Annotated in this window: 53 protein-coding genes, 6 tRNA genes and 2 pseudogenes (1 of these 61 only partly in view); 37 read left to right on the forward strand and 24 right to left on the reverse strand. The window is 65.6% G+C overall.

Annotation, left to right across the window (positions count from 1 at the left end):
* A protein-coding gene (locus ABZ412_RS27535) for an alpha/beta fold hydrolase (protein WP_357285516.1) crosses the window boundary here: on the reverse strand, positions 1-505 show its start. The gene continues 1,277 nt to the left of window position 1, outside the view; 505 of the gene's 1,782 nt are visible here — the first part of the coding sequence; the start codon lies at positions 503-505; its stop codon lies beyond the left edge, outside the window.
* Between the two features lie 833 nt (positions 506-1,338).
* Here ABZ412_RS27535 and ABZ412_RS27540 point away from each other — a divergent pair.
* The 3 genes from ABZ412_RS27540 to ABZ412_RS27550 all read left to right on the forward strand — a co-directional run bounded on the left by ABZ412_RS27540 (position 1,339) and on the right by ABZ412_RS27550 (position 2,401).
* Positions 1,339-1,629 carry a hypothetical protein gene (locus ABZ412_RS27540; protein WP_357285519.1) on the forward strand — a complete coding sequence of 97 codons (291 nt, stop codon included), beginning with the start codon at positions 1,339-1,341 and terminating at the stop codon, positions 1,627-1,629.
* A gap of 4 nt (positions 1,630-1,633) precedes the next feature.
* A complete protein-coding gene (locus ABZ412_RS27545; protein ID WP_357285521.1) occupies positions 1,634-1,831 on the forward strand; it encodes a hypothetical protein in 198 nt (65 codons plus the stop codon).
* 252 nt (positions 1,832-2,083) lie between these two features.
* Entirely contained in the window at positions 2,084-2,401 is a 318-nt protein-coding gene (locus tag ABZ412_RS27550) for a hypothetical protein (protein ID WP_357285524.1), read from the forward strand.
* 251 nt (positions 2,402-2,652) lie between these two features.
* On the opposite strand, the pseudogene ABZ412_RS27555 reads toward ABZ412_RS27550, so the two are convergent.
* Positions 2,653-3,453 (reverse strand): annotated as a pseudogene (locus tag ABZ412_RS27555) (IS5 family transposase).
* Positions 3,454-4,569: 1,116 nt separating this feature from the next.
* Positions 4,570-5,811, reverse strand: a complete 1,242-nt coding sequence (locus ABZ412_RS27560) for a cytochrome P450 (RefSeq protein WP_357285526.1) — start codon at positions 5,809-5,811, stop codon at positions 4,570-4,572.
* A gap of 307 nt (positions 5,812-6,118) precedes the next feature.
* Here ABZ412_RS27560 and ABZ412_RS27565 point away from each other — a divergent pair.
* Positions 6,119-6,205: pseudogene (locus ABZ412_RS27565) on the forward strand (hypothetical protein); the annotation flags it as partial.
* 85 nt (positions 6,206-6,290) lie between these two features.
* Here ABZ412_RS27565 and ABZ412_RS27570 read toward each other — a convergent pair.
* A tRNA-Val gene (locus ABZ412_RS27570) sits at positions 6,291-6,362 on the reverse strand.
* 373 nt (positions 6,363-6,735) lie between these two features.
* On the opposite strand from ABZ412_RS27570, the gene ABZ412_RS27575 reads away from it, so the two are divergent.
* The 3 genes from ABZ412_RS27575 to ABZ412_RS27585 all read left to right on the forward strand — a co-directional run bounded on the left by ABZ412_RS27575 (position 6,736) and on the right by ABZ412_RS27585 (position 7,003).
* Positions 6,736-6,808, forward strand: a tRNA-Gly gene (locus ABZ412_RS27575).
* A gap of 23 nt (positions 6,809-6,831) precedes the next feature.
* A tRNA-Cys gene (locus ABZ412_RS27580) sits at positions 6,832-6,902 on the forward strand.
* 26 nt (positions 6,903-6,928) lie between these two features.
* Positions 6,929-7,003: transfer RNA gene (locus ABZ412_RS27585), tRNA-Val, on the forward strand.
* A 52-nt stretch (positions 7,004-7,055) separates the two neighbouring features.
* On the opposite strand, the gene ABZ412_RS27590 is transcribed toward ABZ412_RS27585, so the two are convergent.
* Together ABZ412_RS27590 and ABZ412_RS27595 are read right to left on the reverse strand one after the other, a co-directional pair.
* A complete protein-coding gene (locus tag ABZ412_RS27590) occupies positions 7,056-8,279 on the reverse strand; it encodes a C45 family autoproteolytic acyltransferase/hydolase (protein ID WP_357285529.1) in 1,224 nt (407 codons plus the stop codon).
* Between the two features lie 163 nt (positions 8,280-8,442).
* A complete protein-coding gene (locus ABZ412_RS27595) occupies positions 8,443-10,188 on the reverse strand; it encodes an amidohydrolase family protein (protein WP_357285533.1) in 1,746 nt (581 codons plus the stop codon).
* 147 nt (positions 10,189-10,335) lie between these two features.
* Here ABZ412_RS27595 and ABZ412_RS27600 point away from each other — a divergent pair, with 147 nt between their 5' ends.
* Positions 10,336-11,019 (forward strand): CPBP family intramembrane glutamic endopeptidase, encoded by a 684-nt coding sequence (locus ABZ412_RS27600; RefSeq protein WP_357285535.1) that lies wholly within the window; start codon positions 10,336-10,338, stop codon positions 11,017-11,019.
* On the opposite strand, the gene ABZ412_RS27605 is transcribed toward ABZ412_RS27600, so the two are convergent.
* A complete protein-coding gene (locus ABZ412_RS27605) occupies positions 10,992-11,492 on the reverse strand; it encodes a DUF1772 domain-containing protein (protein WP_357285538.1) in 501 nt (166 codons plus the stop codon). The two genes, ABZ412_RS27600 and ABZ412_RS27605, sit on opposite strands and share 28 nt — an antisense overlap.
* 122 nt (positions 11,493-11,614) lie before the next feature.
* Between ABZ412_RS27605 and ABZ412_RS27610 the strand changes: the two genes are divergently transcribed.
* The 4 genes from ABZ412_RS27610 (at position 11,615) to ABZ412_RS27625 (ending at position 13,371) form a co-directional block, all read left to right on the forward strand.
* Entirely contained in the window at positions 11,615-12,103 is a 489-nt protein-coding gene (locus tag ABZ412_RS27610) for a MarR family transcriptional regulator (RefSeq protein WP_357285540.1), read from the forward strand.
* 114 nt (positions 12,104-12,217) lie between these two features.
* Complete coding sequence (locus ABZ412_RS27615; protein ID WP_357285543.1) at positions 12,218-13,090, forward strand: DMT family transporter; 873 nt, start codon at positions 12,218-12,220, stop codon at positions 13,088-13,090.
* Between the two features lie 116 nt (positions 13,091-13,206).
* Positions 13,207-13,279 (forward strand) — tRNA-Gly (locus ABZ412_RS27620).
* A gap of 17 nt (positions 13,280-13,296) precedes the next feature.
* Positions 13,297-13,371 (forward strand) — tRNA-Val (locus ABZ412_RS27625).
* 53 nt (positions 13,372-13,424) lie between these two features.
* On the opposite strand, the gene ABZ412_RS27630 is transcribed toward ABZ412_RS27625, so the two are convergent.
* The gene (locus ABZ412_RS27630; RefSeq protein WP_357285546.1) at positions 13,425-13,961 is read right to left on the reverse strand and encodes a hypothetical protein; all 537 of its coding nucleotides are present in this window, start codon (positions 13,959-13,961) and stop codon (positions 13,425-13,427) included.
* A 491-nt stretch (positions 13,962-14,452) separates the two neighbouring features.
* On the opposite strand from ABZ412_RS27630, the gene ABZ412_RS27635 reads away from it, so the two are divergent.
* On the forward strand, positions 14,453-14,869 hold the full coding sequence (locus ABZ412_RS27635; RefSeq protein ID WP_357285548.1) for a hypothetical protein: 417 nt from the start codon (positions 14,453-14,455) through the stop codon (positions 14,867-14,869).
* Between the two features lie 493 nt (positions 14,870-15,362).
* On the opposite strand, the gene ABZ412_RS27640 is transcribed toward ABZ412_RS27635, so the two are convergent.
* Positions 15,363-16,199 carry a LuxR C-terminal-related transcriptional regulator gene (locus ABZ412_RS27640; protein WP_357285551.1) on the reverse strand — a complete coding sequence of 279 codons (837 nt, stop codon included), beginning with the start codon at positions 16,197-16,199 and terminating at the stop codon, positions 15,363-15,365.
* A gap of 327 nt (positions 16,200-16,526) precedes the next feature.
* Between ABZ412_RS27640 and ABZ412_RS27645 the strand changes: the two genes are divergently transcribed.
* The gene (locus ABZ412_RS27645) at positions 16,527-17,951 is read left to right on the forward strand and encodes an amidase family protein (RefSeq protein WP_357285554.1); all 1,425 of its coding nucleotides are present in this window, start codon (positions 16,527-16,529) and stop codon (positions 17,949-17,951) included.
* Positions 17,952-18,093: 142 nt separating this feature from the next.
* On the forward strand, positions 18,094-19,362 hold the full coding sequence (locus ABZ412_RS27650) for an MFS transporter (RefSeq protein ID WP_357285557.1): 1,269 nt from the start codon (positions 18,094-18,096) through the stop codon (positions 19,360-19,362).
* A gap of 54 nt (positions 19,363-19,416) precedes the next feature.
* Here ABZ412_RS27650 and ABZ412_RS27655 read toward each other — a convergent pair whose 3' ends face one another.
* The 3 genes from ABZ412_RS27655 to ABZ412_RS27665 form a co-directional block, all read right to left on the reverse strand.
* Complete coding sequence (locus ABZ412_RS27655) at positions 19,417-19,569, reverse strand: hypothetical protein (RefSeq protein WP_357285559.1); 153 nt, start codon at positions 19,567-19,569, stop codon at positions 19,417-19,419.
* Positions 19,570-19,815: 246 nt separating this feature from the next.
* Positions 19,816-20,601 carry a CPBP family intramembrane glutamic endopeptidase gene (locus ABZ412_RS27660; protein WP_357285562.1) on the reverse strand — a complete coding sequence of 262 codons (786 nt, stop codon included), beginning with the start codon at positions 20,599-20,601 and terminating at the stop codon, positions 19,816-19,818.
* Positions 20,602-20,761: 160 nt separating this feature from the next.
* Positions 20,762-21,337 carry a CGNR zinc finger domain-containing protein gene (locus ABZ412_RS27665; RefSeq protein WP_357285565.1) on the reverse strand — a complete coding sequence of 192 codons (576 nt, stop codon included), beginning with the start codon at positions 21,335-21,337 and terminating at the stop codon, positions 20,762-20,764.
* Between the two features lie 142 nt (positions 21,338-21,479).
* On the opposite strand from ABZ412_RS27665, the gene ABZ412_RS27670 reads away from it, so the two are divergent.
* From ABZ412_RS27670 to ABZ412_RS27685, 4 genes are all read left to right on the forward strand, one after another.
* On the forward strand, positions 21,480-21,815 hold the full coding sequence (locus ABZ412_RS27670) for a VOC family protein (protein ID WP_357285568.1): 336 nt from the start codon (positions 21,480-21,482) through the stop codon (positions 21,813-21,815).
* 54 nt (positions 21,816-21,869) lie between these two features.
* The gene (locus tag ABZ412_RS27675; protein WP_357285570.1) at positions 21,870-22,289 is read left to right on the forward strand and encodes an SRPBCC family protein; all 420 of its coding nucleotides are present in this window, start codon (positions 21,870-21,872) and stop codon (positions 22,287-22,289) included.
* A gap of 267 nt (positions 22,290-22,556) precedes the next feature.
* Positions 22,557-23,240 carry an alpha/beta hydrolase gene (locus ABZ412_RS27680; protein ID WP_357285573.1) on the forward strand — a complete coding sequence of 228 codons (684 nt, stop codon included), beginning with the start codon at positions 22,557-22,559 and terminating at the stop codon, positions 23,238-23,240.
* 451 nt (positions 23,241-23,691) lie between these two features.
* The gene (locus ABZ412_RS27685; protein ID WP_357285576.1) at positions 23,692-23,871 is read left to right on the forward strand and encodes a hypothetical protein; all 180 of its coding nucleotides are present in this window, start codon (positions 23,692-23,694) and stop codon (positions 23,869-23,871) included.
* A gap of 304 nt (positions 23,872-24,175) precedes the next feature.
* Here the strand turns inward: ABZ412_RS27685 and ABZ412_RS27690 are convergent, their stop codons facing one another.
* Positions 24,176-25,120, reverse strand: coding sequence for a DMT family transporter (locus ABZ412_RS27690; RefSeq protein ID WP_357285579.1), 945 nt, complete (start codon positions 25,118-25,120; stop codon positions 24,176-24,178).
* 103 nt (positions 25,121-25,223) lie between these two features.
* Here ABZ412_RS27690 and ABZ412_RS27695 point away from each other — a divergent pair, with 103 nt between their 5' ends.
* From ABZ412_RS27695 to ABZ412_RS27715, 5 genes are all read left to right on the forward strand, one after another.
* Complete coding sequence (locus tag ABZ412_RS27695; protein WP_357285581.1) at positions 25,224-26,144, forward strand: LysR substrate-binding domain-containing protein; 921 nt, start codon at positions 25,224-25,226, stop codon at positions 26,142-26,144.
* 172 nt (positions 26,145-26,316) lie between these two features.
* Positions 26,317-27,957 carry a GMC family oxidoreductase gene (locus tag ABZ412_RS27700; RefSeq protein ID WP_357285584.1) on the forward strand — a complete coding sequence of 547 codons (1,641 nt, stop codon included), beginning with the start codon at positions 26,317-26,319 and terminating at the stop codon, positions 27,955-27,957.
* A 10-nt stretch (positions 27,958-27,967) separates the two neighbouring features.
* Positions 27,968-28,360, forward strand: coding sequence for a hypothetical protein (locus tag ABZ412_RS27705; protein ID WP_357285587.1), 393 nt, complete (start codon positions 27,968-27,970; stop codon positions 28,358-28,360).
* 67 nt (positions 28,361-28,427) lie between these two features.
* Positions 28,428-29,927 carry a cytosine permease gene (locus ABZ412_RS27710; RefSeq protein WP_357285590.1) on the forward strand — a complete coding sequence of 500 codons (1,500 nt, stop codon included), beginning with the start codon at positions 28,428-28,430 and terminating at the stop codon, positions 29,925-29,927.
* Positions 29,914-31,416, forward strand: coding sequence for an aldehyde dehydrogenase family protein (locus tag ABZ412_RS27715; RefSeq protein ID WP_357285593.1), 1,503 nt, complete (start codon positions 29,914-29,916; stop codon positions 31,414-31,416). Before ABZ412_RS27710 ends, ABZ412_RS27715 begins: the two co-directional genes overlap by 14 nt.
* A gap of 78 nt (positions 31,417-31,494) precedes the next feature.
* Here ABZ412_RS27715 and ABZ412_RS27720 read toward each other — a convergent pair whose 3' ends face one another.
* Both ABZ412_RS27720 and ABZ412_RS27725 read right to left on the reverse strand, forming a co-directional pair.
* Entirely contained in the window at positions 31,495-34,977 is a 3,483-nt protein-coding gene (locus tag ABZ412_RS27720; protein WP_357285596.1) for a protein kinase, read from the reverse strand.
* Between the two features lie 101 nt (positions 34,978-35,078).
* Positions 35,079-35,357 carry a hypothetical protein gene (locus ABZ412_RS27725; RefSeq protein ID WP_357285599.1) on the reverse strand — a complete coding sequence of 93 codons (279 nt, stop codon included), beginning with the start codon at positions 35,355-35,357 and terminating at the stop codon, positions 35,079-35,081.
* Between the two features lie 448 nt (positions 35,358-35,805).
* Between ABZ412_RS27725 and ABZ412_RS27730 the strand changes: the two genes are divergently transcribed.
* The 3 genes from ABZ412_RS27730 (at position 35,806) to ABZ412_RS27740 (ending at position 37,296) form a co-directional block, all read left to right on the forward strand.
* Positions 35,806-36,003 carry a hypothetical protein gene (locus ABZ412_RS27730; protein WP_357285601.1) on the forward strand — a complete coding sequence of 66 codons (198 nt, stop codon included), beginning with the start codon at positions 35,806-35,808 and terminating at the stop codon, positions 36,001-36,003.
* Positions 36,004-36,015: 12 nt separating this feature from the next.
* Positions 36,016-36,288 (forward strand): hypothetical protein, encoded by a 273-nt coding sequence (locus ABZ412_RS27735; RefSeq protein WP_357285604.1) that lies wholly within the window; start codon positions 36,016-36,018, stop codon positions 36,286-36,288.
* 222 nt (positions 36,289-36,510) lie between these two features.
* Positions 36,511-37,296, forward strand: coding sequence for a BPL-N domain-containing protein (locus tag ABZ412_RS27740; RefSeq protein WP_357285607.1), 786 nt, complete (start codon positions 36,511-36,513; stop codon positions 37,294-37,296).
* A gap of 409 nt (positions 37,297-37,705) precedes the next feature.
* Here ABZ412_RS27740 and ABZ412_RS27745 read toward each other — a convergent pair whose 3' ends face one another.
* The gene (locus tag ABZ412_RS27745) at positions 37,706-38,632 is read right to left on the reverse strand and encodes an NAD-dependent epimerase/dehydratase family protein (RefSeq protein ID WP_357285610.1); all 927 of its coding nucleotides are present in this window, start codon (positions 38,630-38,632) and stop codon (positions 37,706-37,708) included.
* Positions 38,629-39,000 (reverse strand): hypothetical protein, encoded by a 372-nt coding sequence (locus ABZ412_RS27750; RefSeq protein WP_357285613.1) that lies wholly within the window; start codon positions 38,998-39,000, stop codon positions 38,629-38,631. Before ABZ412_RS27750 ends, ABZ412_RS27745 begins: the two co-directional genes overlap by 4 nt.
* 197 nt (positions 39,001-39,197) lie before the next feature.
* Here ABZ412_RS27750 and ABZ412_RS27755 point away from each other — a divergent pair, with 197 nt between their 5' ends.
* Positions 39,198-39,422, forward strand: coding sequence for a hypothetical protein (locus ABZ412_RS27755; protein WP_357285616.1), 225 nt, complete (start codon positions 39,198-39,200; stop codon positions 39,420-39,422).
* A 37-nt stretch (positions 39,423-39,459) separates the two neighbouring features.
* On the opposite strand, the gene ABZ412_RS27760 is transcribed toward ABZ412_RS27755, so the two are convergent.
* The 3 genes from ABZ412_RS27760 to ABZ412_RS27770 form a co-directional block, all read right to left on the reverse strand.
* A complete protein-coding gene (locus ABZ412_RS27760) occupies positions 39,460-39,807 on the reverse strand; it encodes a DUF6463 family protein (RefSeq protein WP_357285618.1) in 348 nt (115 codons plus the stop codon).
* Positions 39,780-40,115, reverse strand: a complete 336-nt coding sequence (locus ABZ412_RS27765; protein WP_357285621.1) for a helix-turn-helix domain-containing protein — start codon at positions 40,113-40,115, stop codon at positions 39,780-39,782. Before ABZ412_RS27765 ends, ABZ412_RS27760 begins: the two co-directional genes overlap by 28 nt.
* A gap of 116 nt (positions 40,116-40,231) precedes the next feature.
* Entirely contained in the window at positions 40,232-40,537 is a 306-nt protein-coding gene (locus ABZ412_RS27770) for a hypothetical protein (RefSeq protein WP_357285623.1), read from the reverse strand.
* A gap of 115 nt (positions 40,538-40,652) precedes the next feature.
* Here ABZ412_RS27770 and ABZ412_RS27775 point away from each other — a divergent pair, with 115 nt between their 5' ends.
* Positions 40,653-41,201 carry a TetR/AcrR family transcriptional regulator gene (locus tag ABZ412_RS27775; protein WP_357285683.1) on the forward strand — a complete coding sequence of 183 codons (549 nt, stop codon included), beginning with the start codon at positions 40,653-40,655 and terminating at the stop codon, positions 41,199-41,201.
* Between the two features lie 275 nt (positions 41,202-41,476).
* Here the strand turns inward: ABZ412_RS27775 and ABZ412_RS27780 are convergent, their stop codons facing one another.
* Complete coding sequence (locus tag ABZ412_RS27780; protein WP_357285626.1) at positions 41,477-41,947, reverse strand: hypothetical protein; 471 nt, start codon at positions 41,945-41,947, stop codon at positions 41,477-41,479.
* Positions 41,948-42,025: 78 nt separating this feature from the next.
* On the opposite strand from ABZ412_RS27780, the gene ABZ412_RS27785 reads away from it, so the two are divergent.
* The 4 genes from ABZ412_RS27785 (at position 42,026) to ABZ412_RS27800 (ending at position 45,355) form a co-directional block, all read left to right on the forward strand.
* On the forward strand, positions 42,026-42,505 hold the full coding sequence (locus tag ABZ412_RS27785; protein WP_357285629.1) for a helix-turn-helix domain-containing protein: 480 nt from the start codon (positions 42,026-42,028) through the stop codon (positions 42,503-42,505).
* A gap of 404 nt (positions 42,506-42,909) precedes the next feature.
* Positions 42,910-43,563 carry a HEAT repeat domain-containing protein gene (locus tag ABZ412_RS27790; RefSeq protein ID WP_357285686.1) on the forward strand — a complete coding sequence of 218 codons (654 nt, stop codon included), beginning with the start codon at positions 42,910-42,912 and terminating at the stop codon, positions 43,561-43,563.
* Positions 43,557-44,576, forward strand: a complete 1,020-nt coding sequence (locus ABZ412_RS27795) for a HEAT repeat domain-containing protein (RefSeq protein WP_357285632.1) — start codon at positions 43,557-43,559, stop codon at positions 44,574-44,576. Before ABZ412_RS27790 ends, ABZ412_RS27795 begins: the two co-directional genes overlap by 7 nt.
* Before the next feature lie 554 nt (positions 44,577-45,130).
* Positions 45,131-45,355, forward strand: coding sequence for a hypothetical protein (locus tag ABZ412_RS27800; RefSeq protein ID WP_357285635.1), 225 nt, complete (start codon positions 45,131-45,133; stop codon positions 45,353-45,355).
* Between the two features lie 63 nt (positions 45,356-45,418).
* Here ABZ412_RS27800 and ABZ412_RS27805 read toward each other — a convergent pair whose 3' ends face one another.
* A complete protein-coding gene (locus ABZ412_RS27805) occupies positions 45,419-45,718 on the reverse strand; it encodes a hypothetical protein (protein WP_357285638.1) in 300 nt (99 codons plus the stop codon).
* Positions 45,719-46,655: 937 nt separating this feature from the next.
* Entirely contained in the window at positions 46,656-46,805 is a 150-nt protein-coding gene (locus tag ABZ412_RS27810) for a hypothetical protein (protein WP_357285640.1), read from the reverse strand.
* Positions 46,806-47,168: 363 nt separating this feature from the next.
* Here ABZ412_RS27810 and ABZ412_RS27815 point away from each other — a divergent pair, with 363 nt between their 5' ends.
* The 3 genes from ABZ412_RS27815 (at position 47,169) to ABZ412_RS27825 (ending at position 48,670) form a co-directional block, all read left to right on the forward strand.
* The gene (locus ABZ412_RS27815; protein ID WP_357285642.1) at positions 47,169-47,324 is read left to right on the forward strand and encodes a hypothetical protein; all 156 of its coding nucleotides are present in this window, start codon (positions 47,169-47,171) and stop codon (positions 47,322-47,324) included.
* Positions 47,325-47,389: 65 nt separating this feature from the next.
* Entirely contained in the window at positions 47,390-48,130 is a 741-nt protein-coding gene (locus tag ABZ412_RS27820; protein ID WP_357285645.1) for a hypothetical protein, read from the forward strand.
* A gap of 339 nt (positions 48,131-48,469) precedes the next feature.
* Positions 48,470-48,670, forward strand: a complete 201-nt coding sequence (locus ABZ412_RS27825; RefSeq protein ID WP_357285647.1) for a hypothetical protein — start codon at positions 48,470-48,472, stop codon at positions 48,668-48,670.
* Between the two features lie 11 nt (positions 48,671-48,681).
* Here the strand turns inward: ABZ412_RS27825 and ABZ412_RS27830 are convergent, their stop codons facing one another.
* Positions 48,682-48,915 carry a hypothetical protein gene (locus ABZ412_RS27830; protein ID WP_357285650.1) on the reverse strand — a complete coding sequence of 78 codons (234 nt, stop codon included), beginning with the start codon at positions 48,913-48,915 and terminating at the stop codon, positions 48,682-48,684.
* 132 nt (positions 48,916-49,047) lie between these two features.
* Between ABZ412_RS27830 and ABZ412_RS27835 the strand changes: the two genes are divergently transcribed.
* A partial coding sequence (locus tag ABZ412_RS27835) for a transposase (RefSeq protein ID WP_357285653.1) occupies positions 49,048-49,336 on the forward strand: 289 nt, incomplete at its 3' end.

Raw genomic sequence — 49,336 nt, forward strand, 5'->3', positions numbered from 1 at the left:
ACAGTTCCTGCGCGTAGTCCAGCACGCGGTGGCCGTCGGCCCGGTCCTTCTCGCCGGCGACGTCGATGAACCCCTGCGACGTGGTGATCTCACCCGGCGTGCCGAGACCGCGCGGCGTGTAGGCCAGCACGTGATAACCCGCCACGGCCAATGTCAGATAGGTCCACACGAACGGCAGCCAGCCCAGCGGACTCCAGCCCGCGGGCACCACCACCAACGGACGCGGCTCGTCCCCGTTCAGCTTCACGGTCAACGCCGACAACAGCACCCCGTCGGCCCCGGAAATCCGCGTGATCTCCACCCCGGCGCCACCCCTGACGGTATCCACCACCTCCTGCAACTCCGGCGGCAACACCCCGGTCGGCGCGACCCCGCGCACCGCCGCCAGCAGCGCCCGCGCGACCTGCACCACCTCCGGTGTGAAGGTCAGCCCATCGGCCCACATACCATTGGCCGCAATACTTTCCAGGGTTTCATTGGTTACGTTCTGGACAGGTTCGGTCACTATCGACACACCCCGATTCCACTCATGTCGTGCATGATGAAAAGGTGAAAACCCGTGCCAGGAAAAGCATCTGGCACTGATTCATCGTAGGAGCGGATCACACTACCTCGTGGCGAACCGGCGAAACATACCGCGACTCATGCTCTCGCAGAACGCATTTCGCCGAGCCATGTCGGCGAACAATGCAATGAATTCAACCGACTGGTCGCGACGACGGTCGGTCCATCGAGGGAAAGCGAAACGAGTCCGAGCTAGACCTTCGGAATCCCGAGCAACCCTCCGAGGCAACCGCTGGGCCGGTCGACATGCCGATGGAGAGGCGGTCACAACCGAGGGCTGAACGCCCATACCTCGCAGGGCTACAGCGAGATCCGGGCGAGATTCGCTGTCAAGATTCGCGGGCCGCGATTGCGGCCTGGCAGCAGAGGGCGGGATGAGGGATTCGTCGCCGAGCACACCCAGGGCGATCACCGCTTGCTCGCGGGCCATCTGCTGTCCGCGATCCAGCATTGCGACCAAGCACCGCCCAACGGTACCTGGCGCCGATCTTGCCCCCGGACACAAAGGGCAGGCCACACCTTTGAGGTGTGACCTGCCCTTTTCGGTGGTCCTAACCATGATCAACCCGAACCACCCGACGGCAGCGGGTCCGAAACTTTGGGTCAAACCGGTGGGCACTCGCCGGACATCTCGACCTGGTGGTGGCCGCCAATGAGACCCGGTCAGAGGTCCGCGGTCGAACGGCTGCGACCGCGGTGATGTCCGGTTCGGCGTCTGGCAGCGCCTTTTGCCACGGTTCAGGGTACTTGGGTACCATGATTCCAGGAGGCACCATGACCACGCCAGCTACCGGCGCACCCAAGCGGCCAGCGCCCCTGAAGATCGACGCAGCCACCGACGAACTCATCTCCCAGGCAGCCCACTTCCTCGGCATGACCAAGAAGGACTTCGTCGCCGAGGCTGCCCGCGTGTACCTGGAACAGAAGAGACAGGAGATCCGTCGCGGCATGATCGAGTCGATGAAGGTCCTCGACGGATCCCTCGGCGCCAGCGTCGCCATGCTGACCGGCCTATCCCCCCAGCAGATCGAAGAACTCGGAGGCGTCAGCGACTGGGAGGAATGAGACGATGACCGTGCGGCCGACACTGCGCTGCGTGCGCGAGGACCTGCGTCTTCCCCTTCCTCCCGTCAACATCCCGCTGGACCTGATCGATCACCCGATCCTGGCCAAAGCGGGAGAACAGTTCGCCAACCCTGGCACTCCACACGAGCGCATCCGCGCCATCGACGACACAATCCTGTTCAAGGTCAAGGTGAACCGTTGACGAGGCGCCGTCTACCTCGACGAGCCGGACGCCGAGATTCCGGCATGGCTGGTCTGTGCCGGAACTCGCGAAGACGGCTCCACCAACGACTTCTACACACCCCTGCAGCATCAATGCCAGACCGCTCGACAGCGCCACAACGCCGCGCACGACAAGCCACTCACTACCGATACCCATAGCCGACATTTATTGCCGGACAACGACGATCACGACCGATACCGGCTCGAATCAGCCACTCGATTCGCGCTTCGGTTGAACACGGCGATCGCCGAACTCGTCGTCGGATCACTGCAAGACGGCCACGAACACGCCGTCGATCTGGCCGGATTCCGCCTCGGCGTTCAGGTTCGCGCGGACCATGGCCACGAAACCTATGTGGCCATCCGAATCACAGGCTCGGTCCCGCCCAATCTCACCGCCGTCATCCTGCATCGAGTCCCCGGCTGCGCACCTGATGGTTGGTTTCCCGAATCCTCCCTCCCCGAACGCGAACTCATGCCCGCCGAACAGGTCTGGTCCAACCTCATGGACCCCAAACAAGCCGCTCGGCTGCTGGCACGAGACGACTGACGCCGCGCCGCGGCGTTGCTCCGTCGCCCGAGTCCCTCCGTGGTCGAACTGTACACGTGAACCGCATCCGCTAACTCGACGCGCCAGGCACTCCCGAGGAGATATCGGTGGTGACCGACGGCGTGGCCATCAGCCCCAATGGCGCCCTCCCCGACCCATATTGCCGCCGCAGCACTAACCTCAAGGGCCGGAATTTTCCAGCTCGCGGTCGACAGCACCTCCTCTGCACCACCAGAATGCACTAAGAGCTCCTATCGGGTTCGGTTGCTGGGTCGTCGCCAGCAGATGAGTGCTGCGGCGAGGTCGAGGAATCCGTGGTGGATGTCGGTGCGGCGTTCCCATCGGATGCCCAGTCGCCGGTACTGGTGCAGGAGGGCGAGGGTCTGTTCGACGATCCAGCGGCCTGCGGTGACTTTGTCGCGGGTGCCGCGGCGGGGGAATGTAGCCGGTGATATGTCGTTGCCGCAGTTCGGAATACACGCTGGGGTAGTCGTATCCCTTGTCCGCGATCAGGTTGGCGATCCGGCGGCGGGGTTGGCCCGCACGCCCGCGCAGGGGGCGAACCCGGTCGAGCAGCGTGGGCAACATCAGGTGATCGTTGACGTTGGCCGCCGACAACACGATGGCGAGCGGGAATCCGTTCGCGCAGGTCAGGATGTGGTGCTTGGAACCGGTCTTGGCGCGGTCGACCGGGCTGGGACCTGTTGCGGCGCCCCTTTTTTCGCCCGCACGTGCGAGCCGTCGACCATGACCCGGTCGAAGTCGATCAGTCGGGCGGCATGGGCGCGGGCGAGTACGGCCTGATGGATCTGTTCGAACGTCCCGGCGGCTTGCCAGTCCCGCAACCTGCGCCAACAGGTCATTCCGGACCCGAACCCCAGCTCCTGGGGCAGGTCTTCCCATCCGATACCGGTGATCAGCACGAACAAGATTCCCTGCAGGACCAGTCGGGAGTCCATCTGCGGCGGTCCCGGTGTCCCGGCCGGTTTCACCGGCAGTAGCGGTTCGATTACCGCCCACAACTCGTCATCCACGATCCAAGGTGCTGCCACAACGAAAGGGACTGAGATCCACCACATGGTGAGACCGGAGTACTGCCCGCCAGCCTAGATCGAGTTGCCCTCTTCTCCGAAGCCAAGCATGCAATCGACGAAACAGATTGCACTCGCACGAGTTTGCACAGAGGTAACAGCACCTCCGCCAAGTACACCCGCGCGGCACTGTCAACTCCGGTCGAACCTTGGATCTGGCACGAATTCCGTGATTCCGCCTGGTCGGGTTGTTCAGTCGCTCAAAAGAATCGGCTTCCGGAGAAGATCGGGTTTGGCGCGGCCGAACATCTAGCGCTTGATCATCTTGATCCGGTTGACGTGGCCTTCAACCTGTCCGCTGCTCCAAGGCAGGGTGAGACCGGCGCTGACGGCGTCCTGATCGCGGCGCAGGCCGCGGACGAAGGAGGGCTAGGAGGTCGTCAGCCTCGACGACGTCCATCCATTTCGCCAGGTCACGTCCGCGCAGCTGGGTCATGAGGGCAACAAAGTCTCGGACAGGAACGGCCAGTCTGGTGAGTTCGGGACTTGCGGCGAGGATGGCATCAAGCTGTTGTCGGGCTTGGGGATCCAGGCGGGCTGGGTCGGTCATGACCCAGCCGACCGCGCGACGAACAGAGGACGGTTTGGAGGTCGAGGCGGTTCGGGTTGATCCTGATTCGCAAGGAAGCCGCAGGCCATCTGGCCTGCGGCTTCTCTGCGTTGTGGCCCTAACCATGATCAACCCGAACCATCCCACGGCCCACGGACCGCAGTTACGGATCAAGCCGGTCGGAACACTCAGCACACGGACAAGGGCTTGACCCACGGATTCATCTGTCGAATCCGACGGTGGCACTGTACGTGCGGAGGATTCGGCGCCGCACCCATCACTGCCCGGCCCGTCCACCGGCCGTCGGAACACACGCTGTTCGATCACCGAACCGGGCTCTTGTGCTGGGCAGGACGTGATCGGGAACGACCACGGTGATCATCCGCGGGGCCACCGACGCGACTTGGGTTCTTCGAGTCTGGCCGCCGCCGAAGCGGCTGTCCGGGGCGGGGTTTCCCCGGACCAGCGTGGGATTACATCAGCGTGTCGCCCTCCCGTTGTGCCGAATCGACGCGGCCGGGGCGTGGTCAGGTTTCGGGGAGGGGTGGGGCGGGGGTGAAGGTGACGGGGAGGGAGGCGAGGGCTCGGTGGAATGGGCCTGGGCGCCAGGATAATTGGGGGCCGGGGAGGGCCAGGCGGATTTCGGGGAGGGCGTCGAGGAGTTGGTCTACGGCTTCCTGGGCGATCAGGTAGGCGAGGGAGCTCGCAGGGCAGGCGTGGGGGCCGATGCTCCAGGCCAGGTGGGATCTGTTGCCGGTCGATTGGCCGCTGCGGATCTCGGGGTCGGTGTTGCAGGCCGCCATGCTGATGACGACGGGTTGGTGGGCGGGCAGCCAGCAGTCGTCGATGAGGACGGAGCGGGGCGGGTAGCTGATGCAGAAGTTCGCCATCGGCGGGTCGTCGAAGAGCACTTCGTCGAGGGCGTCGCGGGTGGAGAGGCTGCCGCCCAGGGCACTACCGGCGAACCGGTCGTCCACCAGGAGCAGGAGCAGGGTGTTGACGATCAGATTCTGTTGCGGTTCGATGCCCGCGCCGTAGAGGGTGACCAGTTGGTGCACCATCTCGATATCGGTCAGTTCGGCGGAGTGGTGGAGCATGCGGGTGGTGACGTCGTTGGCGGGATGGGTTCGTTTGCGCAACGTCAGCTGGTGCAGGGCGTCGGCCAACAGCATGTTGCCCTGTTCGGCGCCGATGCCCTCGAAGATCGCGCGAAAGCCCTGCGCCGCCTGCCCGGCGAGGTCGACCGGACAGCCGAGCAGGTGGTTGAGCACTTGGAAGGCGAGCGGAAAAGCGTAGTCGCGCACCAGATCCGCCGAACCCGAGGCGCAGAACGAATTGATCAGCGAGACCGAGACCTGTTCGACGACGCTCTGCAGCCCGTATCGGTCGACCCCGGCCAGGGCGGCGGCATTGGCCTGCCGGTACCGCATATGTTCGATCCCGGTGGTGCGCAGGGAACTCGGCCGCCACTGCATCATGGGCAGTACCGGGCAGTCGGAGGGCACCCCGGCCTGCCACACCCGCGGATCGGCGGGAAATCGCTCGGGATCGTTGAGAATCCTTACCGCCGTGCGATATCCGACCACCAGGGTGGCCGAAACGCCCGGCGCGAGGTCGACCGTAACCAGCGACCCGTACTTCTCCCGCATCTCGCGATACGCGCGATGCGGGTCGGCGGCGAATTCCGGGGTGTACATGGGTACCCGGGTACCGCCCGGATCGGCCGGCCCGGCATCCCCGGTACGCACGAACGGCACAGACTCTGACATCGAACTCACTTCACGCGGTGCACAACACTCCCCCGCCGCCGTAAACCGCACATCCCGGACCGACGCGGAACGGTCACACCCTACCGACGTGTGCCACCCGCGTGCACGGCTATCACCCGGTTCGACGGTCGGTGGGCCAGGTCATCGTTCTCGTTGACGTCCGGGTCAGCGGGCGCGAGCGCGTAGGCCTCTACTCCGATTGACCTTGGCCACCACGGAACACCTATTCAGCCGCAGAACCCTTCGCACACAATCGATCCGAATGTGGGACACCGGCTCGGCAGTGTGATGACTGTGTTCCTTCCCGGCGTTCACGCGGGTACTCGAGCTCGGGGTTTCGACCCTCGAGATGGATATCGCGATCACCAAGGACGGCGAGGTCGTCACCCACGACAGCACGGACCCCGTTTCGAGGGTTGATATCTTGCACGAAAAAAGCAGGTCAGCACCTTTTAGGGTGCTGACCTGCTCTTTTGTTGTGGTTCTAGCTGGGATCGAACCAGCGACCCCTCGCGTGTGAAGCGAGTGCTCTCCCGCTGAGCTATAGAACCGGGGTCTTGTCGCCGAGGCGACTGTCCGGAGCGGCGTTTGCGGTGCCGCTCGAACGAGAATGAAGATTACACACCCGGCTGGCATCACACCAAATCGCGTGCACAACGGCGTAAAACTGAGGTTATCGGGGGCGGTGGGGCGGGTGAGGTTTCACCGGGGTGTTGCCGGGGCGACATGAGGGCGTCGCCGAGACGGGGTGGGATAAGGGTGATCCGTGTCCGTCCGGTCGCCGAGTTCGTGGGCCGACCGGCGAAACCACATGCCTGTAGTTCGTATTTACCCCCATCTACCAGGCGATTTGTTACCTGCGCAGATCGTCGGCTAATGTTCTACCTCGTCAGCGGGACAGCCGAGAGGCGCCCGGGACGAAATGCGGATGTAGCGCAGCTGGTAGCGCATCACCTTGCCAAGGTGAGGGTCGCGGGTTCGAATCCCGTCATCCGCTCGAGGGGCCAACACGGCCTGCTTGGCGGTGTGGCCGAGTGGTGAGGCAACGGCCTGCAAAGCCGTGCACACGGGTTCGATTCCCGTCGCCGCCTCTTCTTTTTGAAGAGCATAAAGACCCGCGCGATTAGCTCAGCGGGAGAGCGCTTCCCTGACACGGAAGAGGTCACTGGTTCAATCCCAGTATCGCGCACCATGTTTCATACAGATCAGGCCCGGCTCACGCCGGGCCTTTCTGCATTTCCGGGTCAGGCCAGCGCCTTGTCCAGACTCCAGTCGAGGTGGTCGGTGCGCTGCACCCGCATGTGGTTGGTGCCCGGTTCGGGGCCCAGATCGCGCTGGTGGAACCGGAACCGGTAGCTGCGGTCGACCGGGTCGGCCACGTAGTTCCACAGCGTGCGCTCGGGCAGCCCACCGGTGACGCCCGCGGCCGCGTTGTCGACGAAGGCGCACAGCACGACATCGAGCAGGGCGTCGACATCGTCGGGGCTCCACGGCCCGTCGTGCGCGGCGATCGCGTCGGACAGCATGCGGTAGCGGACGAAGGAGTCGTGCTCACGTCCCGGATCCACCTGCGGGAAGGTGTCGACGCCCGGATAGGTGTGCAGAGCGTGGTTGGTGATGATGAACGGCGCGTCGCCGGGGGCGTCGGTGAAACGGTATTGGCGTGAGGTGCGGTCGATCTCGAAGACCGCGGCCGCGCCGTGGGCGTCGGCGATGAGCCAGTGCTGGCTTTCGGCGACCGGCACGAAGATGTGCTGGGTCAGCAGTGCGCGCTTGGCCTCCGCGACGGTGGTCGCGGTCTCGAGCACGTAGCCGACCAGCTGCATCGACGACAGGCCGTGGTCGAGGAAGCCCGCGCCGCTGGTGCCCGGATTGCCGGGCGCGGTGTGATCGACCAGCAGCGCCATGATCAGGCCCGCGTCGTTGACGCCGTCGAATCCCGGGCTGATCAGGTCATGACAGCCCAATTGGGCCACCGCGCGGCCGGATTCGCCGACAGTGGTGATCAGCACGGCCCGGGAGCAGGACGGATGCTCGTCCGGACCCGACGCCATGCCGGTGGTGGCGCTCAGCGGCAGGGTGAACCAGTCCATATTGCGGCCGAACAGCGGCCGCCCGGTGGTGGTGACCGACGGCGGGAACCACACAGCCGAGCACGCCGGACCGCCCGGGACGTCGTATCCGACCGCGGTGGTGTCGAATTCGTCGCCGTCGGCCGGCACTCCGAACACCGACGCCACGCCGCGGGCCCGCGCCGCCAGCGCCGGATGATTCCGTTCCAGGTAGACGCGCCGGGCCTGCGCGTAGACCGGATCGGTATACGGCGCGATCCGGGCGGCGAAATCCGAGCGGCCGAGCCGGGCCAGATCGGCGCCGATCTCCTCGTCGCCACCACGAACCGTCACCGCCCGCACCGACATGAAATCGCCCTCGACCGGGGCGAGCAGATACGAATCCTCAGAGATCATCCCGAACCTCCCGGTTGCCGAGTCCAATCCAGCAAACGTATCGCAACCGGTTGCCGCGAAGGTCCCTATCGGAGCGCCGGCCACCTGGTTCGGTTGTTGCGCACCGCGATCGCCGCAGGCCAGACTCTGCCCGGCCTGGCCTGCACGCACGGGGCCTGCGGTGTCAGTTACCGCGTTGGGAGCGGATCAGGGCTCCTGGACGAGCCCCGGTGTCCTCGCCATCGCGCAGCACGACCTCACCGGAGACGATCGTGGCGCGATAGCCCTCGGCCCGCTGCAGCAAGCGGCGCGCCCCGCCGGGCAGATCATGGGCCATGGTGGGCGGCAGCAGGCGCAGGGCCTCGAAGTCGATGACGTTGAAGTCGGCCTTCTTGCCGACCGCCACGACGCCGCGGTCATCGAGCCCGTACATCTGGGCGGTATCGAGGGTCATCTTGCGGATCGCCAGCGGCAGGGGAATCCGCTCGCCCCGGGAACGATCGCGCGCCCAGTGGGTCAGCAGGTAGGTGGTGTTGGAGGCATCGCAGATGGCGCCGACGTGCGCGCCGCCGTCGCCGAGGCCGACCGCGCTGGCCGGGTGCATGAGCATCTCGCGGATCGGGTCGTGGGTGAAGCCCGAATAGTTGAGCAGCGGACGGTAGAACAGCGCCGTGCCGTCGCGGGTCAGCAGCTGGTCGTAGATGTACTCGAACGGTTCGATGCCCGCACGGGCCGCGTCGGTGGCGAGGCCGGCCGCCGGATCCGGCTCGTAGTCCGGGGGATCGCCCAGGGTGAAGGTGCGGTCCAAGCCCATGCTGATGAAGGCCATCGGGTTGTCGGGGAGGTCGGCCTCGGTGAGGATCGTCCGACGCAGGGCCGGATCGCGGAGTTCGGCGACCAGGGCGTCGAGACTGTGCCCCGCGCGTTCGACCGCGGCCTGGTAGCTGGGCCGGAACGAGAACGGGTTGAAGGTCTGCAGGCCGATCAGCAGGCCCAGCGGCCGGGCCGAGACCTGCGGGCGGATCGGGATCCCGGCCTCGAAGGCCGCACCGGCGGTGTCCAGCAGCCGCTTCCAGTCGTCGGGCGCGCCATCGTGTTGCAGCAGGCCGTAACTCACGGTGCGGCCGGTCTGTTCGGCCAGGCGGACCATCCAGGCGAGTTCACGGTCGGGCGCGGCGAGGTCCTCGCCCATGATGCCGGCCGGGGCCAGTTCGAAGACGCCCGCGCCCGCGTCCGCCAGGGCATGGCCGATGGCGAACAGCTCCTCCTCGGCGGCGAAGGTACCCGGAACCGGCTCACCGTCGATGGCCCGGTGCACGATGGTGCGGGAAGTCGAGAAGCCCAGGGCGCCCGCCTCGATGCCCTCGCGCACGAGTTTGGCCATCATGGCGATGTCCTCGGGTGAGGCGTCCTCGTTCTTCGCGCCGCGCTCCCCCATCACGTATGCGCGCACCGCGCCGTGCGGGACCTGGGTGCCGACGTCGACGGCCAGTGGCAGTCGGTCGATCGCGTCCAGATACTGCGGGAAAGATTGCCAGTCCCAGCGGATTCCGGCCGAGAGGGCGGCGCCGGGGATGTCCTCGACGCCTTCCATGAGGCCGATCAGCCACTCCCGCTTCTCGGGCGTGACCGGCGCGAACCCGACCCCGCAGTTGCCCATCACCACGGTGGTCACACCGTGCCAGCAGCTCGGGGTCAGCTGGGGATCCCAGGTGATCTGGCCGTCGTAGTGGGTGTGAATGTCGACGAAGCCGGGGGTGACCAGCAGTCCCTTCGCGTCGATCCGGTTCTCCGCCTCGGTGTCCGCGAGCCGGCCCGGTGGGGTGATGGCGGCGATGCGCCCGTTCTCGACGGCGATATCGCCGGTGTACGGCTCGGCGCCGGTCCCGTCGACGATGGTGCCGTTCTCGATGATGAGTGAGTAGCTCACGCGAGGTCCTAGCCTTCCAGGTTCACTAACGCCGCACAGATTAACTAGACACGGCGTCAGCGACCTCCGATTCGGCGAAATTCGCTACGACCTATGGCGAAATTTGCTCCGCTGCGGGTTCACAAGCCGGAAATTATGGTGGTGCCCATGAGGATTCGGCGGTGGCGGCGGGTTTATCTGGCGGCCGAGTACGCGGCGTTGTTCTTCGGCGGGACGACCGTCTACAACGCGGTGTTGCGCGGGAAGCCACCGATTCCGGCGTTGCTGGTGCTGGGGACCGGGGTGACCGTGTATCTGCGACGGTCGAAGGGGTTCGACCGTCAATCCCTGTGGCGAGCCGAGGCATTCCCGGAGCAGGCACGGTCGATGGCGGTCGGCGCGGGGGCGAACGCGGTCGCGTTGACCGCGGCGACGGTGTTGCTGGGGCGGGAAGATCTGTTCGATCTGCCGCGGCGCAATCCGTTGATCTGGCTGGCGGTCATCGTGTTGTATCCGGCGTTGAGCGTGTACCCACAGGAGCTGATCTTCCGGTCGTTCCTGTTCCACCGGTACGCGCCGGTGTTCGGGGAGGGCCGGGCGATGGTGGCGGCGAGCGCGGCGGCGTTCGGGTACGTGCACATCGTGTTCGGGAGCTGGTTCTCGGTGGCGGCCAGCAGTGTGGGCGGGTGGTTGTTCGCGGCGCGGTATATGCGGACGCGGTCGCTGTTCACGGCGTCGGTGGAGCACGCCGCGTACGGAATTCTGGTGTTCACGGTGGGGCTGGGGCGGCATTTCTACCACGGCGCCGCCCCCGCCGCGCGAATTCAGTTGGGGGCGGGCAGAACTGTCTGATCCCGGTCCGCCGGAGCGGGCCGGGCGAAGACCGCGATGGCGATGATGATGAGGAAGGCCAGCAGCGCCGTGCCGGTGCGAGCGATGTGGAACAGCTCCCAGCGGTGCAGGATCCGGGCGTAGTCGTCGGGGCGGGGGCCGACGGCCCACTGCTTGATCTTGCCGTTGATCGGGACATTGCCGAATCGGGTGATGACGAAGGACGTGAGCACGAGTCCGAAAGCCGTTGCGGCCGAACGGCGCACGACTCCCCCGCTGTAGATCGCCAGCAGCAGTGAGGTGAGGGCGGCCAAGCCCATCGCCGATTGCATGACGGGGCCGTTGACCTTCATCAGCGCGGTGTGGAAGGTGAACCGCACGTCCAGCGGCACCGTCTTGAACGCTTGCGCGACATTGATCAATCCGTATCCGAAGGCACCGCACAGATATCCGGTGGTGAGCAGGGCGGCCGCGGTGAGCAGTCGAGTGCGCATGGGTGAGCCTTTCACGGAGAGCGCCGTCTCCTCTATTAGTTCACTTTTCCGAACAGTTCAGATCTTCGAACCTGTATCCTGGATCTGTCAAGACCGCAGTACGACATCGATCGGAGGGGTTCGTGCCTCGGCCACAGCGAGCGGCGGACGCCGCGGGCGCACCGGTGAGTGCGGAACACCAGCGGCAACTGGAGGCGCTCGCACCCCTGATCGCCACGCATTTCCGGCGCGCCCACGGCGATATGCCCACCGCGTTGCGCGAATCCTTCGACGCGGGCGGGCTCGGCAATCGGCACGGCGCGGTGCTCGCGCAGGTGCTGGCGGCGGGGAGTCTCAGCGTCAGCGATCTGGCCCGCCGGCTCGGCATCAGCCTGACGAATGCGAGTCAACTCGCCGGGGAGCTGAACCGAGCCGGGTGGTTACGCCGGCACAACGACCCCGCCGACAATCGCCGCACCTTGCTGTCGCTGCCCGACGATCGCCGCGACGACGTGGCAACCTTCATCAACCGGCGGTCGGATGCGCTGCTGCGGGCGATGGGGCGGCTGACCGCGACGCAGCGGCGGGGGTTTCTGGCCGGGCTCCAAGCCTGGGCCGACGAGATCGACTGACCAGAGTCCACGGGCGCCGGGCCGCAGCGCCCGGTCGTTCGACCGCCGAATTCGGGCCATGTTCGACGGCCCCGCCAACCGACCGGGACGACCTTGTCGGGCAGACTTGATCAGGTGGGAAACCTACCTGTGGCAGCGGTGGTGTGCGCATTCATCGGCGCGGTGTTGTTCGCCGTGTCCGCGGTGGCGCAGCAACGGGCGGCGGCGGACATCCCCGAGGGAGATGCGTTGCTGGCCAAGCTGATTCGCAATCCGCGGTGGGTGGCCGGGGTAATCGGCGACGCGGGCGGATTCGCGTTCCAGGTGGCGGCGCTGGCCTTGGGTTCGGTGCTGGTGGTGCAGCCGATTCTGGTGACGGCCCTGGTGTTCGCGCTGCCGCTGGCCGCGCACTACAGCGGGCGGCGGGTGACCACAGTGATGTGGTTGCAGGCGGCGGCGTTGTCGATCGCGCTGGCGTGCTTCCTGGTGATCGGCGAACCGACCGAGGGGGTCACCGAGGCGCCGTGGCATCGCTGGGCGCTGCCGCTGGGACTGGCGGCCGGTGTCATCGCGGTCAGCATCGTGGTGGCTACCACCGTGCGCGTGCCAACCCTGCAAGCCCTGCTGCTGGGCACGGCGGCCGGTCTGCTCTTCGGTGTCTCGGCCGCCCTCACCGACAACGTCACCCAGTTGTTCACGATCAGCATCGGGACCGCCCTCACCAGCTGGGAGCTGTACGTCCTGGCCGCCTGCGGCCTGCTGGGCCTGTATCTGCAACAGCGTGGCTATCAGGTGGGTCCGCTGTCGGCCTCGCTGCCCGCGTTCACCGTCGCCGAGCCGCTCGGCGCGGCCTTCCTCGGCATGACCGTCCTCGACGAGCGGCTGCGGTCCGGTCCGGTGGGCACCGCCTTCGTCGCCCTCTCGGTGGTCGTCATGTGTGTTGCGGCGGTGCGCCTTTCCCGCGCCCAGGCCGCACCCCCGGCCGGCCCGTTGCCCGAGACCGGCTGACCGGCACCGCGACATGCCCGAAATCGCCCGTTTTCCTGGCGATTTGCATTACCCACCCACCCATAGGCTAATGTTCTGTCCCGCAAGCCGATCGGCCCACAAGGCCGGGTGAGCACGCGGATGTAGCGCAGCTGGTAGCGCATCACCTTGCCAAGGTGAGGGTCGCGAGTTCGAATCTCGTCATCCGCTCAAAGGGGGATTTACCCGCGCGATTAGCTCAGCGGGAGAGCGCTTCCCTGACACGGAAGAGGTCACTGGTTCAATCCCAGTATCGCGCACCAACGTTTGACCAGATCAGGCCCGGTTTCCGCCGGGCCTTTCTGCTGTCGTGAACTCAACGTGAACTGAGGTCTGTGAACTCAATCTGAACTGAGTTCAGACCCTCAGGTTCGCCCTCAGTCACGAACTCACCCCCACAGGTACCGCAGTAGATCGGTCCAGCAGCGAGAGTCGTTCGGGATACCCGAATCTTGCGGCCACACGTGCACGCTGCGGACAGGCCGTTGTTGCTAGACGTACGGCCGCCGCGCCGATTCGGTTCCCGCCGGCGGTAGGCCACGAGCGCCAAGGCCAGTTCATCCAGCACCTCGCTGTACTGCTGCTGGGTCAAGTCCGGCACGCTCGTGACCGACGATCCGAATTTCGGGTGATGCGCCAGCGCCAGCCCGAGTTCCTCGCCAAGGGCGCGGTACCGCTCGTTGTGCCAACGGCCCTGGCGGCTGGTGTCCTTGATCGCTCGCGTCACCGCGACACCGTGCGTGGCCTCATGCAGCAGCATGCCGAACACATCGACACCGCCACGCTGGAGCCCTTCCCCGCCGACGAACAGTTCATGGAGTTCGTAATCATCGCTGAGGTGCGAAGTGGCCAAGGGTGAGGTTGCTGCCGCCGGTCGAACCTGCTCCCACGGTCAGGACGACCTCGGGCACATCAGGATGGCGGGATCGGATTACCGCCCATACATTTTCCAATGCGGTCACGAGTAGTCCTCCATTCCGATGATGACGGTCATCGCCGTGTCTTCCCGCGTCAACGAACCAAGTGGTGTCCGTGCGGGAGGGCACCGCTAGTTCGAGCTTGGGGCAGGCCCCTCTTCAGCCACTCCCTGCACGGCACCCGGTGGGAAGCAAGCCATTAGGGAGCCACACCAAACCAGACGGTGGGCAGCCGAATATTGGGAGCATCCCACCGGGCACCTGGATCAAATCCTGGCCGGGACCTGATCCTGACAGCAAGTGTCTAACTAGCCGAATGGCGGGCGATTGATGCACTCTTCCGGCTGCTCCCCTCCAGCGTGTAGCCAGAACATCGAACGAGCGTGTACCGCAACAGAAACCGGACAAGTCAGTGGTCTGCGCAAGAATGACCACCATGAACGCAGCACTACTTACCGACGTCTGGCGGCAGCTGCTCGCCGACCCCCGCAAGTCGTGGGTGCTTTTCGAGCACGGCACCTGTGTCGTGCTCACCGCCCCGGATGGGGACCTCGCCGAGCAAGCCACCACGATCCTGGCGGAGTTCGGCCCGGCTCGTGCCGGATCGGCAGCAGGAGATTTCGGCGTGATCAACCCCAAGGATGTGGAGGGATGGGTCGTCACTGGGCACCACAACAATGTCCTCACCTACGTCGGTCCCGATGAGCCCCACGATCCTTCGCAGCTGGCCGTCGGACTGTGCGGTCGTACCAAGCGCCATCGGGACGGCACCGAGCTACACGTCGTACACGTCGAGGACAGGCGGCCGAATACCACTGATGCTGACATGAATGGCCTCAGCTGACAGCCACGACGGCGGACAGGAACGTCCGGTCACGCCGCTGATCGCTCGGTCCAGTGCTCCTGCCTAGTTCTCTCCCAAGTCCTCTGTTTGGTTCGTAGCGTCCCGGCAACTCGAGTGGCGCCTGGCCTGCCTGGTTACCGGCGGTCCGGGTGGTCTAGGCGAAACAGTGTTGGCGAAAGTTCCGGGGACCAGCCAGCGGTCCGCGCTCGCTCGATCGCAGCGCGCACATCGGCAGGGTGGACACCGAGGTGGATGGACCTGTTGCTGGCCGGGAAGGATGGGCCAGAGAACATCTGGCTGGCTCGAAGCCGACAGCGCCAGCATGACGCCAGCGCTGCCCCAGCGCCCAAATCGGCAGCCTCACCAAGGCTCTCCGGTCAGATCAGCCGTTAAACCGGGAACTCCCGCAGATCGATGTGCACGCCATCGCGAGTTCGCATGCGTTGCAATGCGCCTTGGCCTCGTCGGGGTTTAGACGCACCGAAGTCCTCGACTACATCGACAACCCCGAGTAGATGAGCCCGCTGTCGCGGTAGTTCACGGTCAGTCCCCAGCGCGCCGCGGTGGCAGCGGCGGCGGTGCGGTTGGGCACGTGGAGTTTTCGCAGGATGCGCTCGATGTGAGTGGCGATGGTGGAGGGTTTGACCCGCAGGTGGGCGGCGAGGGTGGCGTTGGAACCGCCTTGTGGAAGTAGCGCGAGCACGCCGAGCTCCCGAGGGGTGAGGCCGCGAGGTGGATCGACGCGCCGGTAGGCGACCAGGGTCCCGCCTGATCGCGCCGCCTGCATCCGCGTCCGGTATACGACATCGCCGTCGAGCAGCAGATGGTCGCAGGGTCGACCGGAGGCGGCGACCGCCCACGCGAGTTCGATGCCGGCGCTGCCAGGTACGAACAGGTGCGCTGCGGCAGGCTCCGTCACCGGATGTACGGTTCCGCTCGCGGTGACGATCACTACCGATTCCTCCTGATCAGCCGACGCTGCGATGCCTCGGCAAGGATCTATGGCGGCGCCGACCACATCTGCCATCAACGCGAGTGCTGTCACCGACGTTGTCGGAAAAGGTCCGTGCGTGGTGGTGCTCATGTTCAGCATGCCGAGATAGCGGCCGTCGGCGGCGAACAAGGGCTGGGTCAGGCCCTCCCGGTAGCCGAGGGGGACGATTACCCGGTCGAAGATCGCACCGTGCCGTACCTGCGCCGGCACATCGCACAATCGCATCGGTATCTGGTCGTGCCGGAGCCGGGTGAACAGGGGATGGGTGTGCAGGCAGTTGTTGGTAACCTCGAGCGCCTCCCGGGGGTATCCGACGCTGGCCGCTGTGATGTGCACCCGGGCGCCTGGATCCCACCGCGACAATGCGGCGTGCTGATAGGCGACGACTCGCGAAAGCTCGAATAGCACCCGCCCCAGGCCCGATCGGTCCGGCGTGGCCGCCCTGATAGCGGCTCGCACTCGGACGGCGGCAGCGGGTTCTAGATCTCGACCGGGTGCAACAACCACCGCCACAGTATGGCCCGGTTACAGCACCCCCGATCTGCCGGTCGCTCAATGACGATGCACAGTCGCCGTTTCGCGACGTCCGTCGATCGGCGGACGTCACGCTGCCCGCCTCGGCCTAGGTTCTCCCGCACCACTATGACGAACTTGGAGGTTTCGATGGATGTCGCCGATTACGCCGGCCGGGACGCCACAGAGCTGGCCCAGCTGATCAACCAGGGCGAGGTCAGCGCCGCGGACGTGCAGGCCGCGGCTGCGGCCGCGATCGCGCAGGTCGACCCTGTTCTCGGTGCGGTCGCGGGCGAGGTGTTCGAGCGCCCCCTGGCCTACGATGCGTCCGGCCCGTTCGCGGGGGTGCCCTCCGCGTTCAAGGACCTGATCATTCATGCGGCCGGAGTACCGCAGCGCAACGGCAGCCGGTTGTTCGGCCCTGGCGTGATGTACGCCGACGACACGGCGTTGATGGCCCGCTTGCGCCGAGCTGGGCTGGCGATGATGGCGGTGACCACCTCCCCCGAGCTCGGGTTCAACGCCACGACTGAAGCTCTCGCCTACGGCGCACCGACGCGCAACCCGTGGGACCCCACCCGCACGGCGGGCGGATCCAGCGGCGGCGCCGCGGCGTTGGTCGCAGCCGGAGCGCTACCGCTGGCCCATGCCAACGATGGCGGCGGCTCCATCCGCATCCCGGCCGCGGCGTGTGGGCTGGTCGGACTCAAACCGAGCCGTGGCCGCGTCTCCGCCGCTCCGGACTACGCTGATCCTCTGCTCGGCATGGGCGCGGAGTTCGCAGTCACCCGTACCGTCCGGGACTGCGCCGCGTTGCTCGACGCGATACACGGCAGTGAACCTGGCGACAAATATCTGTTTCCCGCCGAGCCGACGAGCTACAGCGCACTGATCTCCCACCCGACGCGCGCGTTGCGCATCGCCGTCGCAGGCGATCTCTCCCAGGCCGATCCCGCCTGCGCCGACGCCGTCCACAGCGTCGCCGAACAGTTGGCTTCGATAGGCCATCACGTCGAGGAAGCCACTCCGCGCATCGACGCCGAGGCGTTCCATCACGCCAATCTCGATGCCTGGTGCAGCTTTCTCGCACACACCGTCACCACCGCCGCCAAGGCACTGGGCATCGACCCTGGCACCGAACACCTTGAAGCCAGCACCCGCGCCTGCGTCGCCTACGGCGCCACCAGGTCCGCGGCGGACTTGTACGTCGTCGAGGAGACCTTCAACCTCGCGCGCCGTGAGGTCGCCCGACTACTCACCGACTACGACGTCTACCTCACTCCGACTACGGCCAGCCCGAATCTCCCTCTCGGTCACCTCGATGCCGACGACGCGAGCTTGACCGCGCATGACTGGTACCGCAAGATCTTCGACTTCGCGCCCTTCACCGCCCTGTTCAACGCCACCGGTAATCCAGCGATCTCCTTGCCCCTGGCACGATCGGCCGAGGGCTGGCCGATCGGCGTCCAATTCGTCGGCCCCTACGGCGACGAGGCCACCCTGCTGAGCCTGGCCGCCGACCTCGAACGGTGGTTCCCCTGGCATCAGCACCGCCCGGCGATTTACGCGCACTGACAGCGCTGTTCACGCTGCTGGGGCTGGGCAGGGAGGACCGACGAGCGGATTCCACACCGGCAAACAACCAAAATCCAACCGGGAAGAATTCCCGCCGCGATGCCCCTCCTGCGCCAGCTCACATCTCCAGGAAAGACCTCTTGTGACACACAGTGCCGACGCCATCGCCATCCCTCACCTCCCCGATGCTGTCCGCGCCCAACGCCGTGTCCTGACCGTGCTGGTGTCCGCGCAGATCCTCAGCGGCGCCGGACTGGCCGCCGGGATCACCGTCGGCGCACTGCTGGCCCAGGACATGCTCGGCTCCACCAGCCTGGCCGGCCTACCCAGCGCCCTGTTCACCGCCGGCTCCGCGCTCGCCGCCGTCGCCGTGGGCCGGCTGTCCCAGTCCCGCGGCCGCCGCCCTGGCCTGGCCGCGGGCTACTTCACCGGCGCGATCGGCAGCCTCGGTGTCATCGCCGCCGCCGTCGCGGACAACCCGGTGATGCTGTTCGTCGCGTTGTTCGTCTACGGCGCGGGCACCGCCACCAACTTGCAAGCCCGTTACGCCGGAGCCGATCTGGCCACCGTCTCCCACCGCGGCCGTGCCGTATCGACCGTGCTGGTGGCCACCACCCTCGGTGGTGTCGTCGGCCCCAACCTCGCCGCCCCGACAGGCACGCTCGCCCGAGCCGTGGGAATTCCCTATCTGGCAGGGCCTTTCCTGCTAGCCGCGCTGGCCTACGGCTTGGCCGCGCTGGTGCTGGCGATGTGGCTGCGCCCGGACCCGCTGCTGTTGGCGCGGCAGATCAGCGCGGCGGACTCCACCGCCGCGCCGAGCACCACGCAGATCTCGTCCGCTGACGGCTCCAGCAAGGCGATTGCCGCCGGTGGATTCGTGATGGCGCTGACGCAACTGGTGATGGTGGCGATCATGACCATGACACCGGTCCACATGCTCGCGCACGGCCACGACACCGCCGCCGCCGGCGCAGTGATCGCCATCCACGTCGGCGCCATGTACCTCCCCTCCCCATTGACCGGATGGCTCGTCGACCGCTTCGGCCGACTGCCTGTCGCCGCCGCGTCCGGCGTGACGCTGCTCGCCGCGGGAGTACTCGCCCGCCTCGCACCCGGCGACTCGGTCGCCCTGCTCGCGCTGGCGCTGGCCCTGCTCGGGCTGGGCTGGAACCTCGGACTCGTCGCGGGCACCGCGATCATCACCGACACTGTCACGCTGGCCACTCGGGCGAAAACCCAAGGCGCGGTGGACGTATCCATCGCCATCGCCGGAGCCACCGGCGGCATGGGCTCCGGACTCATGGTCACCGCCACCAGCTATCCCACCCTGGCACTCGCCGGTGGCATCCTCGCACTGGCGGTCGTCCCGGCCGCCGCGTACTCGGGCCGTCGAAACAACACTTCGCGGTAGGGCGCGGGGGTGAGCCGCGCATTCCATGACTCGAACAACCGCCTCAATTCCTTTTCATCCTGCCTGGCTGCGGACCGGCCGCAGCGACGGCGCACCTACCGCCGAGTCCGCGCGCCATCCCGCATGCCCTGCGGTCGTGGCTTCCAGCACCAGTCGTCCACGCCGGAAGGGCCGCTCGCGCACCAGAACCCGCACCTCGAAGATCATTCGACGCACCCTTCCGTGGCCCATTTCCAGACCTTCGGCGCAGATAATGTGTCGTTGTCTGCGTTAACTCCTTAGCGTGACTTTTGCGAAGTTGGGCCGCCGATGGCGGCTACCAGCATCGAACATGTTTCCTGGCAATGTATTTCGAGCCCACAGCCTCGTCTGCGGGCGCTAAGCGTGACTTTCTCGTCACTGGCCCTCACGGGCCGATATGCGCCGGTCACGCCCGTGGGAGCGGGGAGCGGTTCAGTGCGTCAACGCGTCGATTGCCCGCGGAGTCCGAGATGTGCTGCCCCACATCAGACCGGCGGTGAGCGCGGCCGTGAGGACGCCGGTGGTGATCACGCTGATCGGCCGGTCCAGCCCTGGGGTGTAGGCAGCGGTGACATTGAACGAGACGTGCATCAGGATCGCCGCACTCACTCCATGCCCTGTGCGATCGTGCAGCCACACGATCAGCACCCGAATGGCGACCGCACCGAGGAACCATCCGGCGATCCAACCCACCGGATGTCCCGCCTCGACCAACGGAATCAGATGCCAGAGCGCCCAATAGACGCCCAGACCGAGCGCGGCCGGCAACATGCCGAAGCGCTGCTGTAACGGCTCGATCGCATATCCGGTCCAACCCAGTTCCTCGCAGGTCGCTGCGATCAGGAAAACCAGCACCAGCCCTGGTGCGGCGGCCGGGGATAGCGGCAGCCGCCATCCGGCCTGCCCCGTCCAGCACACGGCCGCCGCGGATACCACCGCCAGCGCCACCGGCAGCAACACAGCAAGCACGTACCAACGCAGCGCGGCAGCGGGACGGTCCACGGCCCGCCGCAGCAGCCCAGGCACCGCCGCAGCACCGGAATACCGCCAGGTCAGTGCCACGGCGACGGCAACGGGAATCATGAACATGGCTGCGCTCGCGGGTAGCCGCATTGTGCCCAGCTGTATTTCGCCGGTGACTGCGCCCAACACGAAGAACGGGATGGAGGACAGCGCAACCAATGTCAGGAACAGTTGCGGTCTGCGTTCATCGATCACGCTCCGACCATAGTGCGGCAGCGGTCGATATCCATGCGCTGGTACAGGACTCGCACGACGTCGCTGATGTGCTCGAGCGAACTGGCGAGAGCAGCTGCACGACACCACTCCACGCCTGCCCTGGATGGCGGTGTGAGATCGCCAGGCCGACTGCGCGGACCTATCGATTGGTGGGCTGGCTCGCGGTCGAGGGCGTGGTGGACTTGCGGTGGTGTGAGGCGCGAGCTTTGGCACGGTTGCCGCAGATGTCCATGGAACACCAGGTCCGGCGGCGATTGCGCGAGTGGTCGTAATAGGCCCATCGGCAGCTCGGCTCCCGGCAGGCCTTCAGCCGCGTCCACGTGCCTTCGGCCACAGCCTCGGCCACGATGGCGAGGAGCCTGGCCAGCGCCGCCTCGACCGGCGTCCGGGCGCAGGGGACCAGTTGCGGCGGGGAAACGGTCACATCGAGCATCAGCGGGAAGTCGCGGGTGAGTTCGGCGAATTCGGCACGAGCGGCCGGGTTGAGGCCGTCAGGGCGTGGGCTCGAGACCGGCTCGGTGTTGTTCTCCGCGATCAGCGCGCGTAGTCCCTCGCGGATCCGTTCGGCGCGGTCGCGCTGCTCGGCGTTCACCACAGTGTCGACCGGTGCCAGGCCGTGGTCGTGCAACCACTTCGCGAGCTGTGGCGGGGTTGCGATCTCGTCGCTGTCGCGGCGGCGGGTGTTGATGAACTTCTCGATCGTGCGCAGCGGCATCGGCGCCGTCCCGGTTGCGAGGTCCGGCACAAGATCGGCAGTCCGCTCATTCTTCACCTCTCGCACCCTACCCGGCTAGTGGCCATGGTAGGTTACCTAACTGGCGTAACCGATACGTCAGTTAGATGAGAGGGGCTCGTTGGTGAGCGTCAGCATTGGCAACATCTGTATCGACACGAACAATCTGGAAGGCAGCACCGCCTTCTGGCAGGCGGTCACGGGGTACCAGGTCGCATCCTCGGATGGAGGCACCACCTACCTCGAGGACTCGAACAAGACCGGCGCCGGCCTGTCCCTGCAGGCCGTGCCCGAAGGCCGGGAGGGCAAGAATCGCCTGCACCTGGACCTGTTCACCGACGACCTGACGGGCGATGTCGACCGGATTCGGGCCCTCGGCGCGACCGAAGTGGGACGTTTCGACGGGTGGGTCGTGCTGGCCGACCCCGAGGGCAACCAGTTCTGCGTCGTCGCCGCATAGACGCACCCGCCAACTTCGTGATCCCGGTATCCCACCGCTAGAGAAGAGACAGATATGGCCTCCGTGCAGAAAGAGATCATCATCGATGCCGACCCCGCGGCCGTGTGGGCGATCATCGGTGACTTCACCGACGGGCCCCTCCGGATGGCGCCCGGCTTCGTCACCGAGAGCCGGCTCGACGAACCCGACGTCAGGGTCGTCACGCTCGCCGACGGGACCGTGGCGCGCGAGCGGCTCATCGCGCTCGACAACGAGCGGCGCCGGCTCGTCTTCTCGATCATCGGCGACACCATGCAACCGACACACGACAACGCGTCGATGCAAGTCCTCCCGCACGGGGACGGCCGCAGCCGGTTCATATGGATCCACGACACAAAACCCGACGACCTCACCCTCGTGATGGGCGCCGTCATGGACCGCGGCCTGAGCATCTTCAAACAGACCGTGGAATCCGCCAGCGAGCACCTCAGCTAGGTCAGCCGTGTCACCGCTGGCCGCGGTCCTTCCCCGGGGACTGCGGCCAGCGGTATTGCCGGACGAGGGTGCCCTACCGATCGACGGCAGGCCGGCCTTGCCCGGTCCGGCGACCAGCTGTACTCGCTTACTCGCGGCCAGTTTTCACGTTGGCACCGAAGCTGGGCCGGGAAGCCGGCGGCAGCTCCTGGGGCCCGACCCGGAAGCGGGCCTCCGACTCGAAGAGCATCAGCAACAACGCACCGACAGCCCAATACAGGAGCAACTATGACCGCCTCGCGGACAACGCCGATACTGTTCCTCAGCGGCGCAGGACTTCCAGCCTGGATCTGGGACGATGTTCGAAATTCGCTGCACGTCGAATCGGTCGTCGCGACCTACCCGCGGCGCGCGGACGCGACCCTGCGGGACTACGCCGACGCGGTTTTGGAACAGACACCCGGCCGCGTATTCACGATCGTGGCCCACTCGATCGGCGGGGTCGTGGCCAGTGAGATCGCGGCCATCGCGCCAGAGCGGCTCGACGGCATCCTCGGCGTCGCGGCGTCGATGCCCGGCATCGGGAAGTCGTTCCTCGGTGCCATGCCAACGCCGCAGAAGCTCGTCATGGGTCTGATCATGCGGTTCGCGGGAACCAAGCCTCCCGAGAACGCGATCCGCTCCGGGGTGTGCGCGGGCCTCGGCGAGGCTGACACCTCGCGCATCGTCTCGCAGTTCGAGCCGGAATCGCAACACCTCTATCGGGACGGCGTGTCCGCGCGAACGTTTCCGGCGCGCCGCGGGTATGTCGTGACCTCGTCGGACCGGGTTATCCCCGCGGCCGATCAACGCAGGCACGCCACCGAGCTCGGCGCGGAGTTCCGTAGCGAACTGTCGACAGGTCACCTGCCGATGCTGCAGGACCCGGCATCGCTGGCACGTATCGTTGGTGAGTTCAAGACCGAGAGTTGAGCCGCCGAGGTTCAACCGACTCGCCCGACTTCTACTCCCATCAGAAGTGCCGTTTCGGTCGACATGAACCCGCGGCGGTTGAATAGGCGACCTCACCAGTCACTACCCCTATTTCCGGGCAGCCCCGACCGGATAGTTCACTGCGACGATCCGATTCGGGGTGTCGTGGACAAGTGCACTGTTGTCGTCAGCGCCGCTCTTCGGATCGAGCGCAGGTTGCCGCGGCGAATGATCACGTTGCCCAGTCCGGTCGCCAGAAACGCGGCCGTTGTCAGGGGAGGTGAACTGATGGAAAAGAGCGTGCTGTGCCTGCGGATCTGTCAGACCGCCCTCGTCCGGCGCGGCCGCCAAAAGCCCGCCGCCAGGCCGACTTGAGCGCCGCCTACGTCTGCGACTTCGAAACCCAAACCCGTTCCGCCGCATAACCGCCGGAGAATGAGGAGAACCAGACGTGAGCACCCCGCCTGCTCAGCGCGAAATGTTCGCCAACGCCCGCGCTGCCGGGAGCTCGCTCACCGACGCCGGCGCGGACGTGCGCATCGCTGTCCCTCGTATGCCCCGGGAATGGGACAACGGCATCGACGAGTTCGCCGGCCTGCTCGACACGGCCATCGGCAAACAGTCCTGCTGAGCCGAAGGGCGGTTCCGCACGGCCCGGGATAACGGACCGAATCCGTGCAGCGGCGGCGGTTGCGGTCATGGTGGGCTCGGAACATCGACCCGCCATCCCACTTCGGTCATGCGCTCGGCGAGCAGCCGGACCTGCCCAGCCGTACGGAACGCCGACGCGCCGACCCGGCCGGCGAACGCCTGCTTGCCCGCCGATCTCATCGAGCGGATTCGGTTCCGGTGCAAGGTCGGGGTTCGCCTCGATCGGGCCAGGCAGCTCGTCCCCGATCGCGTTATCCTCCGCGTCCGCGACCAGCGGCGACCTTTCACCGAAATGCTGATACATCTTCCCCGCTATCGGGTTCACTCAGGGCAGGCCGGGAGCGTGTCACGACAATGCCAGTGACGACCGCGATGCCGCCGATAACAACATTCCAGCGGACAGCTTCCGACAGCAGCACTGCACCCAGAACGGTGGACCAGATCGGGACGACGTAGGTGATCGTCGAGGCGACCGCCGCCCCGGCGGAGGCGATCACCTGCATGTTGAGCACAAACGCGTAGCCCGTGCCGAACACGCCCAGCACGATCAGACCGACAGCGCCAGGCCACCCCGGCGCGGTCGGGACGTGACCGGCCAGCATGGCAAACAGGGTTAATTCCAGTGTGGCAGCGAGCAACTGGGTCAGCGATAGGACCGCTGGCGAACTCCCCGGCTTGGTAAGGAATCTGTGGGTATAGGCGAATCCAGCGCCGTAGCAGAGGGTGGCGCCCAGACATACGACAATGCCGCCCACTGTGTCAGCGTCCATGCCCCGCCAGACTCCGAGCAGGCAAGCCACGCCTGCAAACCCGATCAGGACACCTTCGACCCGACGTCGGGTCAATGGCTCGCCGGGGACCAGCAGGATGGTGAAGCCCATCGTCATGATCGGGGTCGTCGCGTTGATCAGGCCGGCCAGCACCGAGCTGATGTGTTGCTCGGCCAGCGCGAACAGGGTGAAGGGAATCGCGTTGACCAGCAAGGCGACCACAGCAGCATGGCCCCAAATCGACCGTGTGCGCGGTAGCGCCTCCCGACGCACCGCACACACGACGGTCAGCGCGAGCACGCCGAAGGCACACCGCCACAACGCGACCCACACCGAGGCGACACCCGCATCGACAGCGAGCTTGATGAGAGCGAAGCTGGCACCCCAAATCGCCGACAGCACAACAAACTTCGGCACCCAACTTGCCCTCGTTCTCGCTCTGGCTTCGACCAGGGTCATCGCAGGGGCCCCCTTCACGCGAGTCTTTCGGCCGCGTTTCAGTCTGCCGGTGAGCTATAGATGAGTCCAATGACATGAACTGGTCGAATCATGAGGAAGATTCATGGACATCTCACTCACACACCTCAAAACCTTGGTTGCGGTCGTGGACGCCGGCGGATTCGGCGCGGCCGCAGCCGAACTAGGCGTCAGCCAGTCCGCCGTATCGCACACCATCGCAGCGCTCGAGCGCCTCAGCGGACAGCCTGTGGTGACGCGGGAGTTCCCTATCACCCCCACCGCCCTGGGCCAGGGCATTCTCGAGCACGCCCGGGTCGCGGTGGCGGCCGCCACAGCCGCCCAGGACGTGCTGCGAGGCCGGACTGGCGTCCCTTCCGGTTCGATCACACTCGCGGCGCCGCCGACCGCTTGTCACGCCTTGCTTCCCGATCTCCTCAACGCCTGGGAGGTCGAACTGCCCCGAGTGAGAGTTGTTGTGCTGGAAGGTGAAGACGCCGAAGTGGCTGGGTGGATCGGTGATGCGACCGCGGATGCGGCGGTGCTCGTCGACCCGTCCGAAGCACCGACGCGAGCGGTACTGCTGGCGCGAGAGACATTCTGCGCGGCCATGAGAAGGGATCATCCGCTGGCCGCCGAGGCCGTCGTCGACATCGCCGACCTCACCGACGATCCGCTGCTGCTGTCGACGGGCGGCTGCGAGCCGCACATCCGGGAGTTGCACCGCCGTGCCCGTTCCGAATTCCGACCCACGCATCGGGTGCGCCAGCTGAGCACCTTGTTCTCCATGGTCAGGGTAGGAATCGGCGTGACCGTGGTACCCGAGTCCGCTGCGGGCATGGAAGGCGACGACCTGGTCTTGATTCCGATCAAACACAATCTCGAACGGTCCCTGTACCTTTGCGGCCCCTCCGATCGGCCATGGCATCCGGCTGTCGCCCACATGGTGGACACAGCACGTTCTCGAACCAGGTCGGCGCAGCAACCACCATCGTCTCGACATCAGTCGTCAAGGCAGGTTCGATAGTGACGTTGCGCTCTGGTGATCTGCCGCCTCGACGTCGCGTTACGTGCGCATTTCATCCCCTTGTGCGTTTGCACAACACAGGTTCGCCGATTTGTTGTGGATCGATGCTGGCGGGCGAGGTGTGACCTATGCATCATTGCTCTTGGGCTGACCAGGAGCACAGCCGAGGAACATGAACACACGGCACATCGACTACGACACCGCCGAAGGAGCCGACGTCCTCATCGTGGGCGCCGGAGCATCCGGCGGGGTGGCGGCACTCGAGTTGGCCGGCAGAGGCCTCGAGGTCGTGTGTCTGGAGCAGGGAGAATGGAACCTGCCCGACGACTTCACCGGCGACAAACCGTCGTGGGCGCTCACCCGTCTGAAGCAGTGGAACTCCAGCCCGAATGTGCGTCAGAACCCGGCCGACTATCCGGTCGATGCCACCGAGAGCCCGGTCGAACCGCTGATGTTCAACGGGGTCGGCGGTAGCACGATCCTGTTCTCCGGGCACTGGGTTCGTGCGATGCCGTCGGACTTCCGGGTCAAGACACTCGACGGCGTGGCCGAGGACTGGCCGTTCACCTATGAGGATCTGCGACCGTTCTACGACGAGGTCACCCACCATATCGGCGCGTCCGGGCTGGAAGGCGACCCCGCCTATCCGGATCCGCACACCTTTCCGCTGCCACCGCTGCCGATCGGCAAGTACGGGCTGGTCGCGGCCAAAGGGATGGACAAGCTGGGCTGGCACTGGTGGCCGGCACCGAATGCCATCGCGTCGCGCGACTTCAAGAACCGCCCGGCCTGCCTGCGCTACGGCGCGTGTGAATCCGGATGTCCAACCGGAGCCAAGGCCAGCACCGACCTCACACACTGGCGTGACGCGATCGCGCTGGGTGCGGTGCTGATCACCGGTGCCCGGGTCAGCCGGCTCACCGTGAACGACCGCGGACTTGTCACCGGCGCCGAGTACGTCGACCGCGACGGGAACCTGCGACACCTGGCGGCGCGGGTTACCGTGATGGCCGCGAACGGTGTCGGCACACCGCGCCTGCTGCTGAACTCGACCTCGTCGCTTTTCCCCGACGGCCTCGCCAACTCCTCCGGGCTGGTGGGCAAGCGTCTGATGACGCACCCGTACGCCTCGGTATTCGGTGCCTATGACGAAGACCTCGAAACCTGGCTCGGCCCGGCAGGACAGGCGCTGCAGTCGATGCAGTTCTACGAGACCGACACCGGCCGTGGTTTCGTGCGGGGAGCGAAGTGGAACCTGATGCCGACCGGTGGCCCGCTCGCCCACGTCCTGTGGGAGCGGGGCCAGGACTGGCGTGGGAGTTTCGGGCCCGCCTTCCACAGCCGCCTCGAGCGCACGTTCGGGCGCTACACCGAATGGGGGATCACCACCGAAGACCTGCCCGACGAGCACAACGCGGTCATGCTCGCCGCGGATGTCACGGACTCCGACGGGATCCCGGCCGCGAAAATCCGCTACACCATCGGTGAGAACTGTGAGCGAATGCTCGAATTCAACGTGGAGCGGGCGATCGAGGCGCATCAGGCCGCCGGGGCTGTCGAAGTCCACCCGATCCCAGTGGTGCGCCACAGCGCCTGGCATCTGCTCGGCACGGCCACCATGGGCACCGACCCCGCCGCCTCCGTCGTCGATCAGTGGGGTCGGGCACACGACGTACCCAATTTGTTCGTCATCGACGGCAGCGTCTTCGTCACATCCACGGGCGTGAACCCGACCGCGACCATCATGGCGATTGCGCTGCGCTCGATGCGGCACCTCGCCGACACCCGCCACAGCATCCCGACCGCGTTCTAAGGACAGCATGATGTTCGATTCCGACCAGCGACGCACCTTCGCACTTCTCGCCGACACACTGATTCCCGCGTCCGGCTCCATGCCCTCGGCGAGCGCCGCCGGAGTACCCGGCGCGTTGCTCGACCAGGTTCTCGGCTACCGGCCCGATATCGCAGAGGCGTTCGCCGCCGCCGTCGCATCGGGTACTGACAAGGACCCCGAAGCCGCTCTCGATGAGCTCGCCGTGCACAGGCCCGAGCAGTTCGAGGCGCTGACGGTGCTGACGGCGGGCGCGTACTTCCTCAGTCCCGCCGTAAAGGCCGCCATGCCCTATGCCGCGGCACCGCGTCCGGCCCGTGACGACATGGATTCCTACGCCGATCTTCTCGCCGACGTTGTCGAGCGCGGCTTCGTCATCCGCTGATCGAACCTGTCGCGGCCGAAACCGCACTCCCCGAACCTGCCCCGGGGTCCTGCGAAAGGCAACACCAGTGAGTGAAAATCACAGCGGTCGTGAGGAATCCGTCTCCACCATCGAATCGGCCACCATCCAGCCGATCCCAGCCGATCAGCGCCACGGGCGCAACCGGGACATGTTCACAATCTGGTTCGGAACCAACATCATGATCCTGGCGATCGTCACCGGGGCGTTGTCGACGACCCGCTTCGGGCAGCCCGCCTGGTCGGCCGCGCTGGCGATCATCGCAGGAAACCTCTTCGGTGCGATCTTCATGGCGCTGCACTCTGCTCAGGGGCCCAGGCTGGGTGTTCCACAGATGGTGCAGACCAAGGGCCAATTCGGTTCGCTGGGATCGATTCTCATCGTCGGCGTCGTCGTCTGCATGTACATGGGGTTCTTCATCTCGATTCTTGTCTTCGGCGGGCAGTCTCTCGCGTCGGCGATACCCTTCCTGAGCGGTAGGGCCGGCACCGTGGTGCTCGCGGCGATCAGCGTCTGCGCGGCCATCTGGGGTTACACCCTGATCCACGCCTACGCGCGCATCATGACGTGGGCGTCGGGGCTGGTTCTGCTGATGGCGTTCGTCTGGGCGTTCGTCGTCCACTCGGTGCCCGCTCACTTCTTCAGCACGGGCACTGCGACGCCGGCCGGCTTCATGAGCACCTTCGGGGCGTGTGCGGTGTGGCAGATCGCCTATGCCCCATACGTTTCCGATTATTCGCGCTACCTGCCGGCAAAGACGGGCTCGAGGCCGGCATTCTGGATGAGCTACTGGGGCACCAGTATCGGCTCGATCCTGCCGATGGTCCTCGGGGCAGGCATCGGATTGCTGCTCCCCCACACCGACCCGGTTGTCGCCCTGACCGAGGCTACCGCAGGGATCAGCGTCGTGGTGGTTGTGGTCTTCAGCGTCGGAGTCGCCGCTACGAACGCGATGAACCTGTACTGCGGCACGCTGTGCACGATCACGATTGCGCAGACGATCTTTCCGCGCTTCAATCCACGCGGGCGCGAACGTGCTCTGGTCGCCACCGGACTGTGCGCGCTGGCCGCGAGTGTCGCGCTCACCGGGGGCAGCGACTTCGTCGCAACTTACAAGAACTTCCTGGTTCTGCTGCTGGGTTCGCTGGCGCCGTGGACCGCCGTGAATCTGGTGGACTACTACCTGGTCCGGCATGGGGACTACGTCGTCGAGGATTTCTACAAGCGCGACGGCGGTCGCTACGGCCGGGTCAACTGGCCTGCGGTCGGCTGCTACCTCATCGGTGTCGCTGTACAACTCCCGTTCATGATCATCGGAACCGCCTTCATCGGACCGATCGCCAAAATGCTCGGCAACACGGATATCTCGCTCATCGTCGGATTGGCTGTCGTTTCACCGCTCTACTACTTCACAGCCACAGCTCTTGCCCGCCGCAGGAATCGTTCCGCCGCACTTGACGCCTCGGCGACGCGGCCGAAACGAAGAACCTATCTACAGGCGCCGGGCCGGGCGCAGAAAGTACAGGCGAATAATCATGGCATCAACTGAAATTGGGCGATTCACCGTTCGGCGCCCATCTCCGGATCAGATCCCGGTCGCTGACGTGCCGCCCACAGGCCACTTCATCGGCGGATCGTTTGTCCAGGGCTCGTCCACGGACGTCATCGACGTCCTCGATCCGACCACGGAAGAGATCCTCGGATCCGTCCCGGCAGGAACCATCGAAGATGTCGATTCGGCCGTGGAGGCGGCCGTCGAGGCTCAAAGATCGTGGGGCTGCACCACACCGCGGGAACGATCCGAGGTGCTCTCCCGGATCGCGGACATCGTAGAAGCCAACCGCGAAGCACTCGCAGTGCTCGAGTCCGCGAATACCGGCAAACCCCGCAGCATCGCCGAGGACGATGTCTCCAACACCATGGACACGTTCCGGTTCATGGCGGGGGCGGGGCGGACGATGACTTCCCTGGCCGGTGGAGACTATGCACGGGGACACACCTCGGTCATTCTCCGCGAACCGGTGGGAGTGGTCGGGGTGATCACGCCCTGGAACTATCCGCTGCTGATGGCCGCCTGGAAGATCGGCGCCATTCTTGCCGCCGGAAACAGCGTGGTACTCAAGCCCGCCGAACAGACGCCGCTGTCGGTACTGAAACTGGCCGAGCTCATCGCCGGGCACATCCCCGACGGAACTGTCAATATCGTGACCGGCCTTGGCGGGACAGTAGGACAGCGCCTGGCCGAACACCCCGACATCGCACTTGTCGCGGTGACGGGAAGCGTTCTCAGTGGCCGGGCAGTCGCAGAAACCGCCTCACGTTCGGTCAAACGCGTCCACCTCGAACTCGGCGGCAAGGCACCCGTCGTCGTCTTCGCCGACGCCGACCTCGGTGCGGCCGCGGCCGGAGTGCGCAACGCCGGATTCTTCAATGCGGGCCAGGACTGCGGCGCAGCCTGCCGGGTACTGGTGCACGAATCGGTGGCGGAAGAGTTCACCCAACTCCTGGTTCGGGAAGTCGGCAGCCTTGTAGTCGGCGCGCCGGCTGCCGGGGACGACGTCGAAATCGGCCCTATGGTTTCCCGCCCACACTTCGAGCGCGTACGGAAGTCGTTGGCCGAGGCGACGGCGGCCGGCCTGCACGCGGCGATCGGCGGCGCGGTGCTGGACGGCCCCGGCTACTTCATCGAACCGACTGTGTTCAGCGCGGTGCCGGCCGGGGCGCCGATCACCCAGCAGGAAATCTTCGGCCCCGTCGTCACAGTCGAATCGTTCAGCACGACCGACGAGGCGGTTGCGAGGGCCAACGAGACACCGTATGGCCTCTCGGCGTCGGTATGGACGCGGGATGCGGGCCTCTCTCTGAGCGTGCCCAAGCGGCTCGACTTCGGCACTGTCTGGGTCAACTCTCACCTCGTGTTCGCATGCGAGGTGCCATGGGGCGGGTTCAAGGGATCAGGCTACGGCCGCGACCTCTCGCTCTACGCGCTCGACGACTTCTCCCGGACCAAACACGTCATGATCAACCACAGCGCATGAGCCCTGGATACGAGGTGGGAAGTCACTGCATCGCCGGCCGGCGCGACGCAGCGCCGCCCAAACATGGATCATGTGAACTCAGGATGGTCCTGCACCTGCTCCGACCCACCTCGCGATCTGAGCCCGCGAGGTGAAACCCAGCTTCGTCAGGATGTGCTCGACGTGCCCCTGGGCAGTGCGCTGTGAGATCATCAATCGACCAGCGATTGCGCTGTTGGTGAGGCCTTCGGCTACCAGTTCGGCGACCTGCTGCTCACGTTTGGTGAGGACCGACGCCGCTCGGTCGGCGAGCGATGGGGGGTCTTCTTCGAGGCCGAAGGCAGCGGCCGCGGCGAAACTCATCGCACCGCCCTTCGCCCGGGTTTTTTCGAATTCTCGCGTTCCGAGAATCTCCTGTGCGCGGCGCTCGCAGGCCTCGTGATAGGTGGCCAGGTTGGGGAACAGGATGGAGGAGCTACCGGCGGCCCGGCCCCGTGCTTCGGCAGCACCCATCAACACGCAGGCGCGGCGGACATCGTCGCGATCCGACGCGATCCATGCGAGAGCTTCCAAACTGGTCGCGGCGATGAGCGGATCATCTACCGAGCGTGCATGACGAAGGCTCTCCTGCAACAGGTCGGTGGCCCGGTCGAGCGCACCCTGCCTCCAGACGGCCGTACCCATCGCCCACAACAGCCAGGAGCGAAACGACGTCTCTCCTCCGCGAGAGTCGGCGAATGCCAGCGTCTGCTCGTGACAGGCGACCGCGCGCCGGAGATCCCCACTGAGTTGGTATGCCCACCCCAGCAACAGGGAAGAGTCCATTCGCAATACGGGATCGCTACAGCCTGCGGCCAGTTCTCCGGCCTGCTCCAGGCGGGCGACTGCATGGCCGAGATCGTCGCCGACAAGCGCGGTGTAACCGTCCGCAACCGCCTCCCACATGGCGATCTCCGGGCCGGCCATCTGCCTGGCCAGCCCCCTGAGTTCCGCCACCCGTGCCTTCGCCGCGGCCAGGTCCGCCTGAGCCGCGGCAAGCATCCCGGCCGAGTAGAGCGCCTTGGCGCGATCTCGACCGTGTCCACCGGCCGAGTGGGCCAAAGTACGGTCGAGCCAGCTGCGGCCCTCGGTGATTCGGCCACCCATGTACCAGAACGAGAACAGAGCTGCTGCAATCCTCATGCCGCCGGTACCGGCCTCGTCGAACTCCATTGCCTTGCGCAGATTCGGCAGTTCCCGCTTCAGGCGAGAATCCCACTCGAGTTGGCGGGGACTGATCCACTCGGCCTCCGCGTCGAACGCCAACCGCTCGTACCAATCCCGATGCCGGCGACCGATCTCCCGGTCCTCACCTGCCTCCTCGAGCTTTCTCCTGCCGTAGTTCTGCACCGTGTCGAGCATCCGAAACCTGACCACGCCACCGGATTCCTCCCGGATCAGGATCGACTTCTCCACCAACGCGAACAATGCATCGAGCAGGTCGGGGTCGGGTGTGGCGGTGCCGCACACCTGTTCGGCTGCGTCGAGGTCGAAGCTGTGAGCGAAGATCGACAGTTGCCACCACAGCTGCTGCTCGCGTGGCGTGCACAGGTCGTAACTCCAGCCGATGCACCACCACAGCGTCTGCTGGCGCGTCGGGACATCCCGATTGCCCGCTGTGAGCAGGGTGTACCGGTCATCGAGCCGTCGGAGGATCTGATCGGCGGACAGCACGCGCAGCCGGGCCGTGGCCAGCTCGATCGCCAATGGCAACCCGTCCAGCCGGGCACAGATCCGGGCTACGGCAAGCCGGTTGTTTCGGGTCAGCTCGAACCCGGGCACTACCGCCGCCGCTCGTTCGACGAACAATTCCACCGCATCGTATCGGGACGCTTCTCCCAGCGTGGGCATGCTGGACGGATCCGGGAAACCCAGTGGCGTCACCGGCAACACGGATTCGCCGCCGATTCCGAGGACCTCGCGGCTGGTGGCCAAGATCGACAGGTCCACGCAGGCACGCAGTAGCGACTCCGCGAGGTCCGCGACCGCCCCCACCAGGTGCTCGCAGTTGTCGAGCACCAGCAAAATTTTGCGTGTCGACAGAAACTCGACCAGTACCTCCCTCGTCAGCCTGCCGGCCAGGTTCTGCACGCCTACGGACGTAGCCACAATGTCGTCCACTAACTCGGGGTCGTCGATGTCGCCGAACTCGACCAGTCGCACCCCGTCTGCGTAACCGCGGCGCAACTTGCTCGCCGCCCGCGACGCGAGCCGCGTCTTGCCGACCCCACCGATGCCCGTCAGCGTAACCAGACGCGATTCCGACAGCGCCTTCTTCACCTCGGACAGTTGTGCCTTCCGACCGACAAAGCTTGTCAGTTCCAACGGAAGGGCACCCGTATCCCCGCTGCGACGGCACGGTCCCCGCGCCGGTACGTGGGTTTCCTGCACGTTGTCGGGTTCACCGCGGATAGTCATCTCATCGACGGCGTAACCATGGTCGCGCTGGATCCGTTGGAGCTGCTTACCGAGGGCGAGGGCGGAGGGGCGCTGCGACGGATCGCGGTCCATCGCGGTCTCGATTGCCGCGCACACATCGGCGGGGATCCCGCCCGTGCGCAGATCCGGCACCGGATCGGTGGTGATCCGAAGAAACTGCGCAACGACCTGTTCCCCACTCCGGCGTTCGAAAGCGGCATGTCCGGTGAGCGCACAGAACAACGTGCTTCCCAGCCCGTACACATCCGACGCCGGACCGGGCGGATGGCCGTCGAGAACCTCGGGAGCAGCGAAAGCCGGCGACGCCATGACCGTTCTAGCTGCGGTCTCGAATCCACCGGCGATACGGGCGACTCCGAAATCGCACAACGCCGGCTCCCCGTATTCGGTGAACAGGATATTCGCCGGTTTGACGTCACGATGCACGATACCGAGCCGGTGCGCCGTCTCGAGCGCCCCGGCCACCTTGATCCCGAGCCGCAGCGCCTCGTCCACAGAAAGTGGACCGTCCCTGCGGATCCGGTCCTCGAGAGATCCGCGCTCGTGGCACTGCATCACCAAATACGGTCTCCCAGAAGAGATCTCGCCGATCTGCAAAACCCCGACGATGTTCGGGTGGCCGGTCAGCCGCCCCATCGCGCGCTGCTCCCGCAGAAATCGCGCTCTGCTTTCCTCGTCCGGTTCAGCGGTGGTGAGCACCTTCACCGCGACGACGCGATCCAGGTCGCGCTGGGTGCAGCGGCAGACCACGCCGAACCCGCCCCGCCCGATCTCCTCGGCGTCCTCGAACCCCACCGAACTCAGCTCCGCGACTGGCGGAGCCGCCATATCCATATCCCGGTGTTTTCTGAGGGGGTCATCCTCGACCATGTGGGTCACCTGCGATTCACGCCCCCGGAACTCCGATAGTAGTCCGCTGTGCTGCCGAAGTTCCCGATCCGGTGGATCCGGTGGCACCGACCGGCCGCGGGCGACGGCGACGTTGGCGATCACGGGGCGTTTGTGGTGGGCAGTGAACTGTTCCCACTGGTGGTGCAGGCGATGGTTGCCGGCGTGCCCGCAGGCGCGGGCCGCGGCGAGCACCAGCGCCCAGCGCGCACCCATGGTGGCGGTGGGACTGCGGTAGGTCCTGCGGTGGTGCCAGGCGGCCTTGAAAGCAGGCGGCGGGCATGGCTGTTGCCGGTCTTGGTGATCGATCCCTGCGATCAGGTGGTGCCGGAGGAGTATTCGGTGGGCACCAAACCCAGGTAAGCACCGATGGTCTTGCCGGTGAAGCGATCTCGTAACCGACGGTCAGCGAGGGCTGCGTGGCGTGGGCGCCGCCGACGGGCTGCATAGGGGGCGATCTTGAGCGCGAAATCGCCCAGCGCGAACTGGGACCGTGACTGCTGCCCCACCAGGACCCTGCCCCGGGCGACCATCTGCCGGTACTGGCGCTGTGTGACTTTCCCGATCTTGGCCGGCATCGTGATCATCTCCGACATCACCGACCCTGTCCCCACCTCCAGCTGGCGAACCCCGCAATCGGCGCAGGTCGTGATGTGAGATGCGAACGTATAACTTCTGACTCACCCATGGTGACCCTCCGAGACAACCAGACGCCATGCCGCATCAAAGACGATTTGACCATTTCAGGGGCTATTTTCTCGATATCGGCAAACCGTTCGGAACTGGTGTCACCGTGACGTGTTCGACGAACGGTTACGCCACGCGCGGGTTCGACACCGCGGCGAGCAGTACACCGTCGACGTGCGCCGGTCCAGGCCCGCGATCCACTGCTGGCCGCATTCAGGACACCGAGCCCGGACGTGGCACCGATGGTCGGTACCCGTGAGCGTGTCCGCTTCACCCACCGCCAGTGCCGGGCACGGCACGACGCCGAACAGTAGACCGCGTCACCACGCACGGACTCCGCCAACGCTGCCCGCACCCGTGACAGTAGCGACCGGCCTCCGCGGGGCTGGACGCGCCAAACCTGCCGACGAGCTGATCGGCCTGGTCTACTCCGTGACCCCCAAGTACCAATTCGTGGACCCTGATGCGGCCGGTCTGCCGTGGTACCAGCGCCCCGCCCTGCTGGCGGGCATCGCGCTGACGGGCGTCGTTGTGTTGAACATCGTCGTGGGATGAGGAACTGACACAATGCTTTTCGATATCCGAACCATCGTCGCGGGACTGCTCGGCTGCTACGGAGTGATCCTCATCGTGACCGCCGCCCTGCACGACACCGACGCCGACCACCTGCGCTCCGGCGGGTGGAACATCAACCAGTGGACCGGACTGGGCATGCTGGCCGCCGCGGTCGTCTTCATGACATGGACTCTCGCACGCCCGATCCGTACTCCGGAGCAAGCCCCAGCCGCCCCAAGACACGATCGAAGCCATCGACGCCAACGCAGGCGAGACCAGCGGTAGGGGCGGGCATCCCGCGCGGGCAGAAATGCCGCGCTCGAATCCCGCTGCGTGGCTTCCATGGCGGGATGCATCGCTCACGACGTCGTGCTTGCCGATTGGGTTTTCGAGTGTGTCACGACCGGCGGCGTACGGGTGGGGTTTCGGGTGTGGAGGCGAAGGGGAGCCGGGATGCCGGCCGCATCCTCACAGTTTTCTCATAGGTGGAACAGCAGAATTCGTTTCGTGAGGTCGAAATCAGTGTCAGGGCAATGGCGCACTCTGCTTGCGCTTGCGCTGACGGTGGCCGCCGCGTGCCCGCTCGCCGGGTGCGCGGCGGAACCGGACCTCGATACACCCGCCATCCAGGGTCTTCCCGTGGCCTTGGTGTATCGGGGCCCGGCGTCCTGCGACGGATGTTCGGAGGCTGCGGCGGACCTGCTGGCTCGCTCGGGTCGGTTCACCGTGAAATTCACCGGTCCTGATTCGGAGCTGCCCCTCGACGGCCGAACGCTGGCAGCCGCTTCGGTGTACCTGCAACCCGGCGGAGGTGACGATGTCGCCCACGCCCGCCGCCAGATGGACCCCTACGCTGCCGCGATCACCGACTATGTCCGATCCGGTGGCCGCTACCTCGGCATCTGCATGGGTGGCTACCTCGCCGGCACCGTCAACGGTTTCGGTCTGTGGCCAGGCGAGGTCGAACAGTACTCGGACTCACCCGGCGCCGAGATCCACAGCACCGCCGTCACCGTGGCCACCGTGGTCTGGCGAAACCACAACCAGCAGACGTACTTCCAGGACGGCCCGTTCTTCGCCGTCCCGGATTCGGCTGATCCGCCCCAGATCCTGGCACGCTACCGCAACGGCGCCGCCGCAGCAGTGGTCGCGCCGTCGGGCAAGGGGCGGATCGCGCTGGTCGGGCCGCACCCGGAGGCATCCGAATCCTGGTATGCCGAACATCATCTCGACAGCACCGCTGCCGATGACCGCCCGGGCCTGGACCTGATCACCGCGCTGATGAGCCGGTGAACCCGATCTCCGGCACGCTGGTGGGAAACCTGCGGACGCAAGAGCCAGCGACTGCAGACCGCCGCCGGACTCTCTCGATCTGAACTCCGGCTGAATGTGCCTGTCGCGCAGGCAGGTATGGGTGGGGAATCGCAAGTGGTCGCCTCGCTGCTGCCGTGTTGTCCAGCATGCCGGGCTTGCGCGTCGGCACCGGGCCGAACAAGGAGCCCGCGAAGTCGCGGTCTGTGCAGTGCCTGGGGCCTTTCGTCGGGATCGGTCTTCCGGGTGTCGAGCGGTCCCCTGCGGGGTTGGACCTGGGGCAAGGGACCGTCTCTGCCTCACCCCTCGTACGTATGCCATCGGCAGTCAACTTGCGAACCCGTCTGCTCGGCCGGTTTTGCCTTATCATCGACACTTTCCGAATCAGTACTCAGCCCCAATCGATAGCCGAAAGTCCCTCGTGACAGGACGGGAATCGAGGCGACCAATCCAGCTCGCGTTTGGCCTTTTCATTGGATAGGCGAATGCGGGTGCTCACCATCAGCGCATGCATATACGGGGCGGCTCGCAACAGCCACGACGGTATTCGACGCGGTTCCTGGGCGGCGGCCGCTCGGGCGATGGCTCGGATGTATTCGTCGAAGCCGAGCGGGTGGTCGTCGGAAATGTTGTACGACTCTCCGCCGCGCCCCCTCTCGAGGGCCGCGACGGTCGCCGCCGCGGCATCGGCGATATGGATGGGCGATGTCACACCCGCTGGTCGCGGGACCGGCAGTAGACGCTTACGTGTCATGTCCGCGAGGGTGTAGGTGCTGACCTCCGGACCGTAGAACAGACCATAGCGTAGGGCTATGCCGTCCATCCCTGGTGCGGAGAGCACTTGGTTCTCGTTGGAGAGCATCGAACGCAGGTGCCGGTCGAAAGCGTCGTTTGCGGGTACACCGAAGGGGGCGTCTTCGGTGATTGGATCATCACCGTGGTCGCGGTAACCATAACCGAGAAAGAATGATTGGGTGACGAACCGGTGCGCACCGACCACTTCGGCCGCCCGCAGTAGATGCGTGGTGCCCACATCGCGCAGGGCGTTGGTCGTATAGAGATGGCGATGCGCAGTCGGGGTCCGTGTGAGCGCGGTGGCTTCGTGAATCACCGCGTCGGCCGCACGGCCTTCGAGAGCCGTCAGCAATCCACGTTGGTCCATGATGTCAGCGAGTACCGGTTCGGCTCCGGCCGCGGCCAGCCGTCCGGCTCCGATCTCGCTCCGGCACAATCCGATGACCGTGTGCCCGGCGGCAATCAGTTGCGACACCAGTTCACTGCCCAGTGTTCCGGTAGCGCCCGCTAGCAAGACCTTCATCGGGTGGCCTCCATTCGCCGTGCCCGCAGGGCCTGCAGACGAATGACCAGTGCGCCGGCGGCGAGTGCCGACACCAGTCCGAGCATCCAGAAGTCGGAGTCGTTGCCACCGAGATCGCGGTCCAGCGCATGGTTGATCGCGTGGAAGGAATTGGCGAACACGAACCCCGTCAGCGTGACCGCGAGTGCGTCGCGCCACCACAGTGCGCATAGCAGCATCAGCCCGATGCCGATTTGGAAAACACCGGCGTCGTGCAGAAAGTGCACATGGTTGGGCCAGTTCGCCCAGTCGGCGAATCCAGCCGGATCAACCCGCATCCAGACGCCGAATCCCACCATCGTCGTCGCGGCCGACACGGTCGCGGTCACAACGAGACCGTTCGCGCGAACGTACCGAGCACTTTTCATCGCGTCACCTCCGGTGACCTCGGACCTTCTGGGACGTGCCTGACGGATACCGGCATCGTCGCTACCCTCCTCTTTTGTCATCGCTCTCCAAAACAGATTTGAGCACTTACTCCAGTGCAGTGAAGGACGCCGAAATATGATGCGCGCCACCATGTTCGATGCTTGAAGACCAGCTCTGTGCGGCAGTGGTTGGTCGAATCGCGGTGATCGGCAGGGTCTTTCTGATGCGCTGGTGCCGGCTCGATCAGTGTCGTGCCGTGGTCATCGAACCCCTTGGGGCAGGGCAACCGAACGACGCGGGTGATCTTGATAGCTCGGTGTTCGGTGGCGCTGCACCATACCGGTCGGTGACCGCGTGGAACTTGCTGGCGCACATGAGTTGACTGTGGGGCCGTGCTGGGTCGGGCTGGACTCGGCTCATCAAGCTGGGACTGCGGCGTTGCGGCGATGGCGGATCCATCCACGGACGCCGACGGCCAGAGGTGCCAGGACCGCGAGAAACCCCGAGACGGGCTCGCATGCGAGGCCGAACAGGGTGAGCACCGCGATTGCGGCGAGGATCGGGGCCGGCACGTAGCCTCTGGTTCGCTCAATCTCGATCACGGAAATACCGAAGCAGACAGCGGCGACACCGAACGCGGTGAACCAGAAGGAGAACTCGGCCGTTTCGTCGCCAACCACCCACATGACACCTCCGAGCGCAGTGTGAACCGATCCGATGAAGCTGAGCAGGCCGCCTGTCAGCGAGAATCCAGTTTTTGAATCCACATTCCTGAACCTTTCCTTAGCTGTATTGGAGACCCCGACGATCGTGGTGAGCTAGAGCAGTCAGCGAGATCCTGGCCCTCCGCCTTGCTATCGGGCTGTGGCTGCGCGCCCTGACCCGTTCCGGAAAGCGCCCTGACCCGTTCCGGAAATCGGTGGTACACAGATCCGTTGGACGCGCCAGCCGCCCGCGCTACCGCAGACATGGTGACCGCTGCCGGACCCGACTCGGCCAGTGGAGTCGCTCGCGGCAGCACCGCGCAGGCGATCCGAGCTATTTTTGGCCGGCCTACCCATATTGTGGAAACCATGCTCCAATTCGCTTGGAGACACACACGGAAGCAGAGGTGCGTCAGCCCATGGTGTCCGCGGTTGTCAGCTCGTGGATCCAGTCACTGCAGCTCGGTGTGGGCGATGTCGGGGAACCTCATCGCGTCAACTGGAACTGGGGCAGCAGCGTGTGGATTTCGCGGGGGCGCTGCTCACGCTCATCGAAGGCGACGACCGGGCCCAGACCGCGCGCCGCGGCCATGGCCGCTTGCAACGCTTCCTGGGACTCGAAATGGCAGGCGGTGACGACCGAGTCACCATCGGGCGTTGCGGTGGTCCAGCATCCTCCTGACAAGAATCCCGGCGTCGACCGCATGACATCGCCCATCTGGCGTGTCCTGTCGATGAATTCCTCGAAATGCTCAGCCCTGGGGTAGTGGAAGGCGATGAATCCGATGGACATCGTGGACTTTTCCTCTCGTTCGAGGGAACTCACTTGTTATACGGTTGCGTATAAGAGAAATTAGCCCTGATATACGGCGGCGTATAGTGTGGAGGTGGGTGAGAGGAGTCACAGCATGGGCGTGGCCCGTACCCCACGCGAGGCGTGGATCGAGCAGGGGTTGCAGACGTTGGCGACCAGCGGTGTCGAAGCGGTACGTGTCGAGGTTCTGGCCAAGTCACTGGGAGTGACCAAGGGCGGGTTCTACGGCTATTTCGGCGATCGTGACGCTCTGCTGGAAGCGATGTTGGACGCCTGGGAGGGCGAATGCGTCGACGATGTGCTCGACCGCGTCCAACGAGAATCCGACCCACGCGACAGGATCGTTCTAGCCGGACGGCTAACTCTGTCCAGCGAGCGTCTGCTGGCGCTCGACCTCGCGATTCGTGATTGGGCGCGACGAGACAAGTCGGTGTTCGCGCGCCTGCAGCGCGTCGACAACCGGCGCATGGAACTGTTGCGGAAGATGATCGGCACCTTCTGCTCCGATCCGGACGAGGTCGAGGCCCGAAGCCTGCTCGCCTTCTGCCTGGCTATCGGCAACCAGTTCCTGGCCGCCGACCACGAGGGCCGCACTCGCGACGAGGTCCGCGCCCGTGCGTCGGCCATCGTGCTCGACCGGTGAAGCGGTCGGCGGCGGCTTAGTGAACGGTAGCGGGATCGCACCAGCTCGCCGCTGAGCGCGACTTTTCACGGATTTGGGCAGAGCGTCGGGTCCAGCCGGGCGAAACACGTTGCCACACAACCTTCTACCGAATCTCAGGGTGTGAGCTCTCGCCTAGTACGACTTTTCACGTCACTGGACCCCACATGCCAACTCGCTCATCACCCAAAACCATACGGGTGCAAGCCGAGCCGTTTCACACGACAAGCCGCCATCGTTCGCGCCGTGCGAGCACATCACCCGCCCGCACAGCGCAGGCGGGGGGTACGGCGCGGGTGTCGGGCCTTATCGCGGTCCGGCTCAGGCGGGTTGCCCCACTCGACGACGAATCGGCGCGGGTGGGCGGCGTGGAGCTCGGTCACCGCGGCGGCGGCGTAGGTATCGGCGATCCCAGCGCACTGGTAGCGCACGTAGGCGGCGGTGAGTTGGTGATCGGCGCTGGTGGGCCAGTGCTGGTGGATCCGGTCGGGGATTACCGCGTAATCGGTGGTGCGGGCGAAGATTTCAGGCCCGGCCGGTACGCGGCGAATCTCGATGTCAGCGCGGATAACATCGGCGGCCCCGCCCATCGCGGCCAACATCGGGGCGAGTTCGGGATAGCGGGTACACAGCTCGGCATCAATCGCGAGCAGACTGCGTAGGCGGTTGACCTGGGTGCACAGCACGCGCAGTTCGGCCAACCGGCTTGCGGGCGCGTTAGCCGGCATCAGATTCTCCGAGCCGCCAATCCTGGTCCGGCTCACTCAATCTGATGTCTCCTGCTAACGGCCCGGTACGTTGTGTTGATGACCGTTGCTCTGTATTCGGCCGAACAGGTGGCTGCCATTCTCGGATTGCATGTGCGTACCGTGCGCGGATACGTTCGAGACGGCCGTCTGCCAGCCATGCGGATGGGCAAGCAGTACCGAATCAGCGAACGGGACTTGCGTGCCTTCACCGGCGTGGTCTCCGACGAACCGGTCAGTACCCCGCACGTGCACGTTTCGTCTGTCGTGCACATCGACGACGTCGACCGTCTCGCGATGGACCAGATCACCGCACAACTCGCCGCGACCGCGGTCGACGATTCGAGTGTCCCAGCGCAGCTCAATGTCCACTGGACCTACGACGAATCTGCTTGCCGCCTTACCATCTTCGTCGTTGGCGACCCAGAATCCGCGGCAGCCGCGATCAGACTGATCGGCACCTCGACGCGCACGGGTCGGGAAGCGAGCACCGAGGTTTGCCGCTGCAAATCTGGTCGGCATACCGTCGAGCAGAGGTGATCGTGAGCACCTTCGGCGCTGGACAGCGCTCGTGAGAGTTGCCGGGCGGCAACCGGTTTCCGCGTAGCCTGGCAGGTTTCCGCACCGGCACATCGCATCCCATTCGACACCGTGTTCGCCCTCGATGACATCGTCGCAGCCACCGCTATCCACATTGGCAAGATCGTCGCCACCGTCTGACGCCGACCTGGTAAGCCCTCCCTCCGAGAAAGCGGGGAGACCTCAGGTGGGCTGTGCCCGTCTTCCGCATGCCCTGCCCAGCCCAGGATGGACGCGATGTGATCGTGGAGTACAGCGATGCCCACGACATCGGCCGTGAGTGCTTGACCTTGTCACTGTGTAAAGGCATTGAATGGCTGTCGGAGGTGGTCCCCATCAATTCGACACACAGGAACCCACACACCATGCGACTGTTCGAGGCATTGGCCGCTGCGAACTCATCGACCCGGCTCGAGGCGGCTCTGGCAGCCGGCACGTATCCCGAGCCCTTCTTCGTCGATGCACTCGTAGGGCGGTGCGCGATCGAGCCGGACTTCTTCGTGCGCGACATGCTCACCTGGGCGCTGACCCGGCTCCCGCACGAGATCACCGTTCCCGCACTACGGGCGGAGCTCTATTCCGAACACACGCAAGCCCGCAGCCAAGCGTTGCATACGCTGTCCAAGATCGGTGCCCCGAATACCTGGTCAGCGATTACGCATTCGATGCTGCACGATGCCGACGACGAGGTCGCGCGGAGTGCATGGCGCGCTGCGGTCGTTCTCGTGCCCGACGAGCAGGAAGTGAAGGAGGGGCTGGCCGCGGAACTGGCCACGCAATTCGGCCGAGGTGACCGCGAGGTACGGCTGAGTCTGAGCCGTGCTCTCGTTGCACTCGGCGAGGTGGTCGAGCCGGTCCTGCAGACGGCGATGACAAGTCACGACCCGACGGTGCGGGCGCACGCGAGCGCCACGCAGCGGCTCCTGAGTGACCCGGATGCCGGATTCGACCTCGCCATCGGTGAGGCGAGCCGGGTCGTCGCACTCGGTCCGGATCGGGAGGAGACAACGGCGTGCTGATCGGCGACGTGGCGCGCTTCTCGGGAGTGAGCGCCCGGATGCTCAGGCACTACGACTCCCTCGGGCTGGTACGACCGACAGGCCGCACCGTGAGTGGCTACAGGGAATACTCACCCGACGATATCCGGCGGATCTTCCATGTGGAGGGGTTGCGGTCGCTGGGACTGTCCCTGCGCCAAATCGGACAGGCTCTCGACGATCCTGGATTCAGCCCGTCCATACTGGTCGGTGACCTTATTCGAAGGACCGAAGCACGACTGAACCGGGAGCAAGAACTCCTCGAGCGGCTCCGTACCGTAGATGCCGCCGATCCAGGAGGCTGGCAAGACGTCCTGCGCATAGTCGAGCTCTTGCACGGACTCCGTTCGCACAGTGCCGCCCGGCGACAGCAGGCCGTCCTCGCCCCCGCCGAGGACGTGCCGGTGCCTGCCGAACTGCTGGCCGAGGCGATCCTGACCGAATCCGATCCGAACGTTGCCGGGGCCCTGCGGTGGGCACTCGCCCGGGCCAACGGCGACGGCGTGGCGAGCGTGGCGTTCGGCCTGGGCTCGGAAGACATCGAAGTCCGGCGGCGCGCGGTCCTGGCGCTCGCCGAGCTACCGGGCGACGAAGCGACCACGATACTCACGGACGCGCTCGGGGACGCCGACGCCACGGTCCGCAGACATGCTGCTCTCTCACTCGGTGCGCGGGGCGTGGCCCGGGCTGTGCCGGCACTGGTCGATACGGTGGTCAAGGGGCCGAACGATGTCGAGGCGGCCGAGCTCTTGGGAGCATTGGCGCAGGACGCGAAGTGGGCGGACCTGATCATGAGTGCGCTGGCAGACGAACTCACCGCGCACACAGCGGACTCGGCGGTACGGGTGCGACTGACCCAGGCTCTCGCCGAGATGCCGGGGACCATCGCGCTGGACATCTTGCGACAACTGGCCCATGACGAAGACCGGGTCGTGGGCCTCGTCGCCTCGGCCCTCATCGGAAGGCTCGAAGAAGAGCCGGATCAGGAAAACTGAGACACGCCGATCGGAGTATTGAACATCGCGTCGGGCTAACAGCATCGCCATTTCCGGTAGCAGCTTGCCGATCTGGATCCGACAACAGGGCACTCGCACACGCCCACGGCCAACTCCGTACCGCCCGCCTCAGCACCGACGTAGTCGGCAGTCGAGGACACCCGTCCACGACACGAAAGCACTGCTCAAGCACGGATATTCGGCCACCGGCGCCGAGATGACGGCGGCGATCGTCGACCGCCTGACCTTCGGCGGACCATCGAAACCAGATGGTCACCCGCGCAGCCACTTTAGACTGGCGACGTGTTTTGGCTGATCTCGTTGGGGCTCCGGTAGACGGTTCGGCGACGAAGAACCTGAATACCGGAGAACTCGTGACCAGCGTAGCGGTGGCGGGGCGTGCAGACCTGACCGACGCCAATGGGCGCGGCTGGGACTGTTGCTGCTCGAGGCGCTCCTTGACACATCAGTAGCCCCAACTATCGGGTCTACAGGCACACGCTCCGAGACTGTGATACTGACTCCCGTTCCGATCCAAACAGAGGGAGTCTCAAATGAATTCGAAGAAGTTCCTCGGCGCTTTGGCCGTCACTTCCGGCCTCCTCACCCCGATGGCCCTCCTCGCCGCCGCCGCCCAAGCCGAGCCACTGCCCGTCACCGCCGCACAGCCCGTGGACACCACCGGCTCTTCGAATGGCTCGTATTCTGCCGCGAACCACCTGGTCTGCCTCCTCTTTCACACCAGCCTCAACGGCTCCGTAGGGATCCCGGTCTGCTGATCCGCTAGCTCGAGCTTTAAGCTTTGGGGCCGTGCTGTGCACTGGCCGCGTACTCCTGGTTGATCATGGGCGAATCCCTTGGCTGACGATTTGCCTTGCGAGAGAACAAATCTCAGGAACCAAAGGCTTCAGTGAATAGTGACCGACCGATCTTGGCACTCCCAACAGGGTGGCGATCAGCAGGCCCAGCGCCGACGTGAACAAGACCCTCAGGCGGGCGGCAGCCTCCTCGGCGACCGACACACTCACCCGATTCGGCCGCGGGAGCGGCCCGATCACCGTCGCCCGGCGCACCGCCGTCTGCCAGCGTGCCTCCTCCGCGCTCAGCACACCACGATCCGACAGCGACGAATCCCCGGCCATCCCGGACACCCTCGTGCTGAAGACGAGTACGAGTCAAAAGCACCGTAGTGAACCGGAGTTCGAGACACGCCGATGTTCGAACTCCCCTTCTTAGAACCAAAACCGCCCGACAGTGAACACAACTTCGAACATTCACACCTGGCCCTTGGGGGTGCCGGTAAGAATCGTGTCACCTGGTACATGAAGCGTTGCCGCCCCATTTGATCCCGCACGTTGGAGAGCCGGACGGTGAGGGCGACCGTAGCCGGAGTGGGCGGAAACGATCGTTTCTGTCCCACAAGGGAGCCCGGCGAGGAACGCGCATCCGCCCAGCTCGACGCCGACCTGATTCGGGTCAGAACTCGTGTGCGGTATCTACGGGACGAAACCGCAAGTGTCAGCCCTCTATGGGACAGTTCCGGGCATGGCTCGGTTCGGGTACGCGCGGGTGTCGACTCGCGGGCAGAAAGACGATTCCCAGATCGACGCACTCAACGGATCGGGGTGGACAAGGCATCCGGGAAGCTGGCGCGGCGCCCGGAGTGAGACAAATGCTTCGAACACCTGCGTCGCGGTGGCCTGCGGAAACGCGCTCGGATCCAGCGAGGTGTTCGTGCTCGGCAGACGATCGTTTTCCGAACGACCAGGGAGCGCCGGAAACCTGCGAATTGTCGGCGGTCGCACCGAAACCCACTGAATCTTCGTGCCGACAGAAACGAGAGCTGCCCCGGACCTGAGGTCCGGGGCAGCTCTCGTGATCGGTTGCGGGTCACACAGGCCGGTGGTCCCGGTGCACGCCGTGGGGATCAGCCCCAGGGCGCCTCGGACTCGGTCACGGCCTTGATCCGCCGGTCCTTCGCGGGCCGCGCAGGGGCTATTCGTAGCCGTCGTCGACGACTACTCCCTTGTAGCGCAGGAACTCGTCGAAGGAGACCTTCCCGTTCCCTGAGCGGTCTTGCTAAATATGGCGGTCAAGGGTGGCCCGCGTTCCCTCGCTCTGGGTCATACCCCACGCCATGGCTTCCTCGAAAGTGATGGAGCCGTCGCGGTCTGTATCGATCTGGTCGAACTCCCGCCGGGTGGCGTCGATCAGTTCCTGCAGGTCCATGCCGGTCTCCTTTGCCAGTTGGTTGCCAGACTGAACAGTCACACCTTTCGTCCGTCATCGAGCAGCACTGAGCGTACGCGGAAAGTTTGCTGGGTCGCCCGGATTGCGCCAAGTCGTGGGCTCACGTGCGGACAGCAGGGAGCCCACATCATGGCCGAATCTGTGAGGGAGCTGCCGCCGCCGCGATCGGTGCGGGGGGGTTCGGTCTTCCTGATCGGAGGGGAGGTGAGGGACCATGTAGTGGGTCCTTTCGGATCGGGCTGTTGCCCGGCGCGGATCTGCGACCCGAACTTCCACAGATCCGCTGCACTACTTCGCATATCTGCATGATTATCGCGATGCTGCTTCCTCGAGTTCTCGGGTGTGGTTCTGCTGGCGGACCTGGTCGCGTTGGCGCTGATCCTGTCCGCGGTCGTCGCGATCGTGGTGTTCGGTAGCGCCAGCACCGCGGTCATCTCCTCCGCCGGCGGCGCGTTCACACTCGCCTTCCGCGCATGGCGCGCGGAGGATGCGGCCTAACCCCGGCCCTCGGGGTTGACGTGGCGCGGGAGGGGTCGGATTGGAGGTCGATCTAGTATTTCCGGATGGCTCGACACGCAATCGTCAGCACCGGTGATCGACCCGATCTGAACAACAGTCGCGCCCTGGCGCCGCTTCGAGACGGGTGGCCACGATTCGTTCTGCACGATCGGGTATCGAACGATTACCGGGCCGCCGTGAGCGAGTTTTTCCCCGATTTCGATGTGCTGCTTGTCGAGGATTCCGAAGTGCTGGGGCGGGCGGTAGCAGTCACCCTTGCTTGGGACGGTCACACCGCAACACTTCCCGATGGCTACGACGGTGCCATCGTCACTGCTGTGAACGGACACCAGGCTGCAGTGAATCCGGATACGCTGTGCGTCGTGTCGGCCACAGTCCGAACCGACCGCACCGGCGGCGGGCTGGCGGCGGCGCTGCTCACCGCGCTACGTCAGCGTGCCCAGCGTGCTGGTTTACTCCGGATGATCGTGCCGGTACGACCGATACTCAAAGCGAACCATCCGCTGACCTCGATGGCCGAATTCATGCAGTGGACCCGCACGGACGGCTTGCATCCGGACCCCTGGATTCGTACCCACCAACGTCTGGGTGCCGCCATCGTGGCTCCTGCCCCACGATCGATGTCGGTGTCGGGCACCGTGGCCCAGTGGGAGGACTGGACGAACATGAGATTCGAGCACAGCGGACGATACACAGTTCCCGGCGGACTCGATCCGGTCGAGATCAATCGGGAGCGTGACCACGGGACCTACACCGAAACCAACCTATGGATGCGCCACCAGTAGCACGCCGCCAACCACGACCCAGATCATAGGCTTCCCGAGTCCATGAGCGGCGATTGGAATTCACACGCAGTCGGCGTTCCCAAACACCCTCATATGACAAACACCCTCATATGACCTCGCCGCCCATGGCATCAACATATGACCGGTCGGATCCTGCCAAGACCTTGACTCAGAACACGAGCGTGTCCAATGGATCAGCAAGCCGACGCGACACGCAACGCAGAGTCGGCGCGGCACCGTAGGATCTGATCGGCTGAACCCGTGAACTCCCTGGGATCGAAAACAGCCACTCAGCGATGGACGGACCCTCAATTTCGGACTGCGTGCGCCGCTGGCAGCATGCTTACTGCTGCCCTGCCGTCCGAGGCATTGACGAAGATGTTCAGTGCGAGCACCGCTCCGGCCGGACTTGACCGGTTCACCTCAGGATTGGAACTGGGCAAGGGGATCACCGACGCCTACCAGATCGGGCAGGCGCGGCCGGCCCGGCTGGTGGTCTCACCGGCCGAGACCACCAGCGACGACGACACCCGCTCTTAACCGCCCACCCCTCACGGCGTCGGGTCACCGATAGCGTCGTTGATGAGGGCGTCGGTGCGGGCCAGCCACTCGTCCATCTGGGCCAGGACCGCGTCGAGGCGGACGTCGACGTCGGCGAGCAGCTCGGCGGCGCGGCGCCGGGCGGCCGTGCCGCGCTCGTGGTAGTCGCTGCTGAGCGGGGTTCCAGTGGTAATCGCCGAAAATCCAACGAAGTTCGAGATGTGCCCTGGTAGAGGGTGATTCACCGGTTCCGGGTGCGGTCTGGGGTGGTGGTGCTTTGACGTGGAAACCGTCCTCTACCAGCCCGCTACTACGGCGACCCCGTCTAGTACTCCAGCATCACTTCGTGATGTTGTTGGGTAGCACAGGGTTTCGTGCTGGTTGATGAGGATCTGGCGGCGTGGACAGCTGGGCTTGAGGAGTTGTTCGCGCGGGTCGCGGGGCGGTTCCATCGGGCGGAGCCGCGGTTGCGGGCACGCGCGTATGTGCGGGGCCTGCTCGCGCCGCTGGCGGGGAAAAACGGCTGGACCCTGGCTGAAGCCGCTGGTGATTCGACCCCGAACGGGATGCAGCGGCTGTTGAACAAGGCGGCCTGGGACGTCGACGGAGTCCGCGACGAGGCACGTGCCTATGCGGTCGAGCATCTGGGCGATGCGGACGGTGTGC

It is taken from the genome of Nocardia sp. NPDC005746 (assembly GCF_040630785.1).
In the GTDB taxonomy this organism is placed as follows: Bacteria; Actinomycetota; Actinomycetes; order Mycobacteriales; family Mycobacteriaceae; genus Nocardia.

Excerpts from the sequence above, each read along its gene's own strand:
- ABZ412_RS27680 (WP_357285573.1), top strand. The coding sequence starts at position 22,557 with ATGACCGCCTCGCGGACAACGCCGATACTGTTCCTCAGCGGCGCAGGA.
- ABZ412_RS27540 (WP_357285519.1), top strand. The coding sequence starts at position 1,339 with ATGACCACGCCAGCTACCGGCGCACCCAAGCGGCCAGCGCCCCTGAAG.
- ABZ412_RS27725 (WP_357285599.1), bottom strand. The coding sequence starts at position 35,357 with ATGTCGGAGATGATCACGATGCCGGCCAAGATCGGGAAAGTCACACAG.
- ABZ412_RS27600 (WP_357285535.1), top strand. The coding sequence starts at position 10,336 with ATGAGGATTCGGCGGTGGCGGCGGGTTTATCTGGCGGCCGAGTACGCG.
- ABZ412_RS27655 (WP_357285559.1), bottom strand. The coding sequence starts at position 19,569 with ATGATCTTCGAGGTGCGGGTTCTGGTGCGCGAGCGGCCCTTCCGGCGT.
- ABZ412_RS27800 (WP_357285635.1), top strand. The coding sequence starts at position 45,131 with ATGAATTCGAAGAAGTTCCTCGGCGCTTTGGCCGTCACTTCCGGCCTC.
- ABZ412_RS27590 (WP_357285529.1), bottom strand. The coding sequence starts at position 8,279 with ATGATCTCTGAGGATTCGTATCTGCTCGCCCCGGTCGAGGGCGATTTC.
- ABZ412_RS27770 (WP_357285623.1), bottom strand. The coding sequence starts at position 40,537 with ATGTCCATCGGATTCATCGCCTTCCACTACCCCAGGGCTGAGCATTTC.
- ABZ412_RS27645 (WP_357285554.1), top strand. The coding sequence starts at position 16,527 with ATGGATGTCGCCGATTACGCCGGCCGGGACGCCACAGAGCTGGCCCAG.
- ABZ412_RS27545 (WP_357285521.1), top strand. The coding sequence starts at position 1,634 with ATGACCGTGCGGCCGACACTGCGCTGCGTGCGCGAGGACCTGCGTCTT.
- ABZ412_RS27790 (WP_357285686.1), top strand. The coding sequence starts at position 42,910 with ATGCGACTGTTCGAGGCATTGGCCGCTGCGAACTCATCGACCCGGCTC.
- ABZ412_RS27745 (WP_357285610.1), bottom strand. The coding sequence starts at position 38,632 with ATGAAGGTCTTGCTAGCGGGCGCTACCGGAACACTGGGCAGTGAACTG.
- ABZ412_RS27825 (WP_357285647.1), top strand. The coding sequence starts at position 48,470 with ATGCTTACTGCTGCCCTGCCGTCCGAGGCATTGACGAAGATGTTCAGT.
- ABZ412_RS27715 (WP_357285593.1), top strand. The coding sequence starts at position 29,914 with ATGGCATCAACTGAAATTGGGCGATTCACCGTTCGGCGCCCATCTCCG.
- ABZ412_RS27560 (WP_357285526.1), bottom strand. The coding sequence starts at position 5,811 with ATGTCAGAGTCTGTGCCGTTCGTGCGTACCGGGGATGCCGGGCCGGCC.
- ABZ412_RS27820 (WP_357285645.1), top strand. The coding sequence starts at position 47,390 with ATGGCTCGACACGCAATCGTCAGCACCGGTGATCGACCCGATCTGAAC.
- ABZ412_RS27695 (WP_357285581.1), top strand. The coding sequence starts at position 25,224 with ATGGACATCTCACTCACACACCTCAAAACCTTGGTTGCGGTCGTGGAC.
- ABZ412_RS27675 (WP_357285570.1), top strand. The coding sequence starts at position 21,870 with ATGGCCTCCGTGCAGAAAGAGATCATCATCGATGCCGACCCCGCGGCC.
- ABZ412_RS27705 (WP_357285587.1), top strand. The coding sequence starts at position 27,968 with ATGTTCGATTCCGACCAGCGACGCACCTTCGCACTTCTCGCCGACACA.
- ABZ412_RS27665 (WP_357285565.1), bottom strand. The coding sequence starts at position 21,337 with ATGCCGCTGCGCACGATCGAGAAGTTCATCAACACCCGCCGCCGCGAC.
- ABZ412_RS27735 (WP_357285604.1), top strand. The coding sequence starts at position 36,016 with ATGCTTTTCGATATCCGAACCATCGTCGCGGGACTGCTCGGCTGCTAC.
- ABZ412_RS27605 (WP_357285538.1), bottom strand. The coding sequence starts at position 11,492 with ATGCGCACTCGACTGCTCACCGCGGCCGCCCTGCTCACCACCGGATAT.
- ABZ412_RS27720 (WP_357285596.1), bottom strand. The coding sequence starts at position 34,977 with ATGGGTGCGCGCTGGGCGCTGGTGCTCGCCGCGGCCCGCGCCTGCGGG.
- ABZ412_RS27755 (WP_357285616.1), top strand. The coding sequence starts at position 39,198 with ATGCTTGAAGACCAGCTCTGTGCGGCAGTGGTTGGTCGAATCGCGGTG.
- ABZ412_RS27805 (WP_357285638.1), bottom strand. The coding sequence starts at position 45,718 with ATGGCCGGGGATTCGTCGCTGTCGGATCGTGGTGTGCTGAGCGCGGAG.
- ABZ412_RS27780 (WP_357285626.1), bottom strand. The coding sequence starts at position 41,947 with ATGCCGGCTAACGCGCCCGCAAGCCGGTTGGCCGAACTGCGCGTGCTG.
- ABZ412_RS27765 (WP_357285621.1), bottom strand. The coding sequence starts at position 40,115 with ATGGTTTCCACAATATGGGTAGGCCGGCCAAAAATAGCTCGGATCGCC.
- ABZ412_RS27635 (WP_357285548.1), top strand. The coding sequence starts at position 14,453 with ATGACCACCATGAACGCAGCACTACTTACCGACGTCTGGCGGCAGCTG.
- ABZ412_RS27690 (WP_357285579.1), bottom strand. The coding sequence starts at position 25,120 with ATGACCCTGGTCGAAGCCAGAGCGAGAACGAGGGCAAGTTGGGTGCCG.
- ABZ412_RS27810 (WP_357285640.1), bottom strand. The coding sequence starts at position 46,805 with ATGGACCTGCAGGAACTGATCGACGCCACCCGGCGGGAGTTCGACCAG.
- ABZ412_RS27700 (WP_357285584.1), top strand. The coding sequence starts at position 26,317 with ATGAACACACGGCACATCGACTACGACACCGCCGAAGGAGCCGACGTC.
- ABZ412_RS27775 (WP_357285683.1), top strand. The coding sequence starts at position 40,653 with ATGGGCGTGGCCCGTACCCCACGCGAGGCGTGGATCGAGCAGGGGTTG.
- ABZ412_RS27785 (WP_357285629.1), top strand. The coding sequence starts at position 42,026 with ATGACCGTTGCTCTGTATTCGGCCGAACAGGTGGCTGCCATTCTCGGA.